This is a genomic window from Brevibacterium yomogidense (assembly GCF_900163715.1).
In the GTDB taxonomy this organism is placed as follows: domain Bacteria; phylum Actinomycetota; class Actinomycetes; order Actinomycetales; family Brevibacteriaceae; genus Brevibacterium; species Brevibacterium yomogidense_A.
In genome coordinates this window covers 57,672-115,342 of record NZ_FWFF01000008.1, presented here as the reverse complement: position 1 = coordinate 115,342, position 57,671 = coordinate 57,672, and the positions used below count along the sequence as shown (strand labels likewise).

The 57,671-nt window shown below is 68.3% G+C and carries 49 protein-coding genes and 1 tRNA gene (2 of these 50 cut by a window edge); 20 read left to right on the top strand and 30 right to left on the bottom strand.

From position 1 onward, the window contains the following. The 5 genes from FM105_RS05875 to FM105_RS05855 all read left to right on the top strand — a co-directional run. A protein-coding gene (locus tag FM105_RS05875) for a CaiB/BaiF CoA transferase family protein (RefSeq protein ID WP_087006168.1) crosses the window boundary here: on the top strand, positions 1–306 show its 3' portion. 888 nt of this gene lie to the left of the window's left edge; 306 of the gene's 1,194 nt are visible here — the last part of the coding sequence; its start codon lies beyond the left edge, outside the window; the stop codon is at positions 304–306. A 115-nt stretch (positions 307–421) separates the two neighbouring features. Then, positions 422–1,588, top strand: a complete 1,167-nt coding sequence (locus tag FM105_RS05870; RefSeq protein ID WP_179207091.1) for an acyl-CoA dehydrogenase family protein — start codon at positions 422–424, stop codon at positions 1,586–1,588. Positions 1,589–1,809: 221 nt separating this feature from the next. Next, positions 1,810–2,898, top strand: coding sequence for a TRAP transporter substrate-binding protein (locus FM105_RS05865; RefSeq protein ID WP_256970260.1), 1,089 nt, complete (start codon positions 1,810–1,812; stop codon positions 2,896–2,898). Then, positions 2,895–3,476 carry a TRAP transporter small permease subunit gene (locus FM105_RS05860; protein ID WP_256970259.1) on the top strand — a complete coding sequence of 194 codons (582 nt, stop codon included), beginning with the start codon at positions 2,895–2,897 and terminating at the stop codon, positions 3,474–3,476. Before FM105_RS05865 ends, FM105_RS05860 begins: the two co-directional genes overlap by 4 nt. Then, a complete protein-coding gene (locus tag FM105_RS05855; RefSeq protein WP_087006161.1) occupies positions 3,469–4,776 on the top strand; it encodes a TRAP transporter large permease in 1,308 nt (435 codons plus the stop codon). Before FM105_RS05860 ends, FM105_RS05855 begins: the two co-directional genes overlap by 8 nt. Before the next feature lie 118 nt (positions 4,777–4,894). Here FM105_RS05855 and FM105_RS05850 read toward each other — a convergent pair whose 3' ends face one another. Then, on the bottom strand, positions 4,895–5,803 hold the full coding sequence (locus FM105_RS05850; protein ID WP_087006158.1) for a LysR family transcriptional regulator: 909 nt from the start codon (positions 5,801–5,803) through the stop codon (positions 4,895–4,897). Between the two features lie 173 nt (positions 5,804–5,976). Between FM105_RS05850 and FM105_RS05845 the strand changes: the two genes are divergently transcribed. The 3 genes from FM105_RS05845 to FM105_RS05835 all read left to right on the top strand — a co-directional run bounded on the left by FM105_RS05845 (position 5,977) and on the right by FM105_RS05835 (position 10,658). Then, the gene (locus tag FM105_RS05845) at positions 5,977–7,224 is read left to right on the top strand and encodes an NAD(P)/FAD-dependent oxidoreductase (protein ID WP_087006273.1); all 1,248 of its coding nucleotides are present in this window, start codon (positions 5,977–5,979) and stop codon (positions 7,222–7,224) included. 96 nt (positions 7,225–7,320) lie between these two features. Next, the gene (gene amaB / locus FM105_RS05840) at positions 7,321–8,853 is read left to right on the top strand and encodes an L-piperidine-6-carboxylate dehydrogenase (RefSeq protein ID WP_087006154.1); all 1,533 of its coding nucleotides are present in this window, start codon (positions 7,321–7,323) and stop codon (positions 8,851–8,853) included. Between the two features lie 284 nt (positions 8,854–9,137). Continuing rightward, complete coding sequence (locus FM105_RS05835) at positions 9,138–10,658, top strand: SLC13 family permease (RefSeq protein WP_087006151.1); 1,521 nt, start codon at positions 9,138–9,140, stop codon at positions 10,656–10,658. Between the two features lie 42 nt (positions 10,659–10,700). Here FM105_RS05835 and recQ read toward each other — a convergent pair whose 3' ends face one another. Next, positions 10,701–12,743, bottom strand: coding sequence for a DNA helicase RecQ (recQ, locus tag FM105_RS05830; RefSeq protein WP_256970258.1), 2,043 nt, complete (start codon positions 12,741–12,743; stop codon positions 10,701–10,703). 43 nt (positions 12,744–12,786) lie between these two features. After that, the gene (locus FM105_RS05825) at positions 12,787–13,683 is read right to left on the bottom strand and encodes a LysR family transcriptional regulator (RefSeq protein ID WP_087006148.1); all 897 of its coding nucleotides are present in this window, start codon (positions 13,681–13,683) and stop codon (positions 12,787–12,789) included. 72 nt (positions 13,684–13,755) lie between these two features. Between FM105_RS05825 and dapA the strand changes: the two genes are divergently transcribed. Further along, positions 13,756–14,760, top strand: a complete 1,005-nt coding sequence (gene dapA, locus FM105_RS05820; protein ID WP_087006145.1) for a 4-hydroxy-tetrahydrodipicolinate synthase — start codon at positions 13,756–13,758, stop codon at positions 14,758–14,760. Between the two features lie 48 nt (positions 14,761–14,808). On the opposite strand, the gene FM105_RS05815 is transcribed toward dapA, so the two are convergent. The 3 genes from FM105_RS05815 to FM105_RS05805 all read right to left on the bottom strand — a co-directional run bounded on the left by FM105_RS05815 (position 14,809) and on the right by FM105_RS05805 (position 19,407). After that, a complete protein-coding gene (locus FM105_RS05815; RefSeq protein ID WP_087006142.1) occupies positions 14,809–16,770 on the bottom strand; it encodes an HNH endonuclease signature motif containing protein in 1,962 nt (653 codons plus the stop codon). A gap of 100 nt (positions 16,771–16,870) precedes the next feature. Next, positions 16,871–18,538 carry an acyltransferase family protein gene (locus FM105_RS05810; protein ID WP_087006139.1) on the bottom strand — a complete coding sequence of 556 codons (1,668 nt, stop codon included), beginning with the start codon at positions 18,536–18,538 and terminating at the stop codon, positions 16,871–16,873. A gap of 152 nt (positions 18,539–18,690) precedes the next feature. Next, positions 18,691–19,407: a response regulator gene (locus FM105_RS05805; protein WP_256970257.1), complete on the bottom strand. Its 717-nt coding sequence runs from the start codon at positions 19,405–19,407 to the stop codon at positions 18,691–18,693. Between the two features lie 121 nt (positions 19,408–19,528). Between FM105_RS05805 and FM105_RS05800 the strand changes: the two genes are divergently transcribed. Genes FM105_RS05800 through FM105_RS05780 form a run of 5 tightly spaced genes read left to right on the top strand, consistent with a single transcriptional unit; the run spans position 19,529 to position 25,287 of the window. Further along, positions 19,529–20,551, top strand: coding sequence for a hypothetical protein (locus FM105_RS05800; RefSeq protein WP_087006136.1), 1,023 nt, complete (start codon positions 19,529–19,531; stop codon positions 20,549–20,551). 5 nt (positions 20,552–20,556) lie between these two features. Continuing rightward, entirely contained in the window at positions 20,557–22,587 is a 2,031-nt protein-coding gene (locus FM105_RS05795) for a sensor histidine kinase (protein WP_143275836.1), read from the top strand. A 10-nt stretch (positions 22,588–22,597) separates the two neighbouring features. Continuing rightward, complete coding sequence (locus FM105_RS05790; protein WP_087006131.1) at positions 22,598–24,385, top strand: ABC-ATPase domain-containing protein; 1,788 nt, start codon at positions 22,598–22,600, stop codon at positions 24,383–24,385. A gap of 15 nt (positions 24,386–24,400) precedes the next feature. Then, positions 24,401–24,880 carry a fluoride efflux transporter FluC gene (locus tag FM105_RS05785; protein WP_087006129.1) on the top strand — a complete coding sequence of 160 codons (480 nt, stop codon included), beginning with the start codon at positions 24,401–24,403 and terminating at the stop codon, positions 24,878–24,880. Then, on the top strand, positions 24,877–25,287 hold the full coding sequence (locus tag FM105_RS05780; protein ID WP_087006126.1) for a fluoride efflux transporter FluC: 411 nt from the start codon (positions 24,877–24,879) through the stop codon (positions 25,285–25,287). The genes FM105_RS05785 and FM105_RS05780 overlap by 4 nt, the downstream gene beginning before the upstream one ends. Positions 25,288–25,369: 82 nt before the next feature. On the opposite strand, the gene FM105_RS05775 is transcribed toward FM105_RS05780, so the two are convergent. Beyond that, positions 25,370–27,253 (bottom strand): flavin-containing monooxygenase, encoded by a 1,884-nt coding sequence (locus FM105_RS05775; protein WP_087006123.1) that lies wholly within the window; start codon positions 27,251–27,253, stop codon positions 25,370–25,372. A gap of 141 nt (positions 27,254–27,394) precedes the next feature. Between FM105_RS05775 and FM105_RS05770 the strand changes: the two genes are divergently transcribed. Further along, a complete protein-coding gene (locus FM105_RS05770) occupies positions 27,395–28,423 on the top strand; it encodes a helix-turn-helix domain-containing protein (protein ID WP_143275835.1) in 1,029 nt (342 codons plus the stop codon). A 253-nt stretch (positions 28,424–28,676) separates the two neighbouring features. After that, positions 28,677–30,968 (top strand): choline BCCT transporter BetT, encoded by a 2,292-nt coding sequence (betT, locus tag FM105_RS05765; protein ID WP_087006117.1) that lies wholly within the window; start codon positions 28,677–28,679, stop codon positions 30,966–30,968. Positions 30,969–31,017: 49 nt separating this feature from the next. On the opposite strand, the gene FM105_RS05760 is transcribed toward betT, so the two are convergent. Next, a complete protein-coding gene (locus tag FM105_RS05760; protein ID WP_143275834.1) occupies positions 31,018–33,975 on the bottom strand; it encodes a DUF6891 domain-containing protein in 2,958 nt (985 codons plus the stop codon). Positions 33,976–34,065: 90 nt separating this feature from the next. On the opposite strand from FM105_RS05760, the gene FM105_RS05755 reads away from it, so the two are divergent. Next, complete coding sequence (locus tag FM105_RS05755; RefSeq protein WP_256970256.1) at positions 34,066–35,559, top strand: flotillin family protein; 1,494 nt, start codon at positions 34,066–34,068, stop codon at positions 35,557–35,559. Between the two features lie 16 nt (positions 35,560–35,575). Here the strand turns inward: FM105_RS05755 and FM105_RS05750 are convergent, their stop codons facing one another. From FM105_RS05750 to FM105_RS14515, 3 genes are read right to left on the bottom strand one after another with little or no spacing between them, the layout of a single operon-like run. After that, positions 35,576–36,349 (bottom strand): YggS family pyridoxal phosphate-dependent enzyme, encoded by a 774-nt coding sequence (locus FM105_RS05750; protein WP_087006111.1) that lies wholly within the window; start codon positions 36,347–36,349, stop codon positions 35,576–35,578. Further along, complete coding sequence (locus tag FM105_RS05745; protein WP_087006108.1) at positions 36,346–37,329, bottom strand: dihydrodipicolinate synthase family protein; 984 nt, start codon at positions 37,327–37,329, stop codon at positions 36,346–36,348. Before FM105_RS05745 ends, FM105_RS05750 begins: the two co-directional genes overlap by 4 nt. 12 nt (positions 37,330–37,341) lie before the next feature. After that, complete coding sequence (locus FM105_RS14515; RefSeq protein WP_143275833.1) at positions 37,342–37,893, bottom strand: TetR/AcrR family transcriptional regulator; 552 nt, start codon at positions 37,891–37,893, stop codon at positions 37,342–37,344. A gap of 123 nt (positions 37,894–38,016) precedes the next feature. On the opposite strand from FM105_RS14515, the gene FM105_RS05735 reads away from it, so the two are divergent. Further along, the gene (locus FM105_RS05735) at positions 38,017–38,469 is read left to right on the top strand and encodes a pyridoxamine 5'-phosphate oxidase family protein (protein ID WP_256970261.1); all 453 of its coding nucleotides are present in this window, start codon (positions 38,017–38,019) and stop codon (positions 38,467–38,469) included. Between the two features lie 106 nt (positions 38,470–38,575). Here the strand turns inward: FM105_RS05735 and FM105_RS05730 are convergent. Further along, positions 38,576–38,648: transfer RNA gene (locus tag FM105_RS05730), tRNA-Ala, on the bottom strand. Between the two features lie 97 nt (positions 38,649–38,745). Between FM105_RS05730 and FM105_RS05725 the strand changes: the two genes are divergently transcribed. Further along, a complete protein-coding gene (locus FM105_RS05725) occupies positions 38,746–39,759 on the top strand; it encodes an alpha/beta fold hydrolase (RefSeq protein ID WP_087006099.1) in 1,014 nt (337 codons plus the stop codon). Between the two features lie 29 nt (positions 39,760–39,788). On the opposite strand, the gene FM105_RS05720 is transcribed toward FM105_RS05725, so the two are convergent. The 6 genes from FM105_RS05720 to FM105_RS05695 are packed head-to-tail and all read right to left on the bottom strand — an operon-like array spanning position 39,789 to position 45,809. Next, positions 39,789–40,241, bottom strand: coding sequence for a cation:proton antiporter (locus tag FM105_RS05720; protein WP_087006096.1), 453 nt, complete (start codon positions 40,239–40,241; stop codon positions 39,789–39,791). After that, positions 40,241–40,501: a monovalent cation/H+ antiporter complex subunit F gene (locus tag FM105_RS05715; protein WP_087006093.1), complete on the bottom strand. Its 261-nt coding sequence runs from the start codon at positions 40,499–40,501 to the stop codon at positions 40,241–40,243. The genes FM105_RS05720 and FM105_RS05715 overlap by 1 nt, the downstream gene beginning before the upstream one ends. Then, positions 40,498–40,884: a Na+/H+ antiporter subunit E gene (locus FM105_RS05710; protein ID WP_087006090.1), complete on the bottom strand. Its 387-nt coding sequence runs from the start codon at positions 40,882–40,884 to the stop codon at positions 40,498–40,500. Before FM105_RS05710 ends, FM105_RS05715 begins: the two co-directional genes overlap by 4 nt. Beyond that, positions 40,877–42,439: a monovalent cation/H+ antiporter subunit D family protein gene (locus FM105_RS05705; protein WP_087006088.1), complete on the bottom strand. Its 1,563-nt coding sequence runs from the start codon at positions 42,437–42,439 to the stop codon at positions 40,877–40,879. Before FM105_RS05705 ends, FM105_RS05710 begins: the two co-directional genes overlap by 8 nt. Continuing rightward, positions 42,439–42,765 carry a sodium:proton antiporter gene (locus tag FM105_RS05700; protein WP_087006085.1) on the bottom strand — a complete coding sequence of 109 codons (327 nt, stop codon included), beginning with the start codon at positions 42,763–42,765 and terminating at the stop codon, positions 42,439–42,441. Before FM105_RS05700 ends, FM105_RS05705 begins: the two co-directional genes overlap by 1 nt. Next, positions 42,762–45,809, bottom strand: coding sequence for a DUF4040 family protein (locus tag FM105_RS05695; protein ID WP_179207089.1), 3,048 nt, complete (start codon positions 45,807–45,809; stop codon positions 42,762–42,764). The genes FM105_RS05700 and FM105_RS05695 overlap by 4 nt, the downstream gene beginning before the upstream one ends. 152 nt (positions 45,810–45,961) lie before the next feature. On the opposite strand from FM105_RS05695, the gene FM105_RS05690 reads away from it, so the two are divergent. Beyond that, positions 45,962–47,065 (top strand): glycosyltransferase family 4 protein, encoded by a 1,104-nt coding sequence (locus FM105_RS05690; protein WP_087006082.1) that lies wholly within the window; start codon positions 45,962–45,964, stop codon positions 47,063–47,065. A 4-nt stretch (positions 47,066–47,069) separates the two neighbouring features. Here the strand turns inward: FM105_RS05690 and FM105_RS05685 are convergent, their stop codons facing one another. The 12 genes from FM105_RS05685 to FM105_RS05635 all read right to left on the bottom strand — a co-directional run. Further along, on the bottom strand, positions 47,070–47,726 hold the full coding sequence (locus FM105_RS05685) for a histidine phosphatase family protein (RefSeq protein ID WP_087006079.1): 657 nt from the start codon (positions 47,724–47,726) through the stop codon (positions 47,070–47,072). Between the two features lie 2 nt (positions 47,727–47,728). Then, positions 47,729–48,142 (bottom strand): ribosome silencing factor, encoded by a 414-nt coding sequence (gene rsfS / locus FM105_RS05680; protein ID WP_087006076.1) that lies wholly within the window; start codon positions 48,140–48,142, stop codon positions 47,729–47,731. Positions 48,143–48,162: 20 nt separating this feature from the next. Then, positions 48,163–49,809, bottom strand: coding sequence for a hypothetical protein (locus FM105_RS05675; RefSeq protein ID WP_087006073.1), 1,647 nt, complete (start codon positions 49,807–49,809; stop codon positions 48,163–48,165). Next, positions 49,802–50,422, bottom strand: a complete 621-nt coding sequence (gene nadD, locus FM105_RS05670; RefSeq protein ID WP_256970255.1) for a nicotinate-nucleotide adenylyltransferase — start codon at positions 50,420–50,422, stop codon at positions 49,802–49,804. Before nadD ends, FM105_RS05675 begins: the two co-directional genes overlap by 8 nt. 30 nt (positions 50,423–50,452) lie before the next feature. Next, complete coding sequence (locus FM105_RS14665; RefSeq protein WP_179207088.1) at positions 50,453–50,608, bottom strand: hypothetical protein; 156 nt, start codon at positions 50,606–50,608, stop codon at positions 50,453–50,455. A 110-nt stretch (positions 50,609–50,718) separates the two neighbouring features. After that, a complete protein-coding gene (locus tag FM105_RS05665; protein WP_087006070.1) occupies positions 50,719–52,002 on the bottom strand; it encodes a glutamate-5-semialdehyde dehydrogenase in 1,284 nt (427 codons plus the stop codon). Continuing rightward, the gene (gene proB, locus FM105_RS05660; protein WP_087006067.1) at positions 51,999–53,153 is read right to left on the bottom strand and encodes a glutamate 5-kinase; all 1,155 of its coding nucleotides are present in this window, start codon (positions 53,151–53,153) and stop codon (positions 51,999–52,001) included. The genes FM105_RS05665 and proB overlap by 4 nt, the downstream gene beginning before the upstream one ends. Further along, positions 53,150–54,739 (bottom strand): GTPase ObgE, encoded by a 1,590-nt coding sequence (obgE, locus tag FM105_RS05655; RefSeq protein WP_087006064.1) that lies wholly within the window; start codon positions 54,737–54,739, stop codon positions 53,150–53,152. Before obgE ends, proB begins: the two co-directional genes overlap by 4 nt. A 164-nt stretch (positions 54,740–54,903) precedes the next feature. Beyond that, positions 54,904–55,155, bottom strand: a complete 252-nt coding sequence (gene rpmA, locus FM105_RS05650; RefSeq protein ID WP_087006061.1) for a 50S ribosomal protein L27 — start codon at positions 55,153–55,155, stop codon at positions 54,904–54,906. A gap of 30 nt (positions 55,156–55,185) precedes the next feature. Further along, positions 55,186–55,494 carry a 50S ribosomal protein L21 gene (gene rplU, locus FM105_RS05645; RefSeq protein ID WP_087006058.1) on the bottom strand — a complete coding sequence of 103 codons (309 nt, stop codon included), beginning with the start codon at positions 55,492–55,494 and terminating at the stop codon, positions 55,186–55,188. A 190-nt stretch (positions 55,495–55,684) separates the two neighbouring features. Further along, on the bottom strand, positions 55,685–56,080 hold the full coding sequence (locus FM105_RS05640; RefSeq protein ID WP_087006055.1) for a chorismate mutase: 396 nt from the start codon (positions 56,078–56,080) through the stop codon (positions 55,685–55,687). 149 nt (positions 56,081–56,229) lie between these two features. Further along, positions 56,230–57,671, bottom strand: partial view of an alanine/glycine:cation symporter family protein gene (locus FM105_RS05635; protein WP_179207087.1) — the 3' portion only. Its footprint extends 133 nt past the window's final position; only the last 1,442 of its 1,575 coding nucleotides appear in the window; its start codon lies beyond the right edge, outside the window; it ends in the stop codon at positions 56,230–56,232.

The window sequence follows — 57,671 nt, the reverse complement described above, 5'->3', positions numbered from 1 at the left end:
CGAGTCGCCCGGGCAGACGATCTCGAGGCCCTCATCGAGGAGCGGTTCACCGCCTTCACGACCGATGAGGTCCGGGCCCTTCTGGAGAAGGCCGACATCGCGGTGGCCCGCCTCAACGGGATCCGCGACCTGGGCGACCATCCGCAGCTGCGGGCCCGCGGCCGCTGGGTCGACACCCCGCACCCCGGCGGCTCCGCGGAGACCCTCCGGCCGCCGTGGTCCGTCCCAGCGGAGGCCCAGGACTTCGGCGGCGTCCCCGCTCTGGGCGAGCACACGGACTCCGTCCTCGCGTGGCTGGACCAGTGACTCAGACAGCACCACAGATGACCCAGCACCACAGATGACACGGCCCCACCGATGACCCAGCCCCACAGATGAACCAGCCCACTCCCGACCACATCCCAGATCCGAAGGAGCGATCATGACCATCAACACGTACGAGGAGACCGAGACCCGCAAGGATCTCCGCTCGCTGGTCGACCAGATCTGCCAGGACTTTCCCGACACCTACTGGCAGCAGGTCGACAAGGAGGAGGCCTACCCGGAGAAGTTCGTCGAGGCCCTCACCGGGACCGGCGCACTGGGTGCGCTGATCCCCGAGGAGTACGGCGGCCTCGGCCTGGGTCTGGGCGATGGATCCGCGATCCTCGAGCAGATCAACTACAACGGTGCGAACTCCGGCGCCGTCCACGCGCAGCTCTACACGATGAACGCGGTGCTCCACCACGGCAGCGAGGAGCAGAAGCAGCAGTACCTCCCGCAGATCGCGACGGGAGATCTGCGCCTCCAGGCGTTCGGCGTCACCGAGCCCGGAGCCGGCACGGACACCACGAGCCTCACGACGACCGCGGTGCGCGACGGCGACGAGTACGTCGTCAACGGGCAGAAGGTCTTCATCTCCCGCGTCCAGCAGTCCGACCTCATGCTCCTGCTCGCGCGGACCACGCCGCTGGACCAGGTGCAGAAGAAGTCCGACGGGATCTCGCTGTTCCTCATCGACATCCGCGATCTGCCCGGACTGACGATCAACCCGATCGACACCATGGTCAACCACTCGACGAACGCGCTGTTCTTCGATGACATGCGCATCCCCGCCTCCTCCCTCATCGGAGAGGAGGGCAAGGGCTTCAAGTACGTCCTGACCGGTATGAACGCGGAGCGGATCCTCATCGCCAGCGAGTGCATCGGTGACGGCCGCTGGTTCATCGACCGCGCTGTGGACTATTCGAAGGAGCGCGTCGTCTTCAACCGGCCCATCGGTGCGAACCAGGGCGTCCAGTTCCCGATCGCACGCGCGCACATCGAGCTCGAGGCCGCTGACCTCATGCGGTGGAAGGCGGCGGACCTCTTCGACGCGGGCAAGTCCTGCGGCGCCGAGGCGAACATGGCCAAGATGCTCGCCTCCGAGGCGTCCTGGAAGGCCGGCGACACGGCCCTGCAGACGCACGGCGGCTTCGGCATGTCCCGCGAGTACAACATCGAGCGGAAGTTCCGCGAGACGCGCCTCTACCAGATCGCGCCGATCTCGACGAACCTCATCCTGTCGTTCGTCGGCCAGCACGTGCTGGGCATGCCCCGCTCGTTCTGACAGTTGTGCCCCGCGCGGTCGGGGAATGGTCACGATGACCGATCCCCGACCGCGCGCCCTATACTCAGGCGCGCTTCTGCAATCGGCGGACCCCACCCGCAGGCCCGCCCGTGACAGCGCTCGAGCACACGGCACACTCCGCCGCGTGCTCGGGATCAGCGGAGCGACGACGCTCCGTGCGCACGCATCACACGAAACCCCTCCCCTAGGAATCCGGTCCCATGAAACCGATCTCGAACTCTCAGGGTGCTGCCCGTTCTGGCGCGCCCTTCGCGAGCGGACCGCTCAATCGCAGGTCATTGCTGACCCTGGCGGCCGCGGCACCGCTGCTCGCCGCGGCCGGCTGCGCCCCCGGCGCCTCCGCGAACGGCCTCCGCCCTGACGGCGCACTGCGCGTCGCCACCTACATCACCCCCGGCTACACCGACCTCTATCCCGGCATCGAGCGCTTCAACGAGTCGCTGACCGCGGAGCTCGGAGCCGACATCGTCGACTTCTTCGATTCCGGCGCGCTGCTGAACGCGGAGCAGCTGGTCCCGGGCATGCTGCGCGGTGTCACCGACGTGGGCTTCCAGACCTCCAGCTACGTGTCTGCGAGCTTCCCGATCCTGGGCGCTGCCGAACTCCCGTTCGTCAACGACGGGTTCGAGCAGATGCGCCGCGCGCTTGCGCCGGAGTCGCCCCTCATGAACCTCATGAACGACACGCTGAGGCCCCAGGGCATCACGAACATCGGTGCGATGCCCTGCACGGAGCAGTGGCTCTTCACGGTGGATCGTCCCGTCGCCGAACCCGGCGATCTGCGCGGTCTGCGCATCCGCACCGCCGGCCACGTCGAGGGCGAGATGGTGAAGTCGCTCGGCGGCGCGCCCGTCTCGATGTCGTCGGCAGAGCTGTACGAGGCGCTGGAGCGCGGCACGATCGACGGGATGGTGTCCTACCTCGGCACGATCGTGTCCCGCGGGCTCGAGGACGTCGTGAAGTACGCGACGCGCGCCCACTTCGGCGCCTACAGCGTCGATGCGTACGCGAACACCGCGTGGCTCGACGACACGGCTCCGGACATCCAGACGGCGCTCCACTCCGCCGGCGCCGTCTACGCGCAGGAGGGCACGGACATCCAGTACCAGGTGTACGAGGATGACTACCTCCCGATGGTCGAGGACTCCTCGCTGGAGATCATCGCACTCGACGAGAAGCAGATCGACACGTTCCGCGACGCCACGAGCGGGGTCGTCGACTGGTGGATCAAGACCGTCGGAGACACCGAGCTCGCCGAACAGGCGCTGGCCTACGTGAAGGAGGCATGATGCTCAGCACGTTCAACGCCCTCAGACGGGTGACGCGGGCGCTGCGCATGGCGTCCGCCTGCGTGATCCTCCTCGTCATGCTCATCACCGGCTATGACGTCGTCATGCGCTACGTCTTCGCGCAGCCGCTGTCATGGTCCATCACCATCTCGATGGTGGGACTCGTCGCGATCGTCATGCTGACGGTCCCGGACCTCGAGGCCGACGACTCGCACATCGGCATGGACCTCTTCTACCGCGGGTTCGGTCCGAAGCAGACTGCCATCGCGGACATCATCACGCTCGTCGCGACGTTCGTCTTCTGCACCGTATCCGGGATCGCGGCGGCCCTCACGTCCTTCCACTTCTTCACTGCGGGGATGCGGACCGCGGGCACCTTCAACATGCCCGTCTGGATCGGCTATGCGCTCGTCGCACTGGGCCTCCTGCTGGCCGCCGTCATGACACTCCTGCGCTACATCCTCAAACGACAGGGCGCACTGATCGAATCCGCGGATGACGACGCTGCGGCAGCCGAGACATCTGCGCCGGCTGCGACATCCGCCCAGACCGCACCGAAGGGAGACGGCGATGCTTGACGTCCTCGCGGTCACTGCCGCGATCATCCTGCTCTTCCTCCTCGTCTACCTCCGGACCCCCATCTTCATCGCTCTGGGATCGTCGGGACTGGTCGGGCTCCTGCTGCTCGAGGGCCCGCGCGGCATCGAGCAGATCCCCATCGCGTTCGTCAGCCAGCTGGAGAGCTACGCGCTGGTCGCCGCCCCCATGTACATCCTCATGGGCGAGATCCTCGCCGTGGGCGGCCTGGGGCGCGCGATCTTCCGGTTCGCCCACGCATGGCTGGGTCGTTTGCCCGGTGGTTTGGGCGTCACCGCGGTCGGTTCGTCCACCGTGTTCGGCGCGCTGTCCGGCGTGAGCCTGTCCGCCGTCACGGTCGTGGGTCGTATGTCCGTGCCGGAGATGCTGGAGCGCGGATACCGCCCGAGCTTCGCCACCGGCGCCGTCGTCGCGTCCGGCGCACTCGCGATGCTCATCCCGCCGAGCCTCATGTTCATCCTCTACTCGTCGGTCTCCGGCGTGAGCATCGGCGCGCTGTTCGCCGGCGGCATCGTCCCCGGCCTCCTGCTGGCTCTCATCATGGGCCTGTTCGTCGTGACGATGGCGACGCTCAAGCCGGTGCTGGCGCCGCGGGCGGATGAGGGCATCACGTGGAAGCAGCGCCTCGACGCGATGGTGAAGGTGGCGCCCGCGCTCATCCTCATCATCATCGTCCTGGGCTCGATCTACACAGGCATCGCGACTGCGACGGAGGCCGCTGCGATCGGCGCGATCGGCGCGTTCCTGGTCGTCGGCATCTTCGATCGTGCGCTCACGTGGACCAACATCAAGAAGATCCTCCTCCACACGACGAAGATCTCCGGCTCCCTGCTCATCATCGTCGGCTCCGCATTCGTGTTCACGCAGATGCTCGTGGTCGTCCGGGCAGCAGAGGCGCTCACCACGTTCGTGGGTGGGCTGTCGATCCCGTCGTCGCTCATCGTCATCATCCTGCTGATCATCGTCGTGGCTCTGGGCTGCCTCATCGACGCCGCCTCGCTCATGCTGGTGATCACGCCGATCCTGCTGCCGATCTTCGAGTCGCTCGGGTACGACCCCCTGTGGGTCGGCGTCATCCTCGTCGTCACGCTGGAGACGGCGGTGATCACCCCGCCGGTCGGATTGAACCTGTATGCGATGAAGTCCGTCGTCCCACAGGTCGACATCGGCGACATCATCCGGGGCGCCCTGCCCTATCTCGCCATCGAGTTCGGGCTGGTCATCCTCATGGTCTTCGTCCCGGAGATCGCGACCTGGTTCCCGTCGCTCACCGCGACATAGTCGAAGCCTAGAGGACACGACACAGAAGAACCGCCGCCGAGGTCCCGGTCGGCTGAGGGGGCAGTGGTCGTCCACTGCCCCCTCAGCCGTCTCCAGCCCCTCAGCCGTCTCCAGCCCCTCAGCCGTCGCCCAGCACCTCAGCGAACGCGTCGACTGCGGCGACGACGCCCGGCTGGGCGTCCAGCTCGGACCGCGTGAGTGCGACGATCCGCCTCTCCCCGCACTCCGTGCCCGGCACGCTCTCCACCGGCTCCGGCGCCAGCGTGAGCATCGTCGGAGTCGCCAGTCCCAGACCCACGCCGGCTCCGACGAGCGCGAGCGTGACCGCGGTGTCGACGACGATGTGCGTCTCGCGCGGAGCGATCGACCGCTCCGCCAGCGCGAAGCGGACGGCACGGCCGAACCGGGAGTCCCCCGGCGGAAGGATCCAGGCGGCCTCGGCGGAGTCGACCGATGCCAGCTCGCTACTCCGAGAAGCCTCGTGTCTGCCCTCACCTGCGAGGGCGCGGACGATGCGGAATGACTCCGTCCTCAGCACGCGCATGCGCACGCCCCGCTGGGGCGCCAGCGGCGAGGACGGGTAGTCGATGCCGATGCCCACGTCGATGCGTCCGGCGGACACCGCGTCCTGCATCGCCTCGACATCGACCTCTCGAGCCCGCAGCTCGACGTCTGAAGCCTCGAGCAGCCGCTTGGCCGGCGCGATCGCGACGACCGAGGCGGAGCCGAACACCCCGACCGTCACCGGCAGGCGACCTGCGGGCTCGCCCCCGGCGACGGCCTCGGCGGCCTGCGCCTCCGCTGCCAGCAGGGTTCGGATGCGGGGCAGGAGCGCGACCCCGGCCTCGGTGAGCGCGACGCGACGGCCCGTCGGGGCGAGCAGCCGCACGCCGACGGTCCGCTGCAGTGCGGTCATGTGCTGGCTCACCGCGCCGGGCGTGTAGCCCAGAGCACCGGCGGCGGCCGTCATCGTCCCGAGCTCCGCGACCGCGGAGAAGGTCCGCAGCTGCGCCAGAGTCCACTGCATGAGGCTCCTTCGCCGTCGTCGCACGCCTTCACCCGAGCTCACTGTCAGGTTTACTGATGGATACTGTCACGAACCATCGCTTGTGTGAAGAATCCGGCGAGATCAGACTGGGCGGGACATGAGATCCACTTCACAGTCCGCAACGGGGCTGACGAGTGAGGGGGCGAGTGGGCGTGGAATCCACTGGTACGACGAAGACGGAGCGATCCTCCGCGGACGCGTGCGCGAGCAGGACGGAACTGCCGCAGCGTGTGGACGTCATCGTGATCGGCGGCGGCATCATGGGACTCGCGAGCGCTTACGAACTGGCGCGCGCCGGGCAGAGCGTGCTGCTCCTGGAACGGTCCGATCTGGGGTGCGGCTCGACGTCGAAGGCCGCGGGAGGACTGCGCAGCCAGTTCTCCGATGAGGCGAACATCAGGCTGGGAGCGCGGAGTCTGGAGACGTTCGTGTGGCTGCAGGAGCAGCGGGGCCATGAGCTCGACCTGCTGCGGACCGGCTACCTGTTCCTCCTCAGTGAGGAGGAGGACGTCGCGCGCTTCGAGAAGGATGTCGCCCTGCAGAACTCGCTGGGGCTGCGGACGACGATGCTCACGGTCGAGGAGGCGCATGCCCTCTCCCCCGTGATCAGCACCGATGGTCTGATCGGAGCCGTGTTCAATCCGGACGACGCGCACTGCACGCCGGAGGCCGCCGTCGGCGCATTCGCTCACGAGGCCCGGCTCGCCGGAGCGAAGATCGCGACGAAGGCGAAGGTCACCGACATCGAGGTCGTCGACGGCGCTGTGGCGGCCGTGACGGTGGCTCGGGCCAGCGCGGCGGACCAGCATCCGTCCACCGGCTCGGAGCGGCGGATCGAGACCGACCACATCGTGTGCGCCGCGGGTGTCTGGTCCGGGGCGATCGGCGACATGCTGGGCATCGAACTGCCGATCCGACCGCTGAAACGCCATGTCGCCGTGACGGAGCCTCTCGACATCGATACCCGTGCCATGCCGTTCACGATCGACTTCTCCACCTCGTTCTACTTCCACTCCGAGGGAGAGGGACTCCTCATGGGGGCGCCGGAGGTGGAGGACACGTGGGAGTTCGACCTGCACACGAATCCCGGCTGGCTGGAGCACCTGAGCGACCTCATCGAGGCGCGGGCCCCTGATCTGGACGACGTCGAGGTCCGTGCCGGGTGGGCCGGCCTCTACGAGGTGACGCCGGACCACAATGCGCTCATCGGCTCATCGCCGGAGGTGGCGGGCTTCCACTACGCGTGCGGCTTCTCCGGGCACGGGTTCCTCCAGGGGCCCGCGGTCGGCGAGGTGATGCGCGACCTCGTGCTCGGCCGCGAGCCGTTCGTCGATGTGAGCGGGCTGAGCCTCGACCGGTTCAGCGCAGGCGAACTCCGCACGGAGCTCACGATCGTGTGAGGGTGGAAACAGCGAGACGGACGCACAGCAGGCAGAGACACAGCAGGCAGAGACAGCACAGCGACTTCTGACAGCACAGCAGAACTAGGAGAGACGATGACGCTTCCCACACAGGACGAGATCCGCGAACTGACGTGCAGAGGCTTGAGCGGCTGCGGACTGGACCTCGACGCGATCACCGCGGGGACCTCGGCGGCGGGGGTCCGGCTGCGCAGCCCCATCACGGGGCAGGAGCTGGGCTGGGCACGGGCGGACACGCCGGAGACCGCGGCGGACACGATCGGCCGGGCGCACGATGCATTCGCGGAGTGGAAGGCTGTTCCGGCGCCGGTGCGCGGGCAGGTCGTCCAGCGCTGGGGCCGGCTGCTCGAGGAGCACAAGGAGGACCTCGCCGCGCTGGTGACCGTCGAGGCGGGGAAGACGCCGTCCGAGGCCGCCGGCGAGGTGCAGGAGATGATCGACATCTGCGAACTGGCAGTCGGACAGTCGCGGCAGCTGTTCGGCAAGACCCTGCCCAGCGAACGACCCGGCCACCGGCTCATGGAGACGTGGCATCCGCTGGGCGTCGTGGGCATCATCTCCGCCTTCAACTTCCCGGTCGCCCCGTATGCGTGGAACACCGCGCTCGCGATCGTCTGCGGCGATCCGGTCGTGTGGAAGCCCTCGGAGCTCGCGCTGCTGTCAGCGCTGGGGGCGAACGAGCTGCTCACGCGGGCGTTCGAGGAGTGCGGGCAGTCGACGGACGTCAACCATGTGCTCGTTGGCGATCGCAGCGTCGGTGAGATCCTGCTGGACGATCCGCGGGTCGAGCTGGTGTCCGCGACCGGATCCGTGCGGATGGGCCGCGAGGTCGGCCCCCGGGTGGCGCAGAGGTTCGGACGGAGCCTGCTGGAGCTGGGCGGCAACAACGCCGCGATCGTGGCGCCGAGCGCGGATGCGGATCTGGCGCTGCGAGGTGTCGTGTTCGCGGCCGCGGGCACTGCGGGCCAGCGTTGCACGACCCTAAGGCGACTGTTCGTCCATTCGTCGATCGCTTCGGAGTTCGTCGACAAGATCGTCGCGGCCTACGGGACGCTCACGATCGGCTCGCCCATGGACGACGGCGTGCTCGTGGGGCCGCTGGTCGGTCAGGGCGCGTTCGAGTCGATGCAGGCAGCACTGGTGACGGCGGAGGAGCAGGGCGGAGAGGTCTTGTGCGGCGGCGCTCGGGTGCTTGCGGAGGACGGGCCCGACGCCTTCTACGTCGAGCCCGCGGTGGTGCGGATGCCCTCGCAGACTCAGATCGTCCATGAGGAGACGTTCGCACCGATCCTCTACGTCGTGGAGTACGACGATCTCGATGATGCGATCGCGCTCAACAACGCGGTGCCGCAGGGCCTGTCGTCCGCCGTGTTCACGTCCGATCTGGGCGAGGCGGAGAGGTTCCTCGCGGGCTCGGACACCGGGATCGCGAACGTGAACATCGGGACGTCGGGAGCAGAGATCGGCGGTGCGTTCGGAGGCAACAAGGAGACCGGCGGCGGACGCGAGTCCGGCACCGACTCCTGGCAGGCCTACATGCGCCAGGCGACGAACACCGTCAACTACTCCGGCGAGCTGCCGCTGGCGCAGGGGGTCGAGTTCCTGTGAGGTGAGTTGACCGAGGATGCCGCACACCGCACGGTGTGCGGCATCTTTTCTGTTCCGCCCTTCTCCACAGCCTGTGCGCCAGCCGTTGATGCACCCCACCTGGGCCTGATCCTGGGGACCAGGGCACATGCCCGCGATTTCGCGGGAGGGCGGGGCCTCCACACCTCTTGCGCCCCGGCCTCCCAGCGTCTACCGTGAACGCAAGAACGATCGTTCTTTCCTGTCCACGGCGGACCCGCGACCGCCGCCCCGGCACCTGCCGCGCCGATGCAAAGGAGCATCCGATGACGACCACGCCACCTGAGGCCCTCTCCCACACCATTCCTGCGGTTCAGGAGTCAGGGCGCACTCGAAGTCAGAACATCGGTCTCATCACCGGCCCGGCGCTGGCTGGGATCGTTCTCATCGCGGCTCCCGCGTCACTGTCAGGAGACGGCCGGGCAGTGGCCGCCACGGCCCTGCTCATGGCGGTGTGGTGGATGACGGAGGCGCTTCCCCTCCCCGCGACCTCTCTGCTCCCACTGGTGGTCTTCCCCACCGTGGGAGTCGCGGAGATCGGCGACACGGCCGCCCCCTATGCCGGGTCCGTCATCTTCCTCATCCTGGGCGGCGTCCTCCTGGGGCTCGCGACACAGCGATGGAACCTCCATAAGCGGATCGCGCTTCTGACGGTCCTCGCAGTCGGGACCAAGCCCGACCGAATCATACTCGGCATGATGCTCGCGAGTGCGTTCATCTCGATGTGGGTGTCGAACACGGCCACGGCCGTCATCATGGTGCCGATCGCGGTGTCGATCCTCACGCAGATCAGGGAGGGCAACCCTGGTACATCGACGGTGAAGCTCGCCGCCGCCATGCTGCTGGGCGTGGCGTACTCGGTCACGATCGGATCGATGGCGACACTCATCGGCCAGCCGACCATGCCGATGATGCGCGGCTACCTCGAAGAGGCCCACGGGGTCGAGCTCGGATTCGCCGAGTGGATGCTCATCGGGGTTCCCTTCGGGATCATCATGCTGTTCGTCGCATGGGTCATCCTGACGAAGGTCGTCTTCCGCTCGGAGGTCGACGTCATCCCGGGCGGTCGCGACGTCATCCTCACGCAGTTCCGAGAGCTGGGCCGCGTCAGCACCGAGGAGCGGAAGATCATCGGCGTCTTCGGTGGAGCCATCTTCTGCTGGCTGGTCGTCCCGTTCCTCGCGGATGCAGCCGTCATCGCGGAGGCCCTCCCGTGGATCGTGAATATCGACGACACCTCAGTGGCGATTGCGGCGGCGCTCCTCGTCCTGACCCTTCCCGCCTCCAAGCAGAACCGCGGTCCGCTCCTCCCGTGGTCGTCGACGAAGGAAGTGCCGTGGGGCGTGCTCCTCCTGATCGGCAGCGGTATGGCCCTGTCGACACAGTTCACCGCGTCCGGACTGAGCGAGTGGATCGGCGGCAGTGTGTCCCAGCTGGGCGGCGCGTCGCCAGTGATACTCCTCGTCGTGGCCGTGGTCGTGCTCCTGGCGCTCACCGAGCTCACATCCAATGTCGCTACGGCGGCTGCCTTCCTGCCCGTGATGGGTGCGGTTGCAGTAGGGGCGGGGATGGACCCGCTGCTGATGACCGTCGCCGTGACCATGGCGGTGAGCTCCGCATACATGCTCCCGGTCGCGACACCGTCGAACTCGGTCGCGTTCGCCTCCGGGGAGTTCTCGATCAGGTCCATGGTGAAGGCGGGTGTCTGGCTCAACATCATCAGTGTCTGCCTGGTCTTCGGCATGCTCTACACACTCGTACCCCTCGTGCTGGGCGTCGGCCTCTGATCGGGGACACTGCACTGCTCGCGCCGGCGACTGGCGGGGCACTCACCCGCCGGTCGCCTCCGCGAGCGTCGCCAGCACCGCGTCACCGTACTCGGCGAGCTTCTTCGCGCCCACTCCGCTCACGGTGCCGAGAGCACCGATCGAGGTGGGGTTCGTCTCGATGATGGCGACCAGAGTCGCATCGGAGAACACCATGTAGGGCGGGATCTGCTTCTCCTTCGCCACGGATGTCCGCCACTCGCGCAGTGCCTCGAACACCTCGCGCGCGGCCGGCTCGAGCGAATCGGCGGCACGGCTGCGGGACCCCCCGGACCCGACGCCCGCACGGGATCGGCCGGACGATGGGGACGCCGGTGATCGGTCCTCGGCCAGTTCGACGGTGGCCTCGCTGCGCAGGACGGGACCGGCTTCCGGGCCGGGCACCAGAACGCCGTAGTCGCCCTCCGCCTCGACGATCCCCCGTGCGAGCAGCTGGCGCAGCGCGCTCCGCCACTGCTTCTCCGACAGCTCCTGCCCGATCCCCCACACGCTCAGCTCATCGTGGCGGAACTGGGTGGATCGGTCGTTGGGCCGCCCCAGCAGCACGTCCAGCACCTGACCGGAGCCGAACTTCTGGCCCCGCTCCCGGTCCAGCCGGATCAGCGCCGACAGCAGCTTCTGCGCGGGAACGGTGGCATCCCACGTGGTGGGAGGCGTGAGGCAGGTGTCGCAGTTGCCGCAGGCCTCCGAGTCCTGGCCGAAGTACCGCAGCAGCTGGACGCGACGGCAGGTGACCGTCTCGCACAGTGCCAGCATCGCGTCGAGGTGGGTCCGCGCATTGCGCTTGAACTGGTCGCTGCCGTCGCCCTGGTCGATGAAGCGCCGCTGATTGACGAGGTCGCCCAGCCCGTATGCCATCCATGCGGTCGACGGTAGCCCGTCACGCCCCGCGCGACCGGTCTCCTGGTAGTAGCCCTCGATGCTCTTCGGCAGATCGAGGTGCGCGACGAACCGCACATCCGGTTTGTCGATGCCCATGCCGAAGGCGATCGTGGCGACGATGACGATGCCGTCCTCGCGCAGGAACCGCTCCTGATGAGTGTGCCGAATCCGGGCATCGAGTCCCGCGTGATACGCCAGAGCGGTGACACCGCGGTCGTTCAGCCATGCGGCTGTGGTCTCGACGCTCTTGCGAGACATGCAGTAGACGATGCCCGCGTCGCCATCGTGCTCCGCGGAGATGAACCGCAGCAGCTGATCGCGCGGCCTGTCCTTCGGGTCGATCCGGTACTGGATGTTCGGCCGGTCGAAGCTGGAGACGAAGTGCTCCGCCTCCTCCATCCGCAGGCGCGTGCTGATCTCCCGGTGGGTCTCACGCGTCGCCGTCGCCGTGAGAGCGATGCGGGGGACGTCCGGGAACACGTCCGCCAGGACGGACAGACCCAGGTAGTCGGGCCGGAAGTCGTGGCCCCACTGGGAGACACAGTGCGCCTCGTCGATGGCGACGAGTGCGATCCGCGCGCGCTGCAGGAGGTCGAGGGTGCGCGGGAGCACCAGCCGCTCCGGCGCCATGTACAGCAGGTCGATCTCACCCGCGAGCAGGCTCTGTTCGACCGCCTGCGCCTCGTGCGGCTCGAGCGTGGAGTTCAGGAAGGCCGCACGGATCCCCACAGCCTCCAGCGCGGCGACCTGGTCGGACATGAGCGCGATGAGGGGCGAGACGACGATGCCCGTCCCCTCCCGCAGGAGCGAGGGGATCTGGTAGCACAGCGACTTCCCGCCGCCGGTGGGCATGAGGACGACCGCGTCGCCCCCGCCCACGACCTGGTCGATGATCGCCGCCTGGTCGCCGCGGAACTCGTCATAGCCGAACACCTCTGACAGGACCTCCAGCGGAGGCCTGTCGGTGAAGGCCGCCGCCGAGGCGGTGGAGACTCCCGCATCACGCTCGGCTGACGACGAGCCCTCGTACCCGCGAGCAGCGCCGTCGGACTCCGGAGGGGAATCGTCGTACTCCGGGTCGTACGGAGGCTCGTCGAGCGGCGGTTCCCAGCCGTCCGGCTGAGTGGGCCCGGCGGATGCGTCAGTGGTCTGGTGGTCCTCCATGTGGTCCACCCTAGAGCTCAGGTCGGACATCACCGGAGCCCGCTCAGGAATCGGAGACGAGATGAGCCAGAACCGCGCGGATGGCAGGGCTCGCGTCAGCGCTCCGGCGCCACACCGCGTGGACCTCGCGCTGCGGCGGGCGGAGCAGGGGAACCGACACCAGGCCCTCTCGCAGGGGCGGCCGGGCGAGCCGCGGCATGAGCGCGATCACCTCGCCGCCGTCGACGAGCGCCATCTGCGACGCGAAGTCGTCGACGAGGTGGTGGACGTCCGGGGTGACCGTCGCGCCGGCGAACACGCGCCAGAACCACTGGTGACACACCGTGCCGGGAGGACTCGTCACCCAGGCGACATCGGTGAAGTCATCGCTCGTGAGCGGTCGCCCCAGGTTCGCCAGACGGTGGTCCTCCGGCATGATCACGTCGCCGAGGTCGCTGTGCACGAGCTCACGCGTCATCGAGTCCGGTGCAGTCACCGGCAGGCCGTCGGCATCGTGCACGACAGCCACGTCGACCGTGCCGGAGTCGAGGCTCTGCAGCGCCTGGTCCGGATCTTGCTCAAGGACGCGGACGCTCAGGTCCGGACACGAACGCGCCAGCGCGGGCAGCATCGGTGCGATGAGCCCCCGGATCCCGGTGGAGAACGCGGCGAGACGGATGGTGCCGCTGGGAGTGCCCTCCGCCACCGATCGCGCCGCCTCGAGGCAGCGTTCGAGAGCCTGGAAGACGTCCGGAGACGAATCGGCGACGGCCTGACCCGCCGGAGTCAGCACCACTCCTCTGCCCGCCGGGGCGAGCACCTCTGTGCCCAGCTGGCGTTCGAGCCGCTTGATCTGCTGCGAGACGGCCGAGGCGGTGAAGCCCAGGTCCTCCGCAGAACGGGCGAGTGTCCCATGGGCGGCCACCGAGCGCAGGGCCCGCAGCGCAGTCACATCGATCATGAAGCAATGCTACGCAATGAACGTGAATAAGCATCGCTGGACCGCATGCTCGTCAGGCGCGAGGATCGACATATGACACACCTCCCGTCCTCGCCCGCCCAGTGCTTCGGAACCAACCTGGTCGCCATGGTGACACCCATGGAGACTGATGGGAGCGTGTCCAAGCCCGGCGTCAAGGGACTCGTGGACCACCTGGTGGCCACAGGGTGCGACGGGATCGTCGTCGCCGGCACGTCGGGGGAAGCACCCACTCTGACCGACGCCGAGCTCACGGAACTCATCACCCTGGTCCGCGACCGCGCGGCCGGTCGCGCCCGGATCATCGTCGGCATCGGGACCAATGACACGGTGACCAGCATCGACCGAGCGCAGCGCGCCGAAGAGGCCGGTGCCGACGGACTGCTGCTCGTGTGCCCGTACTACTCACGGCCGACCCAGGCCGGCATCGTCACCCACTGCAGCGACGTCGCCGACGCGACCTCGTTGCCGGTCATGCTCTACGACATCCCCGGCCGAGCAGGAACTGCCATGGAGGCCGCGACGCTGATCGAACTGTCGCAGCATCCGCGCATCCGTGCGGTCAAGGACGCGAAGGGTGATCTCTACGAGGCCATGTCGGTCATGGCCCACACGGATCTCGCCTACTACTGCGGGATCGACGAGCTCAATCTGCCGTACCTCGCAAGCGGCGCCACCGGCCTCGTCAGCGTCGTCGGCAATGTCACCGCTGATCGGAACGCGGACCTCATCCGTGCAGTCGCCCGCGGCGACCTCGGGACCGCGCGGAGCATCCACACGGCGCTGTCGCCGCTGACGGAGGCGCTCATGCGGACGTCGCAGGGGGCCATCATGGCGAAGGCGGCGCTCCACGAGCTCCGCGTCATCCCGCACCCTGCCGTGCGTCGACCACTGGTCGAAGGACCCGAGGCGGACCGTACGAAGGTCGCGGCCGCGCTCGTCCGAGTCGGCCTCATGACTGCAGGCTCCGAAGCGACTGGTCATGAAGGTGCTTCTGCCACAGGCACCCCCGACTCCGCCGATATCGCGGTTCCCCTCGCAGTCGCGTCGGGACTGTGAACACACGCAGCACGCGCTCTAGAACCGGAAGAACCCGAATGAACCACATCAGAACGGTGGCGGGTCATCATCGATGACCGTTTCACCCGGCTTATCGTGTTCACTCGGCTGGTCGTGTTCACTCGGCTGGTCGTGTTCACTCGGCTGGTCGTCACCTCCGTCAGCGGAACCTGAGGTCCGCGGCAGCACCACGGTGATGACCGAGCTGCCGAACAGATCTGTGCGACGCGGTGCTCCGTGAAGCAGCTCATCGACGGCGGTTCCGGAGAATTCTGCCGACCGCAGATGGACCCCCAGGACCTCTTCCGCCACGGTGCTGTGCTGAGTCCCTGGATCGGAGGGAGGCGCCACAGTGCGCGTCACCACCCCGAGCGGCAAAGTCCATTCGAGTTCGTCCGCACTCACGCGTCGAAGGCGGATCACGCCATTCGTCTTCAGCTGATGGTGCATGACACACAACGGTACGAGGTTGCACGGGTGAGTGGGCCCACCCCTGCCCGGATCGTCGTGGCAGAACGCTTCACAGTGGTCGATCTCGCAGAGTGTCGAGGACCTGGTGCAGCCCGGTGCCATGCACGATCGCCACTTCTGTTCCACCGCACGTCTCATCGCCGCAGTCGGCGTATAGGTTCTGGTCGCCTCATCGGTGACTGTTCCGGTCGCCGGGTCGTAGAGGATCCTGTGCCACACGGTCGCCTTCGCGGCGACCTGCCTCGCCTGTGCTGCCGGCAGCGGCGTCGAATGATCGAGGGTCGCGGACTCGTTCCCCAGTCCCATGAGCGTCGACAGTGACATCGTCACCGTCACCGCCGCCTGCTTGCGCAGCCATGCACCGTCCGTGGGGCACGCGACAGTAGCCACGAAGCTCTCCTGCTCGGCATCGTTCGCGGCGTCCGGGTCGTGATCTTCGCCAGCAGCTCCGCCCTGTCCGGCGGTGGGCTGCGTCGCCTCCGGGGCTACTCGCACGACGCGCACGTCCGTCTGCGGGACCGCCCCGACTGCGAGGTCGAACATGTACTGCTCGATAGTCCTGTCATCCAGCGTCTGCAGCACACCGTCCGCACTGTCCTGGTTCACGTCGCCCGCATCGCCCGCGTTGATGTCCAGCCCCGCCAGTTCTTGGCGCCGCAGCGCCCGAGCAGTGGCGCGGACTCGCTCGTACTTCAGCTTCAGCGGGAGGATCGGACCGTTCATGACGAGAGTTCCGCTGCCGTCCTGTTCCGGCACGAACCGGATCCCACGGTCCCTGTGGATCGATTCCGGTGACCGCACAGCGGGGTCGAAGCTGTCCCGGATGAACTCGCGAACACGGCGCTCGAACTGGTCGAGTGACATCTCCGGCCGCATCGTCATCGCCATGTCATCGACCGCATTCATCTGACTGATCGTGAGCTGCGAACTCACGACCCTGTACAGCAGACGATCGATGCGGTTGAAGGGAATTCTTCCGGCGACGATCTCTGACAGAATCTGCGGCAGACCGAGGAATGCGGCGAGAGCCCGGCCGGTCTCCCGCCGAGCCGACCCCAGGCGTGTCCGCATCGTCCCATTGAGACTGAGATAGTCCTCGGGCTCCGTCATGCGCTCGAGGACCTGTATGAGAGGTTCAAGAGGGACCACAGAGACTGCTTCCGCACCCGCCCCATGGTGGCGGCGGGGCTTATCGCCGTACCGGAGGGCCGCGTCCACGTCATCTGCGCCGTCGTCGCGGCGCAGGATCCGAACGAGAGCGAAGCGGGCGAGCCGGTGCATCTGCACCGCGCGCAGACGACCGGACACAGTCGAGGTCTGAGCCCATTCCCCCAGGCAATCAGCTGGAAGCGGAAGGTCTGCGTCGATATCGACGTCCGACCACTGCGACGACTGTGCCGAGCGCTCTGCTTCGTCAGCAGCGATCTCTGCGAAGAGCTGCGCGTTGGACGGCACATCAGCGGTGGCGAGCGCGACGCGCACATCGGCGGCGCTCGCGTAGAACAGTTCCCCTGCTCTCCCCCGCAGTACCCGTTCCATCGCTGCCCTTCCCCGGACGCCCACCGGCTGCCCGTCACCCTCATCGCATCCACGTCTATGTGATGCTCCACACCCTACGAGGAGGTACGGACACAACTCCTCACCGAGCTTCGTCACCCGTGTCACCAGGAGCGCTGCGGTCCTCGCCGACGATTCCACCCGCCCGCCCACGGCGCGGCACAGGCCAGACGCTCAGAGTGAGGAGTGCGCTGGCGACCAGCGTGGAGGGAATGATGTCACCGAGGCAGAAGAGGACGATCACGACGCCGGCGACGGCCGCCAGCACGTACAGGACCGCCTGGTTCGCACTCGTACCCTGGTTGGCACTCGCACCTCGGTTCGTTCTCACACCCTGGTCCGCACTCGCACCCCGAGGCGAATGCTTCCCGCGAGATGACCAGCCCCATGAAGGAAGCGTCCACCGGGCGGCGACCGACGTAAGCGCCCGCCGGACCACGTTCTGCCACGCCCGGGTCATCGCCTGACGCATCGCGTAGGCACCGCCCCATACGAGGGCGAGCGCGACGAGCCAGGGGATGCGGGTCAGCCACCACGCCTCGGAGTGCGGCACCGGCAGAGGCAGACCCACCGCCCAGATCGCAGCAGCGACCGCCAGGACGACGGGCATGTGCCACAGGTAGAGGGTCATCGACCCGGCGCTCACGGCTGATCCCGCACGGGCGATGGCTCGAACGCGCATCGCACCACGTGCGGAGACGGCACCGCTGTGCTCACTGTCGTCAGCCGCGTGCCACCACCGATCCAACCGCGGCTTGACCGCACTCAGTGCGAAGAACTGTGCCAGGCCCAGCAGAGCCAGCGCGGCAGTGGGCGGGTTGAGATTCACCAGCATGTCCACCGAATACGGCCCTCTCGTCACCACGACCACGAGCAGCCCCAGCACGACGATGCTCAGCAGCATTCCCCGCGGGACCCCACCACAACGACGCGCACCCGTACCCGCACCCAGTCCCATCCGTACGCGGCGGCTCGCCCACACCTCCACCCGCCCATCGCTCAGCAGGAACCCCAACTGCTGCATGAGCAGCCACACGAAGACGAGGTTGGCATACCCGACCGCAGGAAGCTCCGCAGTGAGCCGCACGGCGTCGACGATCACGATGCCACCGCCCAGGCCGAGCAGTGTCACCGTGGGCCGCAGCCCATGCATCCGCATCATGATCGGCACCATCGCCGTCACACCGATGTAGACCGCGAGGAACCAGAGCGGCTGGGCCACACGCAGCCTCGCCTCTGCCAGAAGCGCTGGATCGACCCCGAGGCCCCCCGCCAGTGCCAGAGCCGACCCCACCACCAGGATCATCGTCGCCGCGGGGAGAGCAAGGCGCCGCACACGACTCCGAACGAACTCTGCCGCCGTACCGCCCCGGCTCTTCACACCTCGCCAGTGCTGGGCGGAGGCGAAGCCTCCCACGATGAAGAACAGCGGCATGATCTGGATCAGCCAGCTGACAGGAGCGAACCACTCCGTGCCCGCCAGCGCGACCTGCGTGCTGAGGCCCCCGTCGGACGACCTCTGCACACCGACCATGAGGGCGTGCAGCATCACCACGATGAGAACGCACGCCGCCCGCACGACGTCCACGGTCTGCGACCGGACGGTGCTGGGGACCGGTCCGGGGCCTCGGTCGGGGCCGAGTTGGGCGCCTCGGCCCGTGCTCCTGTCCGGGGCCACGTGCAGATGGGGCGGCGTCGGTTCTCCCGATGCCGGAGAGGTGGGCTGCGGTGCGGGATGCAGGGCTGTCATGGTGTCTCCTCGTGTCGAACACGAGGACCGTAGGTCGCCGCCTGCGCCTGCCGCGTCACCCTGTGGAGCGGTTCCCCACCCCTACGTCAGACCCATCCTCACCCTCCAGACCCATCCTCACCCGTCAGGCTCCCGAGCTCACCCAGCCCGCATCACCCAGCCGGACTCACCAGACCCGATTCGTACGCCACGACGACGATCTGGGTCCTGTCGCGCAGCCCCAGCTTGCCGAGGATCCGCGACACATGGGTCTTCACCGTCTGCTCTGCGAGGAACAGAACACCTGCGATCTCCGCATTGGATTGCCCGGTCGCGACCAGCTTCATGACCTCGATCTCCCGCTCCGTCAGCGGCGACAGCACCTCCGTTCGACGAGGAGCACGGGGCCTGGACGCGTAGTCCGCGATGAGCCTGCTCGTCACGGATGGCGCGAGCAGAGCCTCTCCCGCCGCCACGATCCGCACGGCGGAGACGAGGTCCTCAGCCGTCGCATCCTTCAGGAGGAAGCCGCTGGCACCGGCGCGCAGCGCGGAGAAGACGTACTCGTCCGCGTCGAAGGTCGTGAGCATGATGATCCGCGGGTGCCCCAGCCCGGGCATCGCCTTCACGGCCCTCGTCGCGTCGAGCCCGTTCATCCGCGGCATCCGGATATCCATGAGGATCACATCCGGATGGGTCCGCCGGACCAGGTCGACGGCATCACTGCCGTCACCGACGCTGCCGACCACGGTCATATCCGTCTGCGCATCGAGCAGTGCGCCGAATCCCTGCCGCACCATCGCCTGATCATCCACGATGGCGACACGGATCGGCCGGTCGTCCTCCCCACCGTCAGTCGGCGGGGTCTGTTCTCTTAATGACGGGGCCACACCTCGAGCGTAGTCCAGCCGGGCCCTCACGCTGCCGGTCGTCGCATACCCCTCAGGTAGCCCCGTGATTCACCCTCCGGAGTGACGCGAAGTCCTCCACCGCACCGCCACGCTCACTGTCATGTTCACCTTCGCCATCGGCATCGCCGTCATCGCTGCCCTCTGCCTGGCCCTCGGCACCCACCTCCAGCACCGGGCCGTGTCGGGTGCCGCCGACACTCATGCCGCCGTCACTCACACACCTACGGCCGGAACGACCCCACCCCCGCCGAGGCGCCTGGTCGGTCTCCTCCGCAGTCCCCTCTGGCTCCTGGGGCTGGGTCTGCTGACTCTGGAGACCGGCCTCAACATGGTCGCCCTGGGACTGGCGCCGGTAGCCCTCGTGCAGCCGATCGGAACCCTGTCGCTGGTCGCCGCGGTGTTCCTGGGGAGCCGGACCTCGCGGTCGCCCCGGCCTCCGGCCCGGAGTGTCCTCGGGGGCATCGGCCTCACCCTGCTCTCGACCGGCCTGTTCGTCGGGGTCTCGGCTCAGTGGTCCACCGCGCCCGAGGCCGCTGCCCCCGACCTCCTCACCCTCACCTTCCTGCTCCTGGGCATCGCCGGACTGGGCACAGCCGTCGCGCTGAGCGCGGTCGGGCATGCGGCCCGCATCGTGACGGCCGGTGTCCTCTTCGGCCTCGTCGCGACCGGTGCCCACGCGCTCCTCCACGCGCTCGCGGGGTCCGGGGCAGGTTCGTGGGTCGCACCCGCGCACGTCGTCCTGCTGATCGGGCTCATCGCCGGGTCGATCGTCGGGATGTGGATCGTCCAGACCGCGTACGCGAGCGGGCCGCCGGAGACGGTGCTGGCCGGTCTCACGGTCATCGATCCGCTGACCGCCGTCGTCGTCGGTGCCGCGGTGCTGGGCGAGTACTCGACGATGCCGCTCCTCGTCGTGCTCGTCCTCCTCCTCACCGGGGCGAGCGCCGTCGCGGGAGTGCTCCTGCTCGTCCGTGTGCACCCGGACGTCGTGCGGACGGGATCACCCGTGGAGCATCAGTCACCCACCCCTGCACGTCAGACATCGCCACCACGTCAGACACCACCGGCGCGTCAGCCCGCCCCCGCACTCCATGGTGCCCAGCCCACAGATACGAGAGAGTGATCACGATGACCCACGAGACCCCCGCCCCGCAGTCCGACCCGGACGCTCGCACGCGCCGCCCGGGCTCCTTCGGCTTCTCCCTGCGGCAGCTCGGACGTGACTACGCCTATGTCCTGCCGGGCTTCTTCCTCTCGCTGGCCGGCTTCATCGTCCTGGTGCCGCTCTTCGCCCTGTCCATCGCCACGTTCGTCGTGTGGGTGGGCGCGCTCCTCCTCCCGCTCACCCTCACCATCGCGCGCGGCTTCGCTCAGCTGTCTCGCAGAAGGGTCCGGCACTGGGGCACGGCCCCCGTTCTCGCCCACTATCGGCCCGCCTCATCGGGCCTCGCCGGATGGGTGACGTCGGTCGCTGACCCGCGTCCGTGGCTCGACCTCGTGTTCGAGACGGTCATCGCCCTCCCGCTGAGACTCCTCACCTTCGTCGTTGCAGTGTCGTGGTCGGCGGCTGCCGTGTCCGGGGTGACGTACGTCCTCTGGGGCGCGTTCCTCCCCGATGACGGGTCGGGCGCACTCACGATCGTCCTCGACGCGCTCTTCAACGGTGCACTCCCATCGTCGGTCACGGACAGCTTCGCTCTGGAGGCGCTGGCGCACTTCGTGCTCGGTGTCCTCTTCCTCCTCTCGCTCCCCGCTGTCATCCACGCTCTGGCTCGACTCGACGCTGCCATCACAGTGGGTGCACTCGGCTCGAACGACGGAGGCCCCAGCCCTGCACTCGGCACTGCCGTAACTCGCCCCGGACATGCTGCGACTCACTCCGGCCTTGTCTCGTCCCAGCACAGCCCTGCCTCGTCCAACCCCAGTCCAGAGGCATGGGCCTGGCTCTCCGCAGGGTTCGCCGCGATCGTGATGCTCGCAGTGTCGTGGCCGGTGACGGTCGTCGTCTATGGGGTCCCCGTGGTCCTCTCGATGGTCATCACGCTCCTCCAGAGCGCCGCCCTCGTCCTCGCAGTCCGCTGGCCCATCGCGGGAATCGCCGGTGGCGCGGCAACGGTCTTCGCCATGGCCTGGGCCACCGGGACCGTGCTGGGCCTGCCCTGGCCCTGGCCGGTCACGACTCTCATCACCATCGGCCTGCTCGTCCTTGTCCTCGCTCTGCGACACCCGTGGCCATATGCAGTCGCCGGGTGGATCTCAGGAGCCGTGGCATCCGTCCTGGCAGTGCTCCTCCTGCGATCCGACGGGTTCCCCGGCGCGATCGACAGCGTCCTCATCGCGGCTCCGATCTGCGCGGGGCTCGTGGCACTCGGCATCAGCATCCGCCAGCTGACTCGCAGCCGGGAAAGCCTCCGTCGCGCGGAGGAGGCGAGCGCACAGCAGAGCGCACAGAGACGGGAGCTGGCGGAGCGGAACAGGATCGCCCAGGAGCTGCACGACGTCGTCGCCCACAGCATGTCCGTCATCAGCGTGCAGGCCACCACAGCGGAGTACCGCCTGCCCCACATCGACGACGACTCCGCACAGGAGTTCGCCTCGATCGCGGACTCGTCCCGACGGGCACTCAACGAGATGCGGGGGCTGCTCACGATCCTGCGCGGGTCCGGCGACGCTCCACTGGTCCCCCAGCCGACACTCCTGGATATTCCCGATCTCCTCGACGCCACCCGGCAGTCGGGCACGACGATCACCGTCGACTCCTCGCCGGAGGACGTCCTCGGGGCCGCGGCCTCCCGCATCTCGACGTCCACGGGACTGACCTCCTACAGGATCCTGCAGGAGGCGCTGAGCAACGCTGTGCGCCACGCACCGGGCGCAGACATCGCCGTGGTCCTCGGGCTCAGCGACTCCCACCTCATCCTCGAGGTGGAGAACGGCCCCGCGACGACAGCGGCCTCGGCCAGCGACAGCCCCGACCTCACACCCAGCACCAGCCCCGACCTCACACCCAGCGCAAGCCCCGACCCCACCTCGCCCCCCGGCGGCGGCCTCGGCCTCGCCGGCATCCGCGAACGCGCGACCGCCCTGGGAGGAACGGTCGAGGCGGGACCGCGCCCGGACGGGGGCTTCGCCGTGCACGCGCGCCTGCCCACGCTGTAGCGTCGCCCACATGGATCTCGCACAGCTCCTCACGTCCCTGGACGGTCGCGGATACGGCGACTACAAGAGAATCAGGGGCACGCACACCCTGCCGCTCCCCGGGAACTCCGGAGACACAGCACTCGAGGTCGACCGGGTGCAGGTCGATCCCTTCGCACCGCCGTCCCTCATGCGCGTGCGCGTCGACAGAGCGCAGACGGGCATCCCCGCCGACCTGCTCGCCGACCGTGCCGGCCGCATCGCCGCAGGCGACTTCCTCACGCGCTCCTTCTCCCGGGCCGTCTCCTCGCGGCTGGGCAGCGGCTCGACGAGCTCCCGCCGTGCGGACCGGGACACGCCTCCGCCGATCGTGATCGGCTCTCCCGGTCAGCAGGTGCTCGAGCGCACCTCCGTCGTCTTCACCGACGCCGAGGTCGAGGCGCGGATCACTGTCGCCCTCCCCGCCGCCGGGCGCAGGATCAAGGGCCGCAGGGCGGCGAGCCTGCTGTGCGAGGAGCTGCCGCAGATCGTCGCCGACGCACTCATCGCGCCGCTGGACCTCGACGCGCTCCGGGCGCACGTCACCCTCTACCGCGACCAGCTGGACCTCCGGGAGCAGCTGACGGCGCGCGGGCTCGTGTCCTTCGTCGCCGACGGTGCACTGCTCCCCCGCCGCTCCGGGGACTCCGATCTGCCGCTCACCGACGGAGGAGTCCCCTTCCGGTCCCCGGACGTCCTCCGGACCTCGTTCGATCTGCCCAGCGGCCGCAGCGTGGAGGGCATGGGCGTGCCGGAGGGGATCACCGTCATCATCGGCGGCGGCTACCACGGGAAGTCCACACTCCTGCGCGCCATCGAACGGGGCGTGTACCCGCACGTGGCCGGGGACGGCCGGGAGTGGGTGCTGACCAGGCCGGACGCCGTGTCGATCCGCGCGGAGGACGGCCGCTCCACCGCCTCGGTCGACATCTCCCCCTTCATCAACGACCTGCCGTCAGGAGCGGACACCCGCACGTTCACCACCACGAACGCGAGCGGCTCCACGTCCCAGGCGGCGAACCTCATCGAAGCGGTGGAGGCGGGAGCATCGGCACTGCTCATCGACGAGGACACGTCCGCGACGAACTTCATGATCCGCGATGAGCGCATGCGACGGCTCATCCCCGCCCACCGTGAGCCGATCACCCCGTTCGTCGATCGCGTCCGCGCGCTCCACGACGAGCGCGGGGTGTCGACGGTGCTGGTCGCCGGAGGTTCGGGCGCGTTCTTCGACGTCGCGGACCACGTGATCGCGCTCGACGCCTACGTCCCCGATGACGTGACCGAACAGGCCCGTGCGATCGCCCGCGAGGAGGCGCCCGCGGGCAGCGACGGCAGGCCTCACTCACAGGCCCAGCCACACCTGCAGGCCCAGCCACACCCTTCTGCCCAGCCTCTCCCGCAGCCGCACTTCGCCGCCGCGCCCCGCGTGCCGGAGGCCGGCAGCCTCCGTCCCGCCGACAAGAGGAAGTTCGCCCGCGCCCGAGGCCGCGCCGCGATCCAGTACGGTCGCGACGACATCGACCTGACAGCAGTCCTCCAGCTGGTCGACACCGCGCAGACGCAGGCGATCGCGCACGCGCTCGAGCGCCTGGCCGACTCGCTCGATGCGCACGCGACGCTCACGGATGCGGTCGCAGCGATCGACCGCATGATCGCCGAGGGCGGGCTCGACGCCCTCTCGCCGCACACCGGTCATCCCGGCCACCTCGCCAGGCCGCGCCCCCAGGAGATCGCCGCCGCGGTCAACCGCTATCGCGGACTGCGCATCCGTGGCTGACTCGCGCCCCTTCCGGTGACCCGCAGCGCGCCTCTCCACCTGCGCCCCGGAGCACTCGCCCTGGTCTTCCTGGGCGGTTCCGCGGGAACGAGTGCGCGCGTGCTCCTCACGGATGTGACGCCGCTCGTCGCCGGAGTCCCCGCCGTGACCGTCGGGATCAATGTCGTGGGCGCCTTCCTCCTGGGCCTGCTCCTCGAGGCACTCATCCGCCGGGGCCCCGACACCCGCGCGCCCCGCAGTCTCCGCCTGCTGCTGGGCACCGGCTTCCTGGGCGGTTTCACCACCTACAGCGCGCTGTCGCTGGACACCGCGGTCCTCCTCACGGACGGGCGACCGGGCCCCGCAGCCCTCTACGGCCTCGGCAGCGTCGTCCTCGGACTCCTCGCGGCCGCCGGAGGCATCGCGTGCGGGACGAAGTGCCGGGTGACCAGTGCCGACCAGCAGACTCACGCCGACACAGACCCCGCCCCCGAGGCCGGAGGCACCACTCCGTGACAGCCTCCCTCCTGCTCCTCACGTCGCTGGCCGGCGGTCTGGGGGCCGTGTGCCGACTCGTCCTCGACGGCGCGATCCGCCCCAGATCCACGCGTCGCAGCGGATCACCGGCCGAGCAGTCCCGCACTGTCCCGTGGCCCACGATCACGATCAACCTGGCGGGCTCGCTGCTGCTCGGCGTGATCGTGGGTCTGACATTCTCCTCGGTGCTCCCCGCAGGATGGGAGGTCATCGCCGGTTCCGGATTCCTGGGCGGCTTCACGACGTTCTCGACGGCCTGCGTCGAAGCGGTGCGCCTGGCTCAGGCTCAGCGATGGGCGGCGGCCGCAGCGACAGCGTTCGGAGTCCTCCTCGCAGGTACTGCGGCCGCCGGACTGGGACTGTGGGCGGGCGCGTTCTTCGTCTGAGGCACAGCGCCCGCCGTTCATCAGCCCTGTCTTTCATCAGCCCTGCCTTTCATCAGCCCTGCCTCTTGCGAGCCCCTACCCCTCACCGGGTGTGGTGCGACTCCTGGAGCCCGTACACCGGCGTCTCGATGCCCTCCATCCGCGCTTTGAGCTGCAGCGCGAGGTACCGCGAGTAGTGGCGCGACTGGTGGAGGTTGCCACCGTGGATCCACAGCTGCTCGACGTTCGTGGGCTTCCACATGTTCCGCAGCTCGCCCTCCCACGGTCCCGGATCCCGGGTGGTGTCGGAGCCGAAGCCCCAGACCTTGCCCACGCGATCGGCGACCTCCGGGGACACGAGGTCCGCCAGCCACGCGTTCATCGACCCATAGCCGGTCGCGTAGACGATGAGATCCGCGGGCAGGCGCGTTGCGTCCTCGAGCACGACGGCGTCGGACTCGATCCGCGCCACCTGACCGCGGGCGAGCGCGACCCGGCCATCGATCAGGAGCTGCGAGGCACCCACATCGATGTAGTAGCCCGATCCCCTGCGCAGGTACTTGAGGAAGAGGCCGGAGCCGTCCTCGCCGAAGTCCAGGTCGAACCCTGCGGCCTCGAGCGCGGCGTAGAAGTCCTTGTCCCGCTCCGCCATCGCCTCATAGATCGGGACCTGGACATCCGGCAGGACCCTGTAGGGCCACGACGCGAAGAGCATGTCCGCCTTCTCCGTCGTCACACCGTTCTCAAGTGCCCGTTCGGAGTAGAGATCCCCCAGCCCCAGATCCATGAGCGATGCGCTGCGCGAGATGTGCGTCGACGACCGCTGCACCATCGTCACCTCGGCGCCCTTCTCCCACAGCGCGGCTGCGATGTCGTGGGCGGAGTTGTTGGAGCCGATCACGACAGCGCGCTTCCCCGCGAAGTCGCCCTCGCCGGAGAACTCCGACGAGTGCCACTGCTCGCCTGCGAACGTGTCTGCGCCGTCGAACTCCGGGGTGTGCGGGTAGCCGGACACGCCCAGCGCGAACACGACGTGGGTGGGCCGCAGCTCGATGTCCTCTCCCCGTCGGTTGACGCGCACGCGCCACGTGCCGTCCGCGTCGTCGAACTCCGCGCCCAGGCATTCCGTGCCGGACCAGTAGTCGAGTCCCATGATCCCGGTGTAGTGCTCGAGCCACTCGCCGATCTGGTCCTTCGCGGCGAACACCGGCCAGTCGTCGGGGAACGGCAGGTACGGCATGTGGTCGTACCAGACGGGGTCGTGGAGGTGGAGCGACTTGTACCGCTTGCGCCACGAGTCGCCGGGGCGGTCATTCTTCTCCACCACGATCGTCGGCACGCCCTGGCGCTTGAGCCGCGCCGCCAGCCCGATTCCGCCCTGACCGCCGCCCACGATCACGACATAGGGCTGCTCCTGGATGCCGAAGCGAGCCTGATGCTCCTCACGCGCCTCTCGCCACGTCCGGCGTCCCTTCGTGATGACGTGGTCGACTCCGGCTTCGCGCCGGGGGCCCTTCCTCTCCTCGAACCCCTTGAGCTCCTGCATCGTCGTCAGCAGCGTCCAGGCGCGTCCGTCACGCAGTCGCAGATGGCCCCAGCCGCGCGAGACCCGCGTCTCGAAGGTGATCCAGGCTTCGACCACTCCGTCAGCCTCGGTCGCGGGTTCCGACAGCGCCCACCCGGATGGTCCGGTGTGCTCGACGGTCGCCGCCACCATGTCGCGGATCTGCGCGCGCCCCTCGAGGGTGCGCAGATTCCAGGTGAAGGACACGAAGTCGCGCCAGTACCCGTCCTCCTCGAAGAGCTCTGCAGCGGCAGCCGCATCATGAGCGGTGAGCGCTGCGTCGAACGCCGCGAACCATTCCTGGACGGCCGTCGACGGGCTGCCGCCGGCGCCTGTCTGGGTGTCCGTCTGAGTATCTGACTGGGTGTCTGCCTGGGTATCGGTCTGAGTATCCGTCTGGGTGTCGATCCGTGTATCGGTCATGTCCACTCCTTCGTGCCATGTCCTGCTGCTGGTTCCTGTGCGCAGTCTCCTGCGTCCTGTACCGTCGGTACTCTCCGACCATGACATGCGTCACAGTCGGAGCGTGCTCCACAGTCTCGCCGCAAGGGGGTGTCAACGACGTTGCATCCGTCTCTCAGGTTCACCGACCCCACCGTGTTCGCGCGCCGCACCGTCGCGGCCCACGACGCGGTCTTCGGCGACTCGGTCTTCGGCGACTCGATCCCAACCTCCTCCGCTGATCCCCAGATGCTCGCCGCCTGGCGGCGCAGCGGCGACGCGGGGATCCGACCGGACCAGGAGATGCCCAACCGGATCCTCACGGACTCCGACCTGCGGCTGGCACGCGACCGGACTCCCTTGAGCCGCATCGCAGGGGAGGTCGTGCAGGCGGTGGCAGACACCTCGGCGGCGGGACGGCACCTCGTCGTCCTCTCCGATGCGGACGGCATCGTGCTGTGGCGGTCGGGCAGCCCGCAGGCCATGCGCGGCGCCGACCGGATCGCGTTCGCGGAGGGCGCGGACTGGTCGGAGGCGGGGATCGGCACGAACGGCATCAGCCGCGCGCTGGAGACCGGCGGCATGACGCACGTGACGGCCGGGGAGCACTTCGTCCGCGCCCATCACACGTGGACGTGCTCGGCCGCTCCGATCCGGGACTCCGGCGGGACGGTCGTCGGGGTGCTCGACGTGTCCCTCCCCGTGCGATTCGCGACCGCGGAGAGCGCAGCACTCGTCCGATGCGGAGTCAGGCTGGCCGAAGCGCTCCTGCCGGCAGCGGCGCAGCCGCCGCGACGTCCGACCACGACGATCCGCCTCCTGGGCCACCGGCCGGAGGTCGTTGGCGCCGACGGGTCGCGCACCCAGCTGTCGCAGCGGCGCGCAGAGCTACTGGCACTGCTCGCCTCCCGCGAGGCGTGGACCGCACGCGCGCTCGCCGAGGCCCTGTACGACGACCCCGCAGCCACAGCGACCGTCCGGGGCGAGATCCGTCGCCTCCGTCGCACGACGGGCCTCACGATCTCGACGCAGCCGTACGCGCTCGCCGACCACGAGCGCGCCGGTGTCGACTTCCTCACAGCATCCGACGCACTCGACCTGCTGCCGGACTCCGATGTGCCGGCCATCGTGGATCTTCGCTACACCGTCTGAGCAGGCGTCGCACCAGCGCATTCACAGAGAGCAGCAAGCGTCACGATGCGGATCCGCGGGGCTATCGATGACAGTCCACAGTGCTCCGCATCACGCATGCCGTTCGATAGACAAACGACTTCCTGTTCGATATTCATGAGGACGCCGCTACAGTAGGGCAGGTTGCTCTGTGCGCGGGCTCGGAGCTCTGTCAGAGAATCCTCCGCCCCGTGCATGAATCCCTCGTCACCGGCGAAAGGTGTGGATCTACTGTATGGCTGAAGTCGACGATCAGGCGAAGCGTCCCGTGGTCGAACGCGAGAAGTTCGGCGGCACGGAGCGGAAGTCTCACCGCAGCGCGACCGAGGCCGAGGGTCGTCCTCCGATCTCCAGCGAGGAGCTGCAGCGCGGACGCACCGAGCTCACGCAGCACCCCGGTGCGCGCGTGAACTGGAGGGTCTTCCTCTCAGCCTCACTGATCATCGTCGCCTTCTCCGTGTGGGCGATCCTCCAGCCGGACTCCGCCCAGTCGACGATGAAGTCGGCCGTCGACTGGATCGCTGCGAACCTGGGCTGGTTCTACGTCGTCACCGTCACGATCGTCATCGTCTTCGTTTTGTGGGTCGCGCTGTCCAAGGAGGGCAAGGTGCGCCTGGGCCCCGATCACTCGCGGCCCCAGTACAACCTCTTCACGTGGGTGGCGATGCTCTTCGCCGCAGGGGTCGGCATCGACATGCTGTTCTACTCCGTGACCGGCCCCATCACCCAGTTCCTCCTGCCGGTCAACGCGGAGCCGGAATCCGCTGCCGCCGCGCAGGACGCGGTCGTGTGGACGATGTTCCACTACGGCATCGCCGGCTGGTCGATGTACTCGCTGCTCGGCATGGCGATGGGCTACTTCGCGTACCGGTGGGGCATGCCCCTCTCGATCCGCGCCGCTCTCTACCCGCTGCTGGGCAAGCGCGTCCGCGGTGCGACCGGTGACGTCATCGACATCTTCGCGCTGGTCGGCACCGTGTTCGGCGTCGCGACGTCGATGGGCATCGGCGTCGTGCTGCTCAACGTGGGCTTCTCCTGGCTGTTCGGCCTCCCCCAGGGCCTCGCACTGCAGATCGCGCTCGTGGCCGTCGCGGTCGTCATGACCATCGCCGCCTGCACCTCCGGCGTCGACAAGGGCATCCGGATCATCTCCGAGCTCAACCTCTGGAGCTGCGCCGCGATGATGGTATACATCCTCGTCACCGGTCAGACCGCGTTCCTCCTCAACGCGCTGGTCGAGAACATCGGCCGATTCATCTTCAGCCTTCCGGAGCGAACCCTCCAGACGTTCGCCTACCAGGAGGGCGGCGCTGAGTGGATGGGCGGCTGGACCCTCTTCTTCTGGGCGTTCTGGCTGGCCTGGGGCCCCTTCGTCGGGCTGTTCCTCGCCCGCATCTCCCGTGGTCGCACCCTGCGCGAGTTCGTCATCGCTGCGATCACGGCCCCCGTGCTCTGCGACTTCTTCATCGTGTCGATCTTCGGCAACTCCGCGCTGGCCCGCGTGTTCTCCGGTGATCGAGACTTCGCACAGCTTGCGATCGACTCCCCGGAGCAGGGCTGGTACGCCCTGCTCGAACAGTTCCCCGGCGCGGCGTTCCTCATCGGCCTCGCCACGCTGTCCGGCCTGCTCTTCTACCTCACGAGTGCGAACTCCGGCGCGATGGTCATGTCGAACTTCTCCTCGACCATCCCGGACCCCTCGCAGGACGGGGCGAAGTGGCTGCGCATCTTCTGGGCGCTGCTCACCGCACTGCTGACGATCTCGATGCTGGTCGCCGGCGGCGTGACGACGATGGAGTACGCGACGCTCATCTTCGCGCTGCCGGTCACGGTCATCGCGTATCTCGTCATGGCGTCCTTCTCGAAGGTCCTCAGGATGGAGCGCGCAGAGCGGGAGGGCAGGTCCCGTCGCCATCGCGGATCCGCGGCCCACGGCGGCAGGGCGCCGGAGAAGACCTGGCGCCAGCGACTGGCCGGCATGCGCTCCTATCCCTCCGAGCGGTCGGCCGAACGGTTCCTCGAGGAGATCGTGCGTCCGGCACTCGACGCCGTCGCCACGGAGTTCCGCACACAGGGCAGCCAGATCGATCTGTCCCGCTCCACCAACGAGGAGACCGGCCTCACCGACACGCTGCTGCGAGTCGACATGGGCGAGCACCGGAGCTTCCTCTACCAGGTCACGGCCGTCGCCTATCGCGTCCCCGAGTTCGGGGCGCGGAATGCCGCACGCGGCGACGACGTGTACTTCCAGATCGAGGTCTTCACCCACACCGGGTCCGAGGGCTACGACCTCATGGGCCTGACCGCCCAGCAGATCATCGACGACGTGCTCGACCGGTACGAGACGCACCTGTCGTTCCTCGAGTACTCGCACGAGCACTCGTACCAGTCGGTCCTCACACCGCCCACTCCGCCCAGCTCCGGACCGATCCCAGCCGTGCCGGATTCCACGCACGAGGTCGAGGCCGTCCGTCCGTCGATCCGCACCGCCCGTGACGACGGAGAACGGACGTCGGAGGACCGCTGAGGCTGGTCGTCGGCTTTTGCTGGCGGCTGCAGGCTGGCGGCTGAGCGGCTCAGCTCTGGGCTCGCAGGCCAGCCCGGACGGCTTCGGCACCCCCGGAGAGGAAGGTCTCCACGAGTGCGAGCGCTTCTGCCCTGTCAGTCAGCGCTCCGCGAAGCGACGGGGCAGGCGCGTTCGCCTCCACGTTCTCGAGTGACGCCGAGGCCTGACCGAACTCGAGCGCCCACCCGTCGCTGTCGGTCACGGCGACCACTGTGTGCTCCGCATCATCCGCGTACGCCTCGTCGAACAGGGCGCCGTAGAGCACGGCGAACGCCTGGACGATCCCTGTCGCGTCCGAGGCCGCGGCGCCATCCGACTCGGATCCCCACCGATCAGTCAGCCAGACAGTCCGGACCCGAGACTGGTCGGCGCCGTCGTGCTCGTCATCGGAGCACCCCCGCAGCCACGTCTGCACGTCATCGGCACCACCGCCTGCGGGCGCCGCCCAGACCACGTGATCGACCGTGATCCTCGATCCTGCATGCCCGTCCCACTCCACGTCGAGCCCCTGGGCACGCAGCGCGGCGACCGCCTCCGCAGCGATCGCCGCATCTGCACTGCGAGTAGCCGGCACCGCGCCGAACCCGATGAGCAGCTCACCGTCCTGCACCGCGCGTGCGAGGTCCTGGTCGTGGCTGAAGACATACCCGCGGACCGTGGCCCCCGGGTCCTCTGCGATCAGCGCGCCCACCCGCTCGATCCCCTGGTCGTGACCGTACTGCACGTCTGCCGCGCCGAGGACCACGAGGATCCCCCGCTTCTCCAGCGCAGCGAACGCGGCCATGATCGGGCCCACGGACGAATCAGCGCCCTCCACCACCTCGTCGTGGAGTCGGATGAGATCGTCCACCAGCGACGTCCCCTGCTCCTCAGTGGAATCCGCCTCGTCCGTGGAACCCGCACGCTCCGCCGCCTCCGTGCTCAGAGTGGAGACGTCGTGCACGCCGATCGCCACATCGAGCATGAGGGTGCCCTCCAGCGATCCGTCCCCTGGCGGATGAGCAGTCGAGAAGGCGGGATGCATCCGGGTCGCCGGACCGCGCCCACCTTTCCTGCGCTTCGCCACGATCCCAGGTGTGCTCACCTCCCAGTCGTGCGCCAGCAGATCCGCGATCCGTCCGGCGAGGAACGCATCGATCCACTCGCCCAGAACGTTCGGAGAGGGCCGCCGCCGCGTGTGCACACGCGGCGAGCGCACGTGCGTGAGCCGCACGACGCTCCGTTCGACCTCCAGCTGCCAGCCCTGTCCCGTCCACACCTCGACGCGACGGTGGGCAGGGCCTCGGCGGCCATCGATCGAGTGGACCGCGGCGAGCACGGATTCGGGGGTCACCTGCTCGTCGGCGAGCATCCCCGTTCCGGGGCCCCACACCCGACGCAGCGTGAGCTCCTCTCCCGCATCATGGGTGAGCGCCCAGTCCAGCGGCTCGAGCACGACACGAGAGTGCGCCGACCCATCCCACCGCACATCCAGGCCCCCATCCCTGAAGACATCAGCCGCCAACGCTGCCGCATCCGTGGAATCCTTGATCGGGTCGGCACCGCCGACGGCTACCGGGAGGGAGCCGGTGAGGACCGCCTGCTCGAAGGATCGCCGTTCCGCCCATGCCCGACCGACCGCTCCCGGCACGAGGTCGACGACCTGGTCGGCGCTCTCACGCGCCGTGGTGGATCGCCCCGCTGGCAGTCCCATCGCGAGGCCGTGGTCGTGCACGCTCTGGAACGCCGTCATCGCTCGGAAGAAGTCGGTCGAGAACGTGCCAACCGCCTCGTCGTGGAGCGTGAGCACATCGTCCAGGAGCAGCAGCGCCTCTTCAGGGGTGAGCACGCCATGACCGTCCGCGAGCAACAGCGCCTCCGCTTGGAGATCGTCGTACGACCGGGATATGCCGGATGCGACCATGAGCATCATCGACCCCGGCAGGGTGCGGCGATCAGGCGGGTACACAGTGCCGGAGGATGGGTGGCGGGCGCTCCCCGGCGCGCGAGAGGGCTGCTGAGAATGGCTGCGCTCCCACGGGTGGGCTCTCAGCTTCCGTATGTCTCCGGCGATGAGTGCATCGACCAGCTCGCCCGTCTCCCCGTCGCCACCCAGCGGCGCCGTATACGACCACGGAGATCGCAGGTGGCGGAGCCGCAGCGTGTCCCCGTCCGCTTCGAGGAGCCATCCGAAGCCGTTCCAGACGCGGACGGGAGCCACAGCCGCGGACGCCGACGTGCCCGGCCGACCGGTCAGCAGACTGAGGAACGTCGCGGAGGAGACGCCGGACGTCTGGACCACCTCGAAGCGGGGTCCGCGCATGTGGACTGCTGCGAGCGCCCCGGCGTCATCGCGCGGGGACGCGTAGACGAACCCGTCGAGGACGACCGCGTCGTCGCCATCGGGTGTGGACAGCACCGCAGCCGCCAGACCGTGGGCACACAGCACAGCGAGCGCCGTGTCCACGACCGGTCCCGCCGTGCCCAGGACGAGGCGGCCGGTGAGCACCGCTTCCTCGACAGCCGTCTGCTCGAGGGTGAGCCACCCTCGCACATCCGGAACGACACAGCTGAGTGCTTCGCCTGCGGCATGTGCGCCCCTCCGGTCCATGTCCGAGGAGACCGCCAGGATCCCGTGCTCCCCCTGGAGCTCCCCGAACGCCTGGAGGAGGGCGACGGTGTCCTCACTCCGCTCGCCCACTGCTGCGTCATGAGCACGCACCAGGTCCTCGAGCAGCAGCAGCGCGTCGTCCGCGTCACCGACCTCACCCGCCTCACCCGCCTCACCGAGGTCACCGAGGTCACCGAGGTCACCGAGGTCACCGTCTGCACGTTCCGCCCTGCCGCCGCTCTCCACCCAGTCGACGACCTTCCACTGGAGACGGTCCATCTCCTCCATGCCCGCGGCGACCTGCAGCATGAGGCGGCCGGCGAAGGAGCTGCGGTCAGGAGGCTGAGCGGTGCTCGCGGTGGGATGCGGTGACGTCATGAGCCAATTCTGCACCGCTTCTGACGAGTCCCCGCGCGAATCCTGCGTATAGGCTGAAGACACCAGCCGCACCACCGAAGGGGCACTCTCGTGCAATCCGTCATCATCATCGGCGCAGTCGTCGTGGTCCTCGCGGTCGTGGGCCTCATCGCGTTCATCATGTTCATCCGCGCGTATCGCGTCGCGGCCCCCAATGAGGCCCTCGTCATCACGGGGCGCGCCCCCGCGAAGAAGGGCGACATCGATCTCAAGGACGGTGCGCGGATCGTCGTGGGCGGACGCGCGATCGTCCGCCCCCTCTTCGACCGCGCGCACGTCCTGTCACTCAGCTCCCGCCAGATCCAGGTGGAGGTCGAGGGCTACTCGCTCAACGGCATCTTCCTCCGCCTCAAGGGTGTCGCCCAGATCAAGGTCGGCGAGGAGATGAGCGATATCCGCAAGGCCGCTCAGCGCTTCCTCGACCAGCAGGACAGCATCGAGTCGTACTGCCAGGAGATCCTCTCCGGCACGCTGCGCGCCGTCGTCGGCACACTCTCCGTCGAGCAGGTGCTCCGGGACCGCGCGAGCTTCGCCTCGCAGGTGCAGGATGACGCCGCGGGATCGATGAACAACCAGGGCCTCGTCATCGACACCTTCCAGATCATCTCCGTCGAGGACGACAGCGACTACCTGCGCGACCTCGGTCGGCCGGAGGCCGCACTCGTCGCGAAGAAGGCGCGCATCGCGGAATCCGAATCGCTGCGCGAATCGACGGAGTCGGAGAACCGCGACCGGCAGGACATCGCTGAGTCGCAGAAGGCCGTCGACCTGCGCAATGCGGAGATCCAGAAGGAGACAGCGGTCCAGCGCGCGGCCGCTGCAGCCGCGGAGGAGCTCGCGACACGCGAGCAGGAGCAGCGCATCCTGGACGAGCAGCAGAAGATCGCGGAGCAGAAGAATGAGCTGCGGGAGCGCGAGCTCATCGGCGAGGTCCGCAAGCCCGCCGACGCGCAGAGGTATGAGACCGAGCGCCGCGCGGATGCTGAGCGCTACAAGCGCGAGCAGGCAGCACAGGCCGCACTGGCGGAATCGGAGAACAAGGCGCGGGCCTTCGAGATCGATGCGCGAGCACAGGCTCTGTCGATCTCCGAGCGCGGACGCGCGGATGCCGAGGCCGTCAAGCTGCAGGGTGCGGCGGAGGCCAGCTCGATCTCCGAGAAGGGCAAGGCGGAGGCCGAGGCCGTCCTCGCATCAGCCGAGGCGTACAAGCAGTTCAACGAAGCGGCCGTGCTCTCCCAGATCCTGGAGGCGCTGCCGAAGATCGCGCACGAACTGGCCGCGCCCTACAGCAACATCGAGTCCCTCTCCGTCGTCTCCTCCGACGGCGAGGCGAAGCTCAGCAAGAACGTCTCCGTGGGCATGCGGGAGACGATCGAGATGCTCAAGTCCACGACGGGTCTGGACCTGGGCGAGTTCCTCCGGGGCGCCATGGAGGCCCGCAGCGGCGGGACTGTTCCGGATCGGGCGACGCCCGCGGCCGCGCCCACTCCACCGCCCGCGGCATCTCCCACCGCGACGCCGTCCGCCGAGGCTGCAGAGGACTGAGCGGAACAGTCAGTCCTCAGGTCAGCCCGGGCCAGTAGTCCGAGTCCGGGGTCGTGCGGGCTCCGAAGATCGCCTGCCCGACCCGGACGACGTCGGCTCCCTCCTCGACGGCTGCCTCATAGTCACCGGACATGCCCATCGACAGCTCTCCCGGTCCGATGAGTGCGGGATCCGCGGACCGTGCCCGATCGCGCACGGTCCGCAGGACGCGGAAGCACTCCCGCACCCTGTCGGTGTCCGTCGTGAAGACCGCCAGCGTCATGAGTCCGCGCACGCGCAGGGAGCTGAACTGCGGCAGCGCCTCGAGCACATCCTGCACGGCTTCCGGTTCGAGGCCGTACTTCTGCTCCTCCGCTGACGTGTTGACCTGGACGTACACATCGATCCCTCGACCGGCCGCCTGCAGTCTGCGGTCCAGGGCCTCCGCCACGCGCAGCGAATCCAACGCGTGGAACTCCGCTGCGAATGCTGCGACATCGCGGGCCTTGTTCCGCTGGAGATGACCGATGACCGCCCAGTCGACGTCCAGGTCAGACATCTCCCCGTGCTTCCGCACGGCCTCCTGGACCTTGTTCTCCCCCAGCTGCGTGCAGCCCGCCGCGACGGCCAGCCGGATGCGCTCCTGGGGCACCGTCTTGCTCACGGGCAGCAGCCTCACAGCCCGTCCGTCACGTCCGCTGCGTGCCGCCGCCGCGTCGATGCGTGATCGTACGTCCGCCAGGTTGGCGGCGAAGTCCTCGACGGTCTCCGCCGTCGGGTACGCGGAGCGCTGGTCCCCTGTCTCCGTCATGGTGCAGTTCCCAACGTGTCGAGAGCGGCTGCCACCTCAGCGTGCTGCGCGTCGGTGAGTCCGCGCACGGGACGGGGCAGGCTCGGGCGTGCGGCGAGCCGGAGGTGCTCCGCGATCGATGCCGCCACCCGCAGGCTGCCGTGGGCGGCGAAGAGGTCCCACACGGGCTGGAGCAGGTCGCTCCTGCGCTGAGCCTCCTGGGCGTCTCCCGCCTGTGCCGCACGTGCGATCGCTGCCGTCTCGTCGGGCAGGATGCCGGCGATGACGGAGTACCACGCATCGCAGCCCGACAGCAGTCCTGCGGCGCCGAACGCGTCACCGGAGACACCCAGGCTCACGTCCTCGGGCAGGAGGGCGGCCAGCTGTGCGATGCGGGCCCGGGCCTCGGCGGGGTCCGCCGGCACACCCGGGATCTTGAAGGACGCGACGTGGGGCAGGGAGGCGATCGCCGCATAGAGCTCGTCCGTGAACGCCACGTGCGTGGTTCCGGGGTTGTCATAGACGACCAGTGGGACGGACAGCTCAGCGGTGACGTCCTCGTAGAGTCCGTACACATCGTCGGGTGTGAGCGCCTGGTAGGTCATGGGGGCCAGGAGCACCCCAGCCGCACCGGCGGACTGCGCGTCTTCTGCCAGCTCGAGGACGTGCTCGGTGCGCAGAGCACCGATGCCCACGATCACCGGGACGTCACCCGCGTGCTCGATCGCCAGCCGGGCGACTCGTGCACGCTCCTCGCCGGTGAGGTAGGCGTATGACCCCGTCGACCCGAGCGCGCCGATCGAATCGACGCCCGCACCCGCGAGCCGCTCGATGATCCGGACGACGGCGGCCTCGTCGATCCGACCGTCGTGGATCGGTGTGAGTGGGAACGCGCTCAGTCCCGACACGACGGCAGCAGGTCCCGCAGGTGCAGCGGCAGCACGTCCGGCCGGTGGACGGCCAGCGGGCTCGGCCAGTGGAGTGGAGGGGTCCTCGGTCATGTCGTTCTCCTATCAGGGATTCGGCTGAGAGCCGCTCAGCAGGACGCGGAAGGCGCCTGCCACCGCCTTCGTGTCCACGGGACGCGGATCGACGGAGAGCGCATGGAAGAGGAACCCGTCGAAGCAGGAGGAGACGGCGCGGGCCCGCTCCTCGACGTCGTCGTCCACACCCGCGCGCACCATGACCTTCTCGAGGGTGCGCAGGAACCGGGCATGGAACGCCTCCGTCGCCTGCGGATAGGCGAGCATCATCGTGAAGCGCACCCGGGTCAGGGTCTCACCCTCGGGCGCGAGCATCTGCTCCACGCCGTGTGCCAGCAGTGCGGCGAGGTCATCGGGTGACGAAACGCGCGACGCGTGCGCCTCTGCGAATGATGCGACATCGCGCGCCTCGAGGCGTCGCAGGATCGCGCGGATGAGGTCGTCCCGCCGCGGGAAGAGATTTCCCGTGCTGCCCTCAGCGAGCCCCGCGCGCTTGTCGGCCGCGCGATGCGTCAGGCCCTTGAGCCCGCTCTCCGCAACGACCAGCAGGCTGGATTCGACGATCTGCTCACGACGCCCCATACCTGGGATGCTACGTCGATTTCGTGCACGAACGAAAGTTTATACATGCTCGAGCATACGACCGTTCCTCGCAGGGCCGACTATCATGAGGTCATCCGACACACGAAGAAGTGGGTGAGAACGATGCAGGACCACGAGGCAATGCAGAGTCTGACGGAGGAGGAGTCCCTCGAGTTCCTGGACGCACCCCGCCTGGGCCGCCTCGTCACCGTCATCGCGGGCGAACCGTACATCTTCCCCGTCAACTACGCGCTCGACACCACCGGCGCAGAGCTCGGAACGCTCTACATCCGCACGGCACCGGGTGACAAGCTCTTCGCCGCGACGGTCACGCGGGTCGCCGCCTTCGAAGTCGACGAGATCACGGAGTCCGGGGCCTCCAGCGTCATCGCGCGCGGCAGGACCCGAGTGGTCGAGGCCGCCGATGAGCTCGCGAAGGTCGAGGCAGCCGGGCTGGTCCCGTGGATCGCCGCGTGGAAGCCGACCGTGATCGCCGTCGACCTCCACAGGATCTCCGGCCGACGCTTCCTCTTCGGCCCGGCCCCGGACCACGGGGAGGCGGAGGTCCCGGGTTGAGGGCTGGGGTCCCGGGCCGAGGGCCGAGGTCCCGGGTTGACGGCCGAATGCTGAATGCGAAGAAGCCCCGTCATGCGACGGGGCTTCTCCTGATTGCTGCTCTACGTGGAGGTAAGGGGATTCGAACCCCTGACCTTCTCCATGCCATGGAGACGCGCTACCAACTGCGCCATACCCCCGTAGGTGCCTCCCGCGTGCGGGCGACTCGATACATATTAGGTCGACTCCCATGCGAATGCAAAACGAGCGGCGGGGTGGTGACCGTAGACTCTCACCATGCAGTTCCCGCCCTCTCAGAGGCTCGTCGCCGGTACCGACTTCCCCTGGCCGCTCTCAGCTGATCCATCACCGGACTCGTCGGCGCAGGCCGCTGCCGTGCGGGCCGCAGCACCCACGGCAGCCGCACCCACGGCAGCCGCCCCACCCGCAGTATGGCTGTATCCGGCGAGGAGCCCGGCAGAGCCGTCGTCGACGCGCCGCAGGCCGATCGTCCTCATCCACGGATTCCGCGGGGACCACCACGGCCTCGCACTCATCGCCCACGAGCTGCGCGACCGCGATGTCTGGGTGCCCGACCTCCCCGGATTCGGCAGCGCTCCCCCGCCTGAGCGCGGGCTCGACCTCGCAGCCTTCACCGCCCACATCCGGGCTCTCTGCGGCGCGTGCGAAGCAGCCTCCGGACGACGACCGATCCTGATCGGCCACAGCTTCGGGTCGGCGCTCGCCGCACATGCCTATGCGCAGCGCCCGGACATCAGCTCCGGTCTGGGACTGCTCTCCCCCATCGTCCAGCCGGCCCTCGAGGGCTCCGCGCGAGTGCTCACGCAGCTCACCCGGCTCTACTACGCCGCAGGCGCCGCACTCCCGGAGCGGCTGGGCTCCGCGCTGCTGGCGCACCCTCTCATCGTCCGCGGCATGAGCGAAGTGATGGCTACGTCGTCGGACCGGATGACCAGGCGCTTCATCCACGACCAGCACGCCCGCCATTTCTCCGACTATGCAGACCGGCGGTCACTGGCAGAGGCCTACCAGGTCTCGATCGAGCACACCGTCGCCGAGGTCGCGGATGAGCTGGCACATGCGTCCCGCCCGCTGCTGGTGGTCGCCGGCGACGACGACCTCATCGCTCCGATCGAGGCCGCGGCCGGCTTCGTAGCCGACCTGCGCGACCAGCACGTCCCGGTCGATGCGCAGACACTCACGGGAGTGGGACATCTGCTCCACTACGAGCGCCCTGCCGCTGTCGCCGACGCGATCGAACGGTTCGCGCGCACGGTGGACGGGGCCTGAGACGCTCTGCCAGAGAAGCCTCGAGTCGCTCAGCTCGCCGTCGGGTCGTCATCGTCCTGTGCGTCCCCCTGTGTTTCCCCCTGTGCGTCCCCGAATCCTCGTCCCCCGGCAGCCCCGTCTTCGCGGGGGTCTTCGCCCTGTGCATACGCCAGGCGATTGGGTCTGGTGTAGCGGTGGACAGGTGACCCGGACAGCAGGGTCGAGCGTGACAGCGTGTTGGAGGCGATCGAGCTCACGATGATGAGTGAGAAGAACGCGATGATCGCGATGAGCAGGCGGTACACGGAGAACCCCTCCTGCTGGAGCGTGTAGGCGTAGCATCCGAGGACGACCAGCGGCATGCCCAGCCCGGTCGCCGGTGAGAACACGTTGATGCGGGACAGCGCGTCCTTCGCGCGGAACATCGCGAGTGCGCTCACGAGCACCAGCAGGGAACCGCTCAGGACGCAGAACGCGATGAAGACATCGACGACGGTGGTCATCAGCGGTGCCCCCTCGTGAGGATGCGGGACAGTGCGATCGTCGCGAGGATGCCCAGCAGCGACGACAGGAAGATCACATCGAGCATGATCGAGACGTTCGTGAGCATCGCGATCAGCGTGAGGATCCCGATCGCGGCGAAGTACACGAGGTCGCCGATGATCGCACGTGAGCCCAGATCCTTCGCGGAGGCCACGCGCACGAGTCCCACAGCGATCGCGACGGCGAAGATCAGGATCGCGAACCAGAAGACGACAGTCATGATGCACCACTCCCGAAGACCTCGACCGCCGGGCGCGGCGGCTTCCCGCGCATCGCCGTCAGCAATCGCGCCTCCATGTCGTAGAGACCATCCATCGCCTCCTCCTCGGAATCGGAGAAGAGCGCGTGCACGAACAGCGTGGGCGGATCCTCGGCCCCGTCACTCGCCGCGATCGCGGCGACGAGTGTGCCGGGAGTGATCGTGATGGACGACGCGAACATCGCGATCTCCAGATCCGTTGTGCAGCGCAGCGGGAGCTGGACGATCATGGGGCTGCTGTACCCGCGCGGCGTGATGAGAGCGACGACGATGTCGACCGTGCCGCTCACGATCTCCTTGCCGATCCAGAGGAAGTATCCGATGAGCCGGAGCGGATTAACCATGGCCGAGCACCGCCCTGATGTAGTCGCCGTTGGAGAGCAGTCCGTCCGCAGATCTCTGCGTCACGTCGATGAGCGGCTGCGGTGCGATGAAGAGCACCACGGACAGTCCGATGAGGACCGCGCCCGGGACGAGGAGCCGGGTGGGTATCCGCACATCGGCGGTCAGGGTCGTCGCCCGTGATCGGCCGGTGAGACGACCGTCCGGATAGTACGTGTCCGGGTCCTCGCCCCAGAATACGCCGCGCCACAGCCGGATGAGCGCGAAGAGGCTCAGGACCGAGCCGAGGATGATCGCCGCGATGAGGACCCACCCCATGACGGATGTGGACTCGCCGTCGGTCGGGACGGCGGCCGCCACGACCAGCCCCACCTTGCCCCACAGTCCCGATGTCGGAGGCAGCCCCACGAGCGAGAAGAGCCCCAGCACGACGAGGACGGCAGTCGCCTTCTCTCGCCTCGCGAGTCCCGTCAGCTTCCGATAGAGGCCGGTGCCGTAGGTCTGCTCCACAGCTCCGAAGATCAGGAGCAGTCCCGCCATCGTGAGGATGTGGTGGACGGTGTAGAAGATTCCCGCCTGGAGTGCGGCTGACGTGAGCAGGACCACTCCCACGAGGATGTGCCCCACGCCGGATGTCATCTGCACGGCAAGCGTGTTGCGCACGCGATTCTCCGCCATGCCGGACAGCGAGCCCACGAGGATCGATGCGACCGCGACGACCGCCAGCGCCCACGTCCATGCGGGCGGTTCGCCGAAGACGGTGCCGTAGATCCGGAAGATGGCGTAGATCGCGACCTTGCTGTGCAGGGCGGAGAACAGAGCCATCATCCCGGCGGAGGTGTTGGGGTACGACCGCACCAGCCACGTGTGCGCGGGCACTGCGCCGGCCTTGATGAGGAACGCCACGACCACGAGGCCCAGAGCCAGCTGGCCCGGTGCGTCGATCTCGTCCATCGCCGCGAGGGTCCCGATGTTGACCGTGCCCGTCGTCCCGTAGACGAAGCCCACTCCCACCAGGAGCAGCGTCGAGGTCAGCAGGTTCACGATGACGAACATCCGCGCGACGCCCAGCCGGCGCCAGGTCCCCGTCACGGCGATGAGCGCGTAGGACGGCAGCACCATCACCTCGACGAACACGAACATGTTGAAGAGGTCACCCGTGAGGATCGTTCCATACGCACCCGTCAGCATCATGAGGATGAGCGCGGGCACGAAGCGGTACTGATCTTCGCCCGTGGAGATGAGGAACCAGCCGCACAGCACGGACGCGACGCTCGTCACGAGCAGGAGCAGCGCGGCGAAGCTGTCCGACACGAACGGGATCGCGAGCCCGTTGAGGTACCCGCCCACGGAGTGGGCGAGCACCGCGTGATCCGCGTGGATCACCAGCAGCACGACCGCCGCAGCGCCCACGAAGACGGGCACTCCGATGAGGAGTGTGCGGTCGAATGTCCGCGATTTGACGAGGGTGCTCAGCGCAGCGGCGGCAAGCGGCACGGCGACGAGCAGGAGCAGCAGTGCGGGATCGACCGGTGCTGCGACGGGAGGATTCTCCATCAGCGCTCCTCCCCCGTCTCCGGCAGACGGTATTGGTCGTCGTCGTGGCCGAACACAGCGGTCGACAACATGAAGATGGTGATCGCCAGCGTGATGACGATGGCGGTGAGGACGAACGCCTGCGGGAGCGGGTCAGCGGCGACCGCGACGTCAGTGCGGCCGTTGATCGGCTCCCCGCGCCACGCGGACACACCGGAGGCCAGCAGCATGAAGTTCGCTGCGTGCGAGATCATCGTCATCCCGAAGACCGCGCGGACCATCGAGCGCTGGAGCGTGAGGTACACACCGCCGGTCACCAGGACCGCCACTGTCACTGCGAGGATCATGATCCGCTCTCCTCCGACTCACGACCGCGGGACATAGACACCGTGTGCGCTCCCACGCTCCGCCTGCGCTGGGCCGGGCTCCGGCTCCACCAGGAGGGGCGCTCGCCGCGCACCGAGTCCATGGGGCCCGACATCTCGCCGTACACCATCTCGTCGACGCGCTCACGCGTGCTCTCTGTCGCATCATCGTCGACGTCTCGGATCATGGTCCCCTCGACCAGGACGTCGTCGCCCGCGGGGGTGAACGCGGAGTCCGAGGTTCCCAACAGGTTGAAGCTGATGAGGATGAGACCGAGCACCGCGAAGTAGACGCCCACGTCGAACAGCATCGACGTCGTGAAGTGCTCGCCCAGGAAGTAGCCGTGCAGCGGCTCGAGGAACGACCCGGCGAAGATGAGGCCCACCCCACCGGTGATGACCGCGATGAGCACACCGCCGCCGATCAGACCGACCGGCGCCTGCGGTGGACCGATCGCTCGATCCGTGGTCGTCGACATGTAGAGCAGCCCGATGACTGCCGACCCGATGAGGGCGGCGATGAAGCCTCCGCCCGGCTCGTTGTGCCCGCGCCAGAACACGATCGCCGACGTGATGACGAGGATCGGGATCAGACGACGCACCGTGAGCTGGACCGGGATGACGTTCGGCCACGCGACGAACACGGCACGCTGAGACGCGGCGTGTCCGAGCCTCACGTACGGGGTGCGCGGCACTTCGGGAACGTCCGCGGCGGGAGGGTCGATGTACCGATCGCGCACAGACGACATGACCGCCACGATCGCGATCCCCGCCATGCCGAGCACAGTGAGCTCGCCCAGCGTGTCCAGCGCACGGAACTCGACGAGGATCGTATTGACGATGTTGTCGCCGCCGGAGATCTCGGGAGCCTGCTCGAGGTAGTACATCGCGAGGTCGGAGCGTTCGCGGCGACCCAGCAGCGCCCACGTCGCGATGCCCATGGCGACACCGACGACCAGGGCGAACGCCCCGCGCTTGAGCTGGAACCTGCGGGGATACTTCCAGAACGTGCGGGGGAGCTTCTGCAGCACGAGCATCATGATGATGATCGTCATGGCTTCGACGAGCAGCTGGGTGAGGGTGACGTCCGGAGCACCGAGCGACATGATCTGGACGGTCGCGAGGATGCCGACCGCGGACAGTGCCACGATGGCGGTCATCCTCGACCGCGCCAGGCACGCGACCACGACTGCGATCGTGATGAGTGCGAGGAGGATCGCATCGATGGGGCGGTTGAGGCCCTCCTGCGGGGCGGACAGGCCCGGTCCCTGCATGATCGCCGCGACTCCCGCCAGGATGACGACGGAGAGCAGGCCCAGGCCCGGCACCACGTGCCGTGCGGCGCGCACCGGCTCCGTGAAGCGGGTGAGGGCGTGTGCGGGGCGGATGAACGCCGATTCGACCGCGTTGATGACGTCCGCTCCGTCGAATGGGAGAACCGCACGATCGAAGAACCGCCACACCCTGCGGCGCGCGAGGATGATGACGACGCCGATCGCGACGATCGCCATCGTCGCGAAGAGTTCGGGGGTGAGCCCATGCCACAGTGCGAGGTGCGGTTCCGGCGACGTGCCCGGCAGTGCCGCTGTCACCGCGGGGACCACCAGGCGCTCGAGCTGCGGGAGCATGAAGGCCAGCGGGACGGACGCGAGGATCGGCAGCGCCGCGAACACGAGCATGACCGGCGACTGCGCACCGACTTCATCGTCCTGGACCCGGGGTCCGTCGACGAACGACCCGAAGACGAGCTTGGCGCAGTATGCGAACGTGAGGACCGAGGCGGCGGCGCCGGCGAGGAGGGCCGCCCAGCCCGCCCAGGCACCGCCGGGTGCGTCGAGCAGACCCGTGAACACGGACTCCTTCGACACGAAGCCCAGCAGCGGCGGGATCCCTGCCATGGAGGCGCAGCCCAGCACGACCACCGCGAACGAGGCGGGGGCACGTCCGATGAGCCGCGGGATCTTCCCGACCTCACGGGTGTGGGCCACATGGTCGACGACGCCCACCATCATGAACAGGCCGGATTTGAAGAGCGCGTGTGCGATCACGTGGAGCACCGCAGCCACCAGCGCGGCTTCCGTCCCCACGCCGATCGCGGCCGTGATGAGTCCCAGCTGGCTGACCGTGGAATAGGCCATGAGCTTCTTGATGTCGGACTGGTTCAGTGCGAACCAGCCGCCGAGCGCGGTCGTGAGGAGTCCCGCGACGATCAGGAGTACGTTCCAGGCCGGAACGTCGTGGAAGGCCGGGCTGAAGCGGATGAGCAGGAAGACGCCTGCCTTCACGACCGCCGCAGCGTGCAGGTAGGCGCTCACGGGAGTCGCGGCCGCCATCGCGTCGGGCAGCCAGGAGTGGAACGGGAACTGCGCGGACTTCGTCATCGCCGCCACCGCGACGAGCACGGCGATCGTCGAGACGAGCGCGGGATCAGCACCGTCCCAGGCCGACGAGGTGAGAGCTTCGCTGATCCGCGTCGTGCCGGTGACCACGATGATCCCGGCGATCGCCGCGAGAAGTGTCAGCCCGCCGAGGAAGGTGATGAGCAGGGTCCGCATCGAGGGGTGCTCGGCCGTGGTGCCGGACCGCGCGATGAGCAGGAACGAGGCGAGGCTGGTCACTTCCCAGCAGAGGAAGAGGACAAGCAGATCATCGGTGAGGACCAGCCCGGTCATCGCGAGCGTGAAGGTGCACATGAGCCAGTAGAAGCTCAGCTGCCGGCCGCGGCCCAGATAGCCGGTGGAGTAGGCGAGCACAGCCGCGCCCACGAGCAGGGCGATGAGTGTGAAGACGACGCCGATCCCGTCTGCGCGGAAGGCCAGCTCGACTCCCAGGCCCGGGATCCACGGGCGCGTCCATTCGAGCGGTGCCCCGTCGAGAGCCGCCCGCACCGCCGGCAGGAAGGCCGCAGTCGCAGCGAGGTATCCCGCCGCGAGCACCCAGCCCGCATGCCTGCCGAGGCGCGCGGTGATGGCCGGCGTCAGCAACACGATCACCGCGAGCACGCCCAGTGTCCACACGATCGACATCCTCGCCCACCTCCGGTTCACTGTCAGGTCCCCGCGGAAGTGACAGAGTCGCCCGGAGGTAGAAATTTCAGTTTCTTCACCCTACAGAGTCGTGTGAAAGACGTGCAAAATGGCTGACGCACTCGATCGGCCGGGCGGATACGCTGGAGAACATGCGATTCCTGTTCGACGCGAGGTACACCCGCTGGCCGCGGCACGACGGCATCTCCCGCTACGGAGCAGGCATCCTCACAGCTCTCACGCGGATCACCGCGAACGATCCGTCCGTGACCGTCGAGGCTCTCGTGAGCGACCCCCGACAGGTGGACATGCTGCCTCCGGTGCTCACCCACCGGATCTCCTCGCCCACGTCCCCGGCCGAGCCGTTCCTGGCCCGCCAGGTGAACCGTCTCGCACCCGACGTCGTCTTCTCACCGATGCAGACAATGGGGTCGTGGGGCAGGGACTACCAGCTCATCCTCACGCTGCACGATCTCATCTACTACGACCACCCCACTCCGCCGCGGGATCTCCCGCTGCCGATCCGGGGACTGTGGCGCGCCTTCCACACGTCCTATCAGCCGCAGCGACTGCTGCTCAACCGTGCCGATGCCGTGGCGACGGTGTCACAGACCACGCGCGATCTCATGGTCGAGCACTCACTCACCCATCGACCCCTCACGGTGATCCCCAACGCGGCCGACCCGGTCGACCCCCTCCCCGAGCGCGCGAGCGGGCACGACGCGCGCACCCTCGTCTACATGGGCGCCTTCCTGCCCTACAAGAACGCCGAGGCCCTGGTCCGGTCACTGACATGGCTGCCGGGATACACCCTGCACCTGGCGTCGGGGATCTCACCGCAGAGGGAGGCCGCCCTGCGCGCGCTCATCCCGGACGGTGCACGTGCGGTCTTCCACCGGGGGATCAGCGATGAGGACTACGCCGCCCTGCTGGATCGTGCGACGGCGCTCGTCACGGCCTCGCGCGCCGAAGGATACGGCCTGCCCGTCGTCGAGGCCCTGTCCCGCGGCGTGCCCGTGGTCGTGACGGACATGCCGATCTTCCGCGAGATCGCAGGCGCGGTTGAGGGCGTGGACTCCCCCGCGCTGTTCGCCGATCCCGACGACCCAGAGGACTTCGCCCGCGCCGTCCGCAGGCTGGAGGACCCGGTCCAGTGGTCCCGGGCATCGGCAGCGGCGCCGCAGCGAGCCGCCGTGCACTCATGGGATGCGTCGGCTCACACCCTGCTGGAGCTGGCACGCGGCCTGGTGGAATGACCGCTCAGCGTGCGGCGACGACCTCGGCGTCCTCACCGGGACGTGCGAGCGCGACCGATTCGGCGCCTCCGCCCCATGTGCGCAGCACCCAGCCGTCGCGACCGGGGCTCAGCTTCGCGTACGTGCAGTTGGTGAGCACACCCAGACGACCGTCGCCGCGCTCCATCCCGAGCAGCATCTCCGTCGCTCCGCGGATGACCGCGCCGTGCGCGACGATCACGAGGTCGCTGTCCTCATCGGATTCGTCCACCAGTCGGGTGATCGCTCCGTGCACGCGCGTGGCCGACTCATCACGGCTCTCTCCCCCCGGCGGGCGCATGTCGACTCCGGCGAGCCATGCGTCCAGCTCGTCCGGCCACATCTGTGCGATCTCGTCGCGAGTGTGGCCCTCCCAGTCACCGACGGAGATCTCTCGCAGCGCGCTGTCGAACTCGACTGCGACACCCGCTTCGTCGGACAGTGCCTGAGCGGTCTGCGCAGCGCGGCGCAGGTCCGATGCCACGATCCGGGACACCGTCGACGATCCGGCCAGATGCACAGCGACCGCTCGGGCCTGTGCCTCGCCCAGATCGTCGAGCGGGACGTCCACCTGACCCTGGAAACGGCCTTCGGCGTTGTACGCAGTGCGTCCGTGGCGCAGGAGCGTGAGCGAGCGGACCATCGTCATTCCTCCCCGGAACCGACGTCTGCAGGCGAGACGGCCTCGGCCGATGCGACCGCGTCTGCCACGTCCACCACGGGGCAGTCCTTCCACAGGCGCTCCAGCGCGTAGAACTCCCGGTCCTCCTGGTGGAAGACGTGCACCACGATGTCGGCGAAGTCCAGGAGTACCCACCGGCCGCCGCTCTTGCCTTCTCTGCGCACCGGCTTCGCCTCGTGACGCTCGAGCAGGAGCTCTTCGATCCGGTCCACGATGCCGGCCACCTGGCGCTCGGAGGAGGCCGACACGACGACGAACACGTCCGTGATGACCAGCTGCGCGCTGACATCCAGCGCGACGATGTCCGATCCCAGCCTTTCGGCGGCGCCTGCTGCGGCGGTGCGGGCGAGGGAGACTGCTTCAGGTGTGGCTGACACGGGGTCCTTCCGGTGTGCGGTCAGAGGAGCAGGAACAGGGCGATGACGACCAGGGCGAGTGCGACGAAGCCGGCAGCGCCCAAGACGATGTAGGGGAGCATCGAGTTGCGTTCGGCGACCAGGATCTCGCCGTCCTCGTTCGTCACGGACCGAGCGCTCATGGGCTTGGCCGGCGGCTCTTCGAGTTCGTCGGAATCCTCTTCCTCGTCGGCGCTGGCAGCCCCGACGCTCCGCCAGGCGTCACCGCGGTCGGCGGTCGACACCATGGTCTGACCGGCGGACGTGCGGGAGGCGGTGCTGAACGTCCCGGTGCCGAGCGATGCCTCATCGATCGTCGACAGCGGGGTCGTCGGCGGGTTGTCGTCGAGGTCCTCCGGCTTGATGATCGGGAGCGCACCGGTCACGACGCGGATGTTCGAACCGGTCGGGGGCTTCACCACAGGGGTGCGGCGCTGCAGCGGGGCGTCGAAGTCACCGATGGCGGACGGTGCGATGACGGCAGTCGAGCTCGTCTCGAAATCCGGACCGGTCGGGCTCGCATCGACGCGGTGGCGTGCGAGGTCGAAATCAGGCGCAGGTGTCCTCGCAGCATCCGCGTCGACTGGCCCTGCAGCATCGGTGGGTGCGGCGGCGTCAGTGGGTGCGGCGGCATCAGTGGGTGCTGCCGTGTCAGTGGGTGAAGCGGCGTCAGTGGGAGCCGCAGTATCGGTGGATGCCGCGACGCCGACGCCTTCCGAGCCGGATGCGATCCCCGGACCAGCCGCGCCCGCCGAAGCGGACGCGTCCTCCGCGGTGGCCTCGTCTTCCCGGGTGATCTCGGCGTCCGTGGTGGTCTCGCCGTCCCAGGCGGCGCCGTCCACAGCCGTAGTGTCGCCTGAACCGGTGGCGTCGTCCTGGGAGACGGCGGCCGTGGTGGCGGAGACATCATCGGGCGTGCCCGCGACGACTGCGGTCGGTGGAGCATCGCCGGAGACGCGCGTCTCCGAGTCACCCGGAGCCGTGCCCCCTGTCGGTGCCTGTGCGTCTGATGTCGGGTCCTGTGCGTCTGAGCCTTCGGTTTCGCGCTCGGCCAGCACGCGCGGGATGGCCGCCGTCGAGATGTCCGATGGCAGATCGTGCTCGCGCAGGAACCGCTTGCGCTCACCGCGGGATGCGAACCGGGGCACCTCGGGGGTCGATGCGGACGTGGCCGGGACGTCGGCAGAGGGTGAGGAGGCCTCGGCAGCGGATGTGGAATCGTCTGCGGGTGCCGCTGGCGCGTGCGTGGGCGCCGCGGGAACGTCGGCGGGCGCCTCAGGAGCAGACGCCTCAGGAGTGGTCGACTTCGACGACGACTGCCCGCGAGGTGGGGTCAGAGGAGCCGGCGGCACCGAAGCATCCGCGTCGGCGGATCCGGTTGCCTTCGCCTGTGCGGACTCCGGCTGGGTCGCGTGCACGAACTCCGGTTCGGGCGCGATCTCCGGTTCGGGTGCAGGTTCCGGTTCGGGCACGGACTCCGGCTCCAGCGCAGGTTCCGGACGGACAGCCTCGGGCACCTCCGGCTCACCGGCCGCCGCAGGAGCGTCCGCTTCGACTGCGTCAGGCGACTGCTGAGCGTCGTACGCAGCGTCTGCCGCGCGGCGCTCAGCTTCGCGGCGCTCCCGTCGCGTCATGAACTTCTCAGCCAATGTCACTCCTGTACAGATTGTGCTTAGCGATGTACTGGACGACGCCGTCCGGTACCAGGTACCAGACGGGCAGATCCTCCTTCGCGCGCTGTCGGCATTCGGTCGACGAGATCGCGAGTGCGGGGATCTGCAGCAGACTGAGCCTGCCGGTCGGCAGTCCATCGCCGGTCAGCGCGTGCCCCGGCCGCGATACGCCCACGAAATGTGCGAGGGCGAAGAGCTCGTCCGAATCCTTCCACGACAGGATCTGCGCGAGCGCATCCGCGCCCGTGATGAAGAACATGTCCGCGTCTTCACCGTACACCTCGCGAAGATCCCTCAGCGTGTCGATCGTGTAGGTGTGTCCCGGTCGGTCGATGTCAGCCCGTGACACCGTGAACCGAGGATTCGAAGCCGTCGCGATGACCGTCATGAGGTAACGGTCCTCCGCAGCGGACACCCGCCGCTCTTCCTTCTGCCACGGCCTGCCGGTCGGCACGAAGACCACTTCGTCCAACTCGAACGTCGCCGCCGCTTCGCTCGCAGCGACGAGGTGGCCATTGTGGATGGGATCGAAAGTACCGCCCATGACGCCGATGCGGCGGGGCGGTGCGTCTGCGTGAACGGGATTCACTCGCGGAGGGGTCTTCGGTCGACGAACGGATCAGTGACGGTGTGAGATGCCCTTCCACGACAGCGTGACGACGCCCAGGAACATGAGGATCGAGAAGGTGATGAGACCGAAGCCGATCGGGGGGATCGGCAGGTCGTACACGACGTGCGGAGTCGCCGCGACGGAAGCGAGGATGGAAGTCGCCATGGTTTACGTCCTTCGATTTCGTGGGAGTGGTCGATAGTTCGGGACAAGTCTCTCATGTCGGATCGGCGATTGCAGAAGCGGCCCGCCGACCGCGTTCCCGCTGCGAGCGGTCACGCGCGGATCTGACCGTTGCCCCGCATGATCCATTTCGTGGTCGTGAGCGCATCCAGGCCCATCGGCCCCCGTGCGTGGAGCTTCTGAGTCGAGATCCCGACCTCCGCGCCCAAGCCCAGCTGTCCGCCGTCGGTGAAGCGGGTCGAGACGTTCACTCCTACAGCCGCGGCGTCGACGGCCTGGACGAAGGTGTCGGCATTCGACAGGTCGTTCGTCACGATGACCTCGGTGTGGCCGGAGGTGTAGGCGTGGATGTGCTCGATCGCCTCATCGACGTTCGCCACCAGCTTCACGGCCAGTTCGAGGCCGAGGTACTCCTTGGCCCAGTCGCGCCGCGTCACGCGCCGGATCTTCATGCCGCTCGGCGCGAATTCGTCGACCGCCTTGTCCGCGCGCACGACGACGCCCGCCTCATTCAGCGCCGTGAGGATCTTCGGCAGCACTCGCTTGGCCGCCTTCTCGTGGACCAGCAGGTTCTCCAGCGCGTTGCAGACGCTGGGACGATGCGTCTTCGAGTTGAGGACCAGATCCGTGGCCATCCGGACCGGGGCGGAGGAGTCGATGAACATGTGCACGTTGCCGACCCCCGTCTCGATGACGGGCACCAGCGATTCGTGGACCACCTTGGAGATCAGGTCCGCTCCCCCGCGAGGGATCAGCAGGTCGACGTAGTCGCGCGCCTGCATGAGAACGGTCGTGCCATCGCGACCGAACTCATCGATCCCGGTCACGGTCGCGGACGGCAGTCCGACGGACTCCACGGCCGTGCGGAGGAGCTCTATGAGCAGTGTGTTGGACGAGCGGGCCGCGGATCCGCCGCGCAGGACCACGGCGTTCCCCGATTTGAGCGCGAGCGCTGCGATGTCGACTGTGACGTTCGGGCGTGCTTCGTAGATCGCACCGACGACTCCGACGGGCACGCGCTCCTGCGAGACGCGCATCCCATTGGGCATCGTCCTGCCGTGCTCCACCGTTCCCACGGGGTCGGGCAGGCCGATGACTTCGCGGACAGCGCCGGCGATGTCGAGGATCCGTGCTTCCGTCAGGGTCAGGCGATCGACGAGGGGCTCGTCGACCCCGCGCATGCGCGCGGTCTCGATGTCCTCCGCGTTCGCCGCCAGGATGTCGTCGACATTCGCTTCCAGTCTCTGCGCGATGGCTTCGAGCGCGTCGTCCTTGAGGCGCGTCGATGCCTGGGCAACCCCGCTGGACGCCTCCTTCGCCGCCGCCACGACACGTGTGACCCCGCGGACCACGCGTGGGCTGATGTCAGTCGTCATTGCTCCCCTTGCTCGAAAACCGCGTCCGTGAGGACCATGTCGTTCCGGTGGATGACCTCTCTACGGTAGTCCGCCCCGAGAGTGTTGCCCAACTCCTCCGACGATTTGCCGATCATGGCCGGCAGCTCGTCCTCGGCGAAGTTGGCGATGCCGCGAGCGACGAGTGCGCCGTTTGGACCGCGGACGTCCACGGGGTCTCCTGCGTCGAATCCGCCGTCCGCGCCGGTCACGCCGACGGCGAGCAGCGATCTGCCCCGTTCGGACACTGCGCGCGCCGCACCCTCGTCCACGTGCACGGTCCCGTGCTTCTGCGCGAGGTGCGCCAGCCACAGGAGCCGGGTGGATCTCCGGCGGTGCGTCACACCGAAGGCGGTTCCGACGTCGTCCCCGGCCACGGCCTCGGCCACGCGGTCCGCAGACGTGAGGATCGTGGCGATCCCGGAATCGGCCGCCATCGTCGCGGCCTGGACCTTCGTCACCATCCCGCCGGTGCCGGTCCCGGCAGCACCCGTGCCGCCGATGCTCAGCTCGTCCAGATGCCCGGGACCCGAGATGAACGGCACGCGCTCGCTGCCCGGCGTCCCCGGCGGTGCAGTGCACAGGGCGTCGACATCGGACAGGAGGACGAGCGCCTCCGCGTGGATGAGGTGGGCGACCAGCGCCGACAGGCGGTCATTGTCGCCGAACCGGACTCCGTGCGAGACCACCGCGTCATTCTCATTCACGATGGGGAAGATCCCCAGCGCCAGCATGCGTTCGACAGCCCGCTGGGCGTTGCGGTACTTCGCGCGGTGGATGAGATCGTCGGCGGTGAGCAGCACCTGTGCGGGAACCAGACGATGCGCGGCCAGCGCCTGGGTGTAGGCCGCCATCAGGAGGCTCTGGCCCACACCTGCGGCGGCCTGCTTGGTCGCCTGGTCCTTGGGACGTCGGGAGATGCCCATCGGGTCCAGTCCCGCGGCGACCGCGCCGGACGATACGAGGACGACTTCCCTGCCGGCCGCGCGCTCCGCGCCCAGCACGTCCGCGACCCGGCGCAGCCGATCGTGGTCGAGTCCGTCCGCCATCGTCGTGAGCGACGAGGAGCCGATCTTCACGACGATCCTCTTGGCATCGCCCACCTGTGCCCTGGTCAGGGCCTCAGTGATCACGACCGCCCGTCCTCGCCGCCGTCGTCAACGCTCTCGGGTGCAGGGCGAGCGGTGCGCTCGGCACGAGCCTCGCGCTCCTTGGCCGCGTTCTCCGCGACGCGCTCAGCCTCGAACTCCGCACGGGTCGCGGCCTTCGCATCCATGCGATCGTGGAATGCTTCCTTCCGCTCACGGCGCGTGGCACGTGTGCGATCTTCGAAGCGGGCGTCGTGTCCACGGCCTCCGAGCAGCTCGGCACCGCCGACCATCGTGGGGTCCCAGTCGAAGATGACGCCATCGCCCGCGCCCACGACGACCGTCGCACCGGGCACTGCACCGGCGCGGAACAGCTCCGCCTCGATGCCCAGACGGTCGAGTCGATCGCTCAGGTAGCCGACGGCCTCGTCGTTGGAGAAGTCCGTCTGCAGGATCCAGCGCTCGGGCTTGTCGCCCAGGATGCGGTAGACGGGCTCGTCGTCGGCGTGCTCGACGACGACGCGGAAGCCCTTGTCGTCGACGGCCCGGGGACGCAGGACGACGCGTTCCGGCACATCGGGCTCCGCTTCGCGACGGGCGCGCTCGGCCTCCACAAGACCGGCCATGGCGAACGACAGCTCGCGCAGGCCCTCGTGCGACACGGCGGAGATCTCGAAGACCCGGTAGCCCGCGGCCTCCAGCTCCGGACGCACCATATCGGCCATCTCGCGACCATCGGTCACGTCCATCTTGTTGAGGGCGACGAGGGTGGGCCGTTCATCGAGTGGCAGCAGGTCGCCGCCGTGGGCGATGTCGACTGCGTAGTCCGCCAGCTCCGCCTCGATCGCCCGCAGATCGTTCACAGGGTCCCTGTCCGTCTCCCAGGTGGCGAGGTCGATCACGTGGACCAGGCCGGCACAGCGCTCGACGTGGCGCAGGAACTCAAGTCCGAGTCCCCTGCCCTCTGCGGCGCCGGGGATGAGGCCGGGGACATCCGCGACGGTGAAGCGGGTCCCCCCGGCCTCGACGACCCCGAGGTTCGGCACCAGCGTCGTGAACGGATACTCCGCGATCTTGGGCCGTGCCGCCGACATCGCAGCGATGAGGCTGGACTTCCCCGCGGAGGGGAAGCCCACGAGGGCGATGTCCGCCACCGACTTGATCTCGAGCACGAGGGAGCGCTCCTCCCCCGGGATCCCGAGCAGGGCGAAGCCGGGAGCCTTGCGCTTCGTCGACGCGAGAGCGGCATTGCCCAGGCCGCCTCGTCCGCCCGCTGCGGCGATGAAGCGCGTTCCGTGGCCCACCAGGTCGGCCAGCACCTCTCCGGACTTCGTCTTCACGACGGTGCCCTCCGGGACGGGGAGGACCAGCTCGCCGCCATCGGCGCCGTGGCGCAGGTCGCCCTTGCCGATCCCGCCGTGCGCTGCGCGGCGGTGCGGGGAGCGGTGGTACGGAAGCAGCGTCGTGGTCTGCGCATCGACCTCGAGCACCACGGTTCCCCCGTCACCGCCGTTGGCGCCATCCGGGCCGCCCAGGGGCTTGAACTTCTCACGTCTGATCGAGACGCAGCCGTTTCCGCCGTCCCCGCCTGCGATGTGCAGGGTGACGCGGTCGATGAACTCAGTGGCCATGGGTGCCTCACAGGGATGGAAGGGGCAGGATGACGAAGGCGGGACGCACCCTCGATCCTACGGTGGTGGTCGACCGCACGCATTGTGCGGTCGAGGAACGCAGGAGCGGGGCGAGTCGTGATCGACTCGCCCCGCTCAGACTGCGGTTCGCAGTGGTGCTGGTGTCAGCCCGCGAGGATGTTGACGACCTTGCGGCCGCCCTTCGCACCGAACTCGACGGTGCCGGCCGACAGTGCGAACAGCGTGTCGTCCTTGCCGCGGCCCACGTTGGCGCCGGGATGGAAGGCAGTGCCGCGCTGGCGGACGAGGATCTCGCCTGCGTTGACGACCTGGCCGCCGAAGCGCTTCACGCCGAGGCGCTGGGCGTTCGAGTCGCGGCCGTTCTTCGTGGAGCTTGCGCCCTTCTTTGTTGCCATGGGTAATTCTCCTTCAGATGTCGCTGTCGCTCAGGCGATGCCGGTGATCTTGAGTCGGGTGAGGTCCTGGCGGTGGCCCTGACGCTTCTTGTAACCCGTCTTGTTCTTGTACTTCTGGATGACGATCTTGGGTCCGCGGAGTTCATTCTGAACCTCTGCGGAGACCGAGATCTTCGACAGCGCATCTGCAGCCGTGGTGACGGTATCGCCATCCACGTGGAGGACTGCGGGGAGCTCGACGGAATCGCCGGCCTCCGCCTTGATCCGATTGACGGTGATGACGTCGCCGACGCTGACCTTCTCCTGATGGCCGCCGACGCGGACGATGGCGTAGACCATGTGCGTACCTCTCGCTTCACTCCTGCGCGCGACCGTACGCCGCGCGGCTTCTCCATGTGCGGAGCGACCCCTCCTTGGCGTCCGCAGCCGGTGAGGACCGGCTGAATCCGAACGTCCCATTACGAGGGGGGATCTGCTCTCGGTGCTCAGAGCACCGACGATCAATCCTAGCGCACCCGCGGAGTCTCGGTCAACGCGAGGGACCGCCCCCCACCGCGTCCTCCGACACGTCCTCTGCAGCGTCGTCCGAGGCATCCTCTGACGCGTCAACTGCGGCTCCTCCGCCGCGGGCGCCACGGGCCTCGTCGGCGATCCGCTCATGATGACGGATGACCTCCGCGACGATGAAGGCGAGGAACGTCTCCGCGAACTCCGGATCGAGGTGCGCCTCCTCTGCGAGCGTCCGCAGCCGCGCCACCTGACGGGCCTCCCGGCCGGGATCAGCGGCGGGCAGGTCGTGCTCGGCCTTGAGCCGACCCACGCGCTCCGTCAGCTTGAACCGCTCGGCAAGGACATGGATGAGCACCGCGTCGAGATTGTCGATGCTGCCGCGCAGCGATGCGAGCTCCAGGGGGATGTCGGCCATTGCGTCTCCTGTGTCCACGGTGTCACGAGTCTCCGGCGATTCGGCGGGTCGATGCCCCGGTCCGTCGCTGCTCAACGATACAGCGCTGCGCGCCCCGGCGAGTGCCGGGGCGCGCAGCGCGTTCGTGGAGAAGCCGACCGCTGACGGGGTCAGGCGTTGCCCTGCTCCTCCTTGATCTGCGCGAGGTGAGCGTCGTCCTCGGCACCCAGCTCGTACAGCTTGCCGGACTTCCGGTCCGCCAGGTACTTCTTCATCTCATCCTTGACGACGGGCATCAGCATGTAGAGGCCGAGGATGTTCACGAATGCGCAGCAGAACAGTGCGGCGTCCGCGAAGTCGACGATCGTGCCGAAGGTCGCCATGCAGCCGATGATGATGAAGAACAGCAGGATGACGCGGAAGACGTTGTCCTTCGCCTGGCTGCGGCCGAACAGGTACTGCCACGCCTTGAGTCCGTAGTAGCCCCAGGTGATGAGCGTGGAGATCGCGAACAGCATGACGGCGACGGCGAGCAGGATCGGCCACCAGCCGGCGATCGTGCCGAACGCCTCGGAGATGAGGAGCACGCCGTCGGGCGAGCTGCCGGTCTCCTGGTACTCCGCCATCGAGTCCTGGAAGACGATGCCGCCGCCGATGACGACGGTGAGTGCCGACATGAGGCAGACGACGACTGTGTCGAGGAACGGCTCGAGGAGAGCCACGAAGCCCTCCGACACGGGACGACGGGTCTTGACCGCCGCGTGCGCGATCGGGGCCGAACCGATCCCCGCCTCATTGGAGAACGCCGCGCGCTGGAAGCCGACGAACATGACGCCGATCATGCCGCCCGAGACACCCTCAGGGCTGAAGGCGCCGGTGACGATCTCCCCGAGTGCGGGCAGGATCATGTCCGCATTGCCGAAGATCACGATGAGGCAGGAGATGACGTAGAAGATGGCCATCGCGGGGACGAGCTTCTCCGTCACCTTGCCGATGGACTTGATCCCGCCGATGAGCACGAGGCCGACCAGCACGGCGATGATGATGCCCATTATCAGTCCGCCGACCGGGCCGCCGAGGATGCCCTCGTCGCCGCCGGTGACCTCGCGGACCTGCACTGCGGTCTGGTTGGCCTGGAACATGCCGCCGCCGGCGACGCCGAAGAGGAGGATCGCGATCGCGAAGAATCCGGTCAGCGCGCTGGAGACCGCACGGGGGAACTTCTTGAAGGCGACGGGGAGGTACTTGAACGGCCCGCCGTTGACGATGCCGTCCGCGTCGATCTCGCGGTACTTCACCCCGAGCGTGCACTCGACGAACTTCGTGCACATCGCGAGCAGACCGGCGACGACCATCCAGAAGGCGGCACCCGGACCGCCCATGGCCATCGCGGCGCCGACGCCCGCGATGTTGCCCATGCCGACCGTGGCCGCTGTCGCTGACGTGAGCGCCTGGAAGTGCGTGACCTCACCCGGGTCCGTGGAGCTGGAGAACTTCCCGGAGACGACCTCGAGCGCGACCTTGAAGCCGCGGAACTGGATGAAGCCGAAGTAGCAGCTGAAGATGACGGCGGCGGCGATCAGCCAGATGACGATGATCGGGAACGGGCCCA

Coding starts and splice junctions, on each gene's coding strand:
- FM105_RS05815 (WP_087006142.1), bottom strand. CDS start 16,770: ATGGAACGGGTACTGCGGGGGAGAGCAGGGGAACTGTTCTACGCGAGC.
- betT (WP_087006117.1), top strand. CDS start 28,677: ATGGCTGAAGTCGACGATCAGGCGAAGCGTCCCGTGGTCGAACGCGAG.
- dapA (WP_087006145.1), top strand. CDS start 13,756: ATGACACACCTCCCGTCCTCGCCCGCCCAGTGCTTCGGAACCAACCTG.
- FM105_RS05665 (WP_087006070.1), bottom strand. CDS start 52,002: ATGACGACTGACATCAGCCCACGCGTGGTCCGCGGGGTCACACGTGTC.
- FM105_RS05745 (WP_087006108.1), bottom strand. CDS start 37,329: ATGACCGAGGACCCCTCCACTCCACTGGCCGAGCCCGCTGGCCGTCCA.
- FM105_RS05725 (WP_087006099.1), top strand. CDS start 38,746: ATGCAGTTCCCGCCCTCTCAGAGGCTCGTCGCCGGTACCGACTTCCCC.
- FM105_RS05835 (WP_087006151.1), top strand. CDS start 9,138: ATGACGACCACGCCACCTGAGGCCCTCTCCCACACCATTCCTGCGGTT.
- rplU (WP_087006058.1), bottom strand. CDS start 55,494: ATGGTCTACGCCATCGTCCGCGTCGGCGGCCATCAGGAGAAGGTCAGC.
- obgE (WP_087006064.1), bottom strand. CDS start 54,739: ATGGCCACTGAGTTCATCGACCGCGTCACCCTGCACATCGCAGGCGGG.
- FM105_RS05790 (WP_087006131.1), top strand. CDS start 22,598: ATGGATCTCGCACAGCTCCTCACGTCCCTGGACGGTCGCGGATACGGC.
- FM105_RS05685 (WP_087006079.1), bottom strand. CDS start 47,726: ATGGTCCGCTCGCTCACGCTCCTGCGCCACGGACGCACTGCGTACAAC.
- FM105_RS05795 (WP_143275836.1), top strand. CDS start 20,557: ATGACCCACGAGACCCCCGCCCCGCAGTCCGACCCGGACGCTCGCACG.
- recQ (WP_256970258.1), bottom strand. CDS start 12,743: ATGGAGGACCACCAGACCACTGACGCATCCGCCGGGCCCACTCAGCCG.
- FM105_RS05855 (WP_087006161.1), top strand. CDS start 3,469: ATGCTTGACGTCCTCGCGGTCACTGCCGCGATCATCCTGCTCTTCCTC.
- FM105_RS05865 (WP_256970260.1), top strand. CDS start 1,810: ATGAAACCGATCTCGAACTCTCAGGGTGCTGCCCGTTCTGGCGCGCCC.
- FM105_RS05860 (WP_256970259.1), top strand. CDS start 2,895: ATGATGCTCAGCACGTTCAACGCCCTCAGACGGGTGACGCGGGCGCTG.
- FM105_RS05750 (WP_087006111.1), bottom strand. CDS start 36,349: ATGACGGAGACAGGGGACCAGCGCTCCGCGTACCCGACGGCGGAGACC.
- FM105_RS05800 (WP_087006136.1), top strand. CDS start 19,529: ATGTTCACCTTCGCCATCGGCATCGCCGTCATCGCTGCCCTCTGCCTG.
- FM105_RS05640 (WP_087006055.1), bottom strand. CDS start 56,080: ATGGCCGACATCCCCCTGGAGCTCGCATCGCTGCGCGGCAGCATCGAC.
- FM105_RS05760 (WP_143275834.1), bottom strand. CDS start 33,975: ATGACGTCACCGCATCCCACCGCGAGCACCGCTCAGCCTCCTGACCGC.
- FM105_RS05850 (WP_087006158.1), bottom strand. CDS start 5,803: ATGCAGTGGACTCTGGCGCAGCTGCGGACCTTCTCCGCGGTCGCGGAG.
- FM105_RS05720 (WP_087006096.1), bottom strand. CDS start 40,241: ATGACCACCGTCGTCGATGTCTTCATCGCGTTCTGCGTCCTGAGCGGT.
- FM105_RS05695 (WP_179207089.1), bottom strand. CDS start 45,809: ATGTCGATCGTGTGGACACTGGGCGTGCTCGCGGTGATCGTGTTGCTG.
- FM105_RS05690 (WP_087006082.1), top strand. CDS start 45,962: ATGCGATTCCTGTTCGACGCGAGGTACACCCGCTGGCCGCGGCACGAC.
- FM105_RS05810 (WP_087006139.1), bottom strand. CDS start 18,538: ATGACAGCCCTGCATCCCGCACCGCAGCCCACCTCTCCGGCATCGGGA.
- FM105_RS05775 (WP_087006123.1), bottom strand. CDS start 27,253: ATGACCGATACACGGATCGACACCCAGACGGATACTCAGACCGATACC.
- FM105_RS05735 (WP_256970261.1), top strand. CDS start 38,017: ATGCAGGACCACGAGGCAATGCAGAGTCTGACGGAGGAGGAGTCCCTC.
- amaB (WP_087006154.1), top strand. CDS start 7,321: ATGACGCTTCCCACACAGGACGAGATCCGCGAACTGACGTGCAGAGGC.
- FM105_RS05700 (WP_087006085.1), bottom strand. CDS start 42,765: ATGATCCTCGCAGTGACAGTGGCGGTCCTGGTGACCGGCGGTGTGTAC.
- FM105_RS14665 (WP_179207088.1), bottom strand. CDS start 50,608: ATGGCGACTTCCATCCTCGCTTCCGTCGCGGCGACTCCGCACGTCGTG.
- FM105_RS14515 (WP_143275833.1), bottom strand. CDS start 37,893: ATGGGGCGTCGTGAGCAGATCGTCGAATCCAGCCTGCTGGTCGTTGCG.
- FM105_RS05870 (WP_179207091.1), top strand. CDS start 422: ATGACCATCAACACGTACGAGGAGACCGAGACCCGCAAGGATCTCCGC.
- FM105_RS05715 (WP_087006093.1), bottom strand. CDS start 40,501: ATGACTGTCGTCTTCTGGTTCGCGATCCTGATCTTCGCCGTCGCGATC.
- FM105_RS05705 (WP_087006088.1), bottom strand. CDS start 42,439: ATGGAGAATCCTCCCGTCGCAGCACCGGTCGATCCCGCACTGCTGCTC.
- FM105_RS05825 (WP_087006148.1), bottom strand. CDS start 13,683: ATGATCGATGTGACTGCGCTGCGGGCCCTGCGCTCGGTGGCCGCCCAT.
- FM105_RS05710 (WP_087006090.1), bottom strand. CDS start 40,884: ATGGTTAATCCGCTCCGGCTCATCGGATACTTCCTCTGGATCGGCAAG.
- rpmA (WP_087006061.1), bottom strand. CDS start 55,155: ATGGCAACAAAGAAGGGCGCAAGCTCCACGAAGAACGGCCGCGACTCG.